Consider the following 57671-nt stretch of genomic DNA (forward strand, 5'->3'; position numbering starts at 1 on the left):
CATGCCGAGACAGTCAAAGCTCAAAAGCCAGAACACGTTTTAGATGTTTCTCACCAAAGTTTTGTCGAAGACCCGCTGGGAGAAATCGAACGCATCTATCGATTTATTGGCCAAGAACTCTCCCCCACAGCCAAGGCCGAAATGCTCCAACGCATACAAGATGACCCAGAGCGGCAGCACGGCAAACACCACTACCAACTGTCTGATTTCGGGTTAACCCAAGCAATGATAAAACAACGCTTTGGTCAATACATGATGCAATTTAAAAAATAGGGCAAAGTAATGAAGGCAGCCAACTACCCTGGCGACGGTGAACCGTTAGAAATCATCAATAAGCCAGACCCAAGCCCCAAGCCCGATGAAGTCGTCATCGAAGTACACCGCTGTGGTATTTGCGGCACCGACTTACATATGACGGAAGGCCATCATTGGCAATTCCCTGCTGGCTGCACCCCAGGGCATGAATACGCTGGTCGGGTAGTCGCTAAGGGAAGCCAAGTGCGGCACCTTTCCGAGGGCGATTTAATAACCGCACTGCCTTCAACCGGATGCGGTAACTGCGATGCCTGCGCAACCGGCAACCTGGCATTGTGCCATAACGCACCAGGATTGATGGGAGGCTTCGCACAGTACATTAGTGTTCCGGAAGCGGTCTCGACAAAGCTACCGAGTACATTGACTGCAGCCGATGGCGCACTGGTAGAGCCGTTCGCCGTTGGACTCTATGGCTTACAGCAAGCCCAGATAAAGCCTGGCGCCAAGGTCCTGGTACTCGGCGCTGGTTCCGTTGCACTTTGCGCAATATTTTGGGCTAAACAACTTGGCGCTTCTGTTGTGGCCATGTCACGCTCCAGCCGCCGTGAGGAACTAGCCTTGGCCATGGGGGCCGACGCCCTGATTAACTTTGGCGACCAACAGCAAGACCAAATTCAAAAATTACTGGGGGGCGCGCCAGATATTGTTGTTGAATGCATAGGTCGCCCTGGCTTTATTGGTCAAGGTATAGCAATGGTTAAACCTATGGGCAAGGTAGTATCCATGGGGTTTTGTACCGCTCCAGATCAATTTACACCGGCCATGGCTGGCTTTAAGGGCGTGTCGTTGTTATTTCCGGTTGGCTACACACTGGCCAACTTTCAACATTGTGTAGATGTACTCAGTGGCACTGACTTTGACCCCAAAATAATCATTACCAACACCGTTGGTTTGGAGCAACTGCCATCGATGATGGAAAAACTTAGGGGCAGTAATCAAGAAACCAAAGTGCATATTAACCCAATGGTTTAGAACACTCAGAGCGGATTATGCGCGGAGAGGTTACCCCGGAAATGTCCATACAAATTGAGGCGCCTTAACTGATGGCAACAGGGGTGATTGTCGCTATGTTTAGCAGATAAGCGTTAAACCTGCAGGCTCAGCCAGATTTTAGCACTACCTTATAAAATACCGAGTTTATCGCCCTGTTCAGCACTTTCTTAAAAGCTGTTAAATTTGTCTGAAAATAATTACCACTATTCAACACTTTTCATTTTTATGACCAAGAAATCGACGAGACAATAGCCCCACTTACCGCTAGAATTAATCCACATTGAAGCGCTAATAAAAAAGAAAACCCAGGCTTCATTTGGTTTTAGTCAAACCTATAAGCGTAACATTGCGATATTGTTTTTCTACTTATTGCCTAATAACAACAATAAGAGAAACTTACAGCCAAGTGGCATGCACATAACCCGCTAGCCCCCTTGCCGATCAGGAGTAGCAAATAATGAATTTAAAATACGAAGAAATAAAACCAAAAATTGGCGCGCGCATACTTAATACCAAAGAAGAGTTATTAAAAGGCGATCTGGCCGATGGTATCCGAGAGCTATTAGAACAACGCGGTGTCGTAGTCTTCCCCACTATAAACTTTACCGACGAAGAACAAGTAGCGTTTACCAAAACCCTAGGCAACTTTGCAGCCGAAGGCGGTAACCATGAAAGCGTCCATAAGATTAGTCTTGATACCACACAAACCGCATCAGCAGAGTATCTTAAAGGCTCAATGTTCTGGCATATCGATGGCACCATGAACGATGTGCCAATCCTAGCCTCCCTTTTAGGCGCTAAAGTGCTGTCCAAAGAAGGTGGCAACACGGAATTTTGTAACACCTATGCCGCTTACGAAGATCTAAGCGCGGATGAGAAAGCTGAATACGACCAACTAACCGTACTGCATGGCGTTTGGCCTTCGCTACTGTACTACGAGCCAGAGCCTAACGTACAAAAACTCCAAGCCATGATGGCCATTGGCGAAAACGAACTACCGCTAGTTTGGAAACACAAATCAGGCCGCAAATCCTTGGTACTAGGTTGCACCGCAGGCAGTGTTGTAGATAAAAGCCACAAAGATAGCACTGAGCTACTGGTGAAATTACGCACCTGGGCTACTCAGCCGGAATTCGTCTATTCACACAAGTGGACCATTGGTGATCTGGTAATGTGGGACAACACCGGTACTATGCACCGAGCCACTAAATACGACCCAGCCAGCGGACGCCTGCTAGTACGCACAAAACTGGAAGGCGAAGAGCCTATCCAAGCCACCGCCTAGCGAAACTCGAGAGGCCCACTATTGGGGCCTCTCTTTGCTTGCCTTACGGCTTTGGGATCACCGAGCTATCGACTTTTTTAGACCTTTCTAACGCCCCATTCTTTCAATTACCGCGTTAATAGCGTCACGATGAAGCCAGCAAAAGCTTCGATACCCTGCCGCCGCACAATATAGATTCAGCCGTATTAACCAACCTATCCTCAGCTTACGCCGTTAACGAGCCAGTAATAGTAGTGCAGAACTTTAGGGCTCGAAATTGAGCCCTAATTGGCAGTGTGAATTGAACAAATTAAATCCAACTCTCCACTTGACGCATAGTCATGCAATGCTTAAAACGAGAGCCAGGATGGGTGTTAATAGTAACTTGAGCAATACTATTATCACTGCCAATATAGCTCCGCTGAACCTCCAACGCTGCTGACGCGGTAGCAACGCCCAACTTATCAGCCAAGGTCGGCTGGAGTATTGTGGCAGAAATCTCCTGCTGAACCTCTCGTACTTTTATCCCAAACATATCCTCAATCAAAGGGAAAATAGGGCCTTCGTGGCGCTGTAGCAAACGGCCCACCGATGCGTAATCGCGGTTAACGAAATACTCTGCCAAGCAAAACGGCGTGGCTGAGTTTTCCTTCATACGATAGCCTAGAATCTCTAACCATTCGGACCCCACCTGCAATCCTGTGCGAGCATGCAGTTTATTGTTAACGGTTACCATGCGAATACTAGAGACTTCAAACTTAGTTGCGGCAGCAAACTCTAAAAGGTCATTGATTGACATAACCTGCCGCATACCCGAGCGTGAACTCTGGGGAGGAATCACCGAGGTACCGGCGCCACGCCGAGACGCCACCAACCCATCATCGCGCAAAATTCTAAGTGCTTCGCGCACGGTATAGCGACTCACTGAAAATCGTTCACAGAGAGCCTCTTCTGTGGGTAACAGTGTACCAACAGGATATACACCAGCCACAATTTCTTCTTTAAGCGTACGCGCAACCTGTACGTACAGTGGCACATTGGTTTTTTCTTTTAACACAGTAAACCTCCAGAAATCGGCAATTTGTTTAATAGTTATTATTGAGACCATGCCCATAACTCAACGACTGAGTAACGACAGTAAACCAAACAAGAAAAACCGCCTTTTTTGTCCGTACCTATTTTTATAAAACTTCAAATAAGCGGCTATTTAAAATAATATACCAACATCACAGCGCAGGCTATATGACTGGACTTTTAATTGTGAATATCACGATTATTTTAAACCCAATTAAACATTAAATTGATTTTTGGTTAATAAAATAAAGTGAAGTGATTGGCTGAATTTAAAACATCGGCCGCTTAGTAAAGCCGAGCCGGCAGAAACACATCATAATAAAATCGAGGTCTCCAATGAGTAACAACAAACCAGATGACGCTCTTTCAGAAGCCGCCATTTATTCGGTAGATGCTTATATTTCTGAAGACTACGCACGGGCTGAAAGAGACAAGCTGTGGCGTAAGGTTTGGCTCCAAGCCGGACGTGTAGAAGACCTCGAGCAGGTAGGAAGCTATATCACCTACGAAATTTTAGACGACTCAGTGCTCATCGTACGCACTGCTCCAGATACATTAAAAGCCTATCACAATGTTTGCCCTCACCGCGGCAGACGGTTAGTAGATGTACCGGAAGGAGAACGAAACGGCTCAGGTTATATGCGCAAGTTAGTGTGCGGCTATCATGGCTGGCAATTTGACCTAGACGGCAAAAATAACCACATACCGTTTCGAGAAGACTGGGGGGATTCATTAACTGAGGCATGCACCAGTTTAAAACCCGTAAATATGGATACTTGGTCCGGTTTCATATTTATAAACTTGGACCCAAATTGCCAACCTCTCAAAGACTACTTGGAACCGGCCGCAAGTATGCTCGAGCCCTTCCAGCTGCAGAACATGCGCTGCCGCTGGCGGAAATGGGGTGTATTCGACTGTAACTGGAAAGTCGCCATGCAGGCTTTTAACGAAACCTACCATGTGCAAACCACACACCCAGAATTTAATCAGTACGGTTCCTTTCGTGGCTGGGCCCGTGCTCAGGGTGAATTACACAGTAATATCGGATACGACACGCCCAAAAACATGGATGGCAACCAAGCCGCCAAACTGCGTGTCGGCGAAGCCGCCGACCCCAGAATTTCCACTGCTGAAATGCAGGTCTACACCTGGGAAAAAGCCAATACAAACACAACAGAAACCTTAGTCAACGCAGCCAAACGGCTGAAAGACGAATTACCAGAAGGCACACCGGCCACAGCAGTATTGCAACACTGGCTGAAATCAGCACGTGCAGACGATGCCGCCCGTGGTGTTCACTGGCCCGAGGTAGACCCCAAAATTGTTGGCGAAAGCGGTACGGCTTGGCAGCTGTTTCCAAACTTCCAGATCGGACACGCGGTAAACAACATGCTGACCTATCAAGCACGCCCTCACGGCTATGACCCAGATAAGTGTGTTTTCGAAGCCGCTGTTTACGAGCTTTACCCAGAAGGTGAAGAGCCAAAACCAGCCTGGAAATTCTGCCCTCCTACAGAAGAAGACTGGTGTTATGTGTTATCTCAGGACTTCGGCAATATGGCTGCAGTGCAACAAGGTATGAAATCCGCAGGATTCCATGGCCCCAAACCGAACCCCTATATGGAGCGCACCACAGCAATCATGCACAAGAACCTAGCCAAGTTTATGGGCGAAGGTGCGCCCATTAAGCTGAATGGCGATAACAAGCCAGAGTAGTCAACAACGCTACTCTTTTGCCGACTATCGAAATACTACGTTTGGTAGTCGCGCAGAAATTTGAATAAGAGAATTGGCAACACACAAATAGAATAAATTAAAACGTTGGGATGGAGACTAAAGCGTGGAGAAAACCGGGCCTTTAAAGGGCATCAGAGTAGTTGATTTAACCGCCATGGTAATGGGGCCCTACAGCACGCAAATTATGGCGGATATGGGCGCAGATGTTATCAAGATCGAGCCACCCAACGGTGACCAAACACGTTACGTCTCAACAGGCAGAGATCCGGGCTTATGTGGAGTTTTCATTAACGTTAACCGTGGTAAACGTAGCGTCGTTCTAGACCTGACCACCGAGCATGGCAAAACAGCCCTCACCGAGTTGATTAAAACCGCGGATGTCTTCATCCATTCTATGCGTGCCAAAGCCGTTGCTAAATTGGGGTTTTGTTACGACAGGGTTAAAGCCATTAAATCTGATATTGTGTATACCAATTGTTATGGCTACGGCCGCGCCGGGCCCTACGCGGACCGACCCGCCTACGACGACACAATACAAGCCGAATGCGCCTTAAATGCAGCACAATTCGAGCTCACTGGCGAGGCCAATTTCGTCGGCACCATTATGGCCGATAAAGTAGCCGGGCTGACTGTACTCTACGCCACCGTAATGGCTTTGTTCCACCGTTGCCAAACCGGCGAAGGCCAGGAGGTTGAGGTGGGCATGTTTGAAACCATGGCCGCGTTTATGTTAGCCGAACACGCCGACAAAGCGATTTTTGATCCGCCCCTTGGTGGAGCTTATTACCACCGCGCCGTGGCTAAAAACAGACGCCCTTACAAAACCAAAGACGGGCACATTGCCGCTTTGGTTTATAACGATAAACACTGGGCGCTGTTTACGCAGGCTGTTAAGCCAAACTGGGCAACCCCGGAATTAGCCAAGCTGGCTGACCGGGCTAAACGAATCAACGAAGTTTACGGTTTACTAGCAGAAACCTTCTTAGAACGCTCCACCGCCCAATGGCTCGATCTACTGACTGAACTCGGCATCCCCGCATCACCTTTGCGAAGCGCAGACGACTTATTCGAGGATGAGCACCTTAAAAGCATAGGCTTTTTCGAAAATATTGAGACACCCTCCGGTAAAATTCGATTCCCTGGAGTGCCTACAAATTTTTCTCAAACACCCGGTAAAGTACACGGCCCCGCACCGGCACTAGGCGAAAACACCGACGAAATTCTAGCTGAGCTAAACCTAAATTTTTAATACCCCTATTGACCCATGATGACGAGCGCTCGTTTCAACACTGCGAGCCAAAAGGAGCCCACTGTGGAGCACAATCTCACTCAAGACCAACGCGATATTCGAGAAGCGGTACTCAAGCACTGCTCCCAGTTTTCTGATGATTATTGGCTAGAACTGGACCGCAAAGGTGAGTTTCCATTCGAATTCCACCTTTCAATGGCCCAGGCTGGCTGGCTTGGTATTGCCATGCCTGAATCCGTTGGTGGAGCAAACCTTGGTATCACGGAAGCCGCTTTGATGATGCAGGCGGTAGCAGAATCCGGTGGCGGTATGACCGCTGCATCTAGCATCCATGGGCCTGTGTTCAGTCTTGAGCCCATCGATCACTTTGGTACCGATGAGCAAAAACAAAGAATGATTCCACCCATTCTGAGCGGCGAGCAGAAAATGTGTTTTGCGGTTACCGAGCCAAACGTCGGTTTAGACACCACCAAATTAAAGACTCGAGCGGTAGGCGAGCCGGGGGGCTATCGTGTCACCGGTGAAAAAATTTGGATAACCAATGCGCACGTCGCCGACAAAATGATGCTGTTGGCCCGCACCACGCCGCTAGAAGAATGCCGCCGTAAAACCGAAGGCTTATCGTTGTTTTTCACGGATATTGATCGCAGCAAAGTAGAACACCAAATTATTCCCAAAATGGGCCGCCATGCCGTTGGCTCAAATATGCTGTTTATCAACGATTTATGGATTCCTGAAGCAGACCGCATCGGTGCTGAAGGCGATGGTTTTAAGATCATTTTACAGGGCCTAAACCCGGAGCGAATATTACTGGGTGCAGAGGCCATTGGCCTTGGCCGTATCGCTATTAAAAAGGCCGCGCAATACGCCAAAGAACGAGTGGTATTCGACCGCCCTATTGGCATGAACCAAGGCATCCAACACCCATTGGCTAAGTGTTGGGCCCAGGTAGAAGCGGCTAACTTAATGGTTCTTCAGGCAGCTCAACTGTTCGACTCCGGCGTTGACTGCGGTGTTCAAGCCAATGCTGGCAAATACCTGGCCGCCGAAGCCGGCTTCGAAGCTTGTCACACCGCCATGTTGACCTTGGGTGGAATGGGTTATGCCCAAGAATACCACGTGGAGCGTTACCTTAGAGAAGTTCTTATCCCAAGGACAGCACCAGTTAGCCCGCATATGATTTTGAATTTCCTAGCTGAGAAAGTTTTAGATCTACCTAAATCGTATTAATTGCCGCGGGTTTCTCGGTTTTACACACCAGCGACAAGATAGGAGTAAATTGCATGACCGTAAAAAACAAAAGCTTTAGTGCTCGATCTTGGCTATTTGCGCCCGGCGACAGCGAAAAGAAAATGCAAAAAGCCACCGATGGCTCGGCCGATATTGTGATCTTTGATTTAGAAGACGCCGTTGCCGAGGAGCGCAAAACCGAAGCGCGCTCCCTGGTTGCTAGGTTTTTGGATAAACAATCAGTGGCTGCAAAAGAACGCCTGTGGGTGCGAGTAAATCCACTTGATGGCGAGCATACTCTAACAGACTTGGTAGCAGTAATGCCCAGCAACCCCGGCGGCATCATGTTGCCCAAAACCTATGACGTTAAAGACGTTGAGCTTTTAGATCACTACCTAACGGCATTAGAGGCCGCCTACGACATAGAGCAAGGCAGCACCAAAGTCATTGTGCTGGTAACAGAAACCGCCAACGGGATGTTCACCACCGGTAGCTATCGCGGCGCACCCCGTGTGGTGGCAATGACCTGGGGAGCCGAAGACTTAGCAGATGCCGTTGGCGCCAGTGTAAATACCAATAACGACGGTAGCTATGGGTTTACTTACGAGCTCGCCAGAAGCCTTTGTTTACTCGGCGCTAGTGCTGCGGACGTGGCGCCAATAGAAACCATACAAGGTGATTTTAGGGATCTAGACAAACTTCGCCTGCGAGCCGAAAAGGTTCGGCGCGATGGCTACCGAGGCATGCTGGCCATCCATCCGGCCCAGGTTGAAGTGATCAACGCCGCATTTACGCCCACCGCCGAAGAATTGGCCGAGGCTCAGGAGATCGTGGACCTATTTGCCGCTAACCCTGGTGCAGGAACCATTGGCTTTAAAGGCGCAATGGTTGATCGCCCACACCTAGCCCGCGCCCAGGCACTACTAGCCCTGGCTGAAAAATTATGATCAATCTATTCAACGTAAGTCAGCTGGATTTAAGCGCTTATCTAAAACCCGGCGATAGCATCATCATGGGCCAAGCCTGCGGTGAACCTACTACGTTAGTCCAAGCGCTGATCGAACAAGGCTCAAACATTGGCGATCTCAAAGCGTTTATCGCAACAAGTTTTTCGGGTTTATTTCAACCACACAGCGCCGACAGTTTTAGACTAACCAGTATGGGGGCCATAGGCGCTTTACGTAGTATGACCAAAGCCAACCTGATGGACGTGATTCCCATACACGTCAGCCAGGTTGCTCCGGCCATCCAGAATAACTTACTGCCTTGTGACGTGGCTTTTGTTCAAGTTAGCCGGCCCAACGCCGACGGCCAATTCAGTTGTGGCCTAATCAGCGATTATGTAAAAGCAGCGGTAACAAAGGCGCGAGTCGTCATCGCCGAAATTAATCACAATGTACCCTTTACCGTTGGCGAAGCGCTTACCGCTGACGACATCGACATTGGCGTAGAAACCGAGCAAAATCCGGTAACCGTAGCAGCAGCCAAAATAACCGAACTAGACCAAGCCATAGCCAAAAATTGCGCGGCCTACATCACCGACGGTTGTGTGATACAAACCGGCGTTGGCGCCGTCCCCGATGCCATTCTACGCTTGCTGGGAGACCGTAAAGATCTTGGCGTACATTCAGGCATGCTGGGAGATGGTTTGGTCGAGCTAATCGAGCAAGGTGTTATCACCAATGCGCGCAAGAAAATAGACCCAGGCGTTACCATTAATGGCGCGCTTATTGGTAGCCAAAAGCTCTATGATTTCGCCAATGAGAACACGTCGGTGAGAATGTGTGCTACGGATTACACGCACAACGCTGCTGTTTTAGACCAACTGGATCAACTGGTAACGCTAAATTCGGCGCTGGAGGTGGACCTTACTGGGCAAGTAAACGCCGAACAAAGCGGCTCCGCCTATCTAGGTGGCACCGGAGGCCAGGTGGATTTTGTAAGGGCTGGCGCTCGTTCGCGCGGAGGCTGTTCCATTATTGCCTTACCTTCTACAGCTAAACGCGGCGAACTGAGCCGTATTTGTCTCGCTCTAAGCGGCCCGGTTACCAGTGCTCGCACGGAAGTGGATATTATCGTTACCGAATACGGCGCCGCAGAATTAAAAGGCCAAAGCCTGGCTGAACGCGCCAAACGCCTGGTTGCCATCGCTCACCCGGACTTTCAAGAGCAGCTCAGTAAAGAAGCTCACGCCATAGCGAAACGTGGCTTCTAAAAAACAGTTGCATGCAAAGGCTCACGCTTTTACCAATCTATAGACCAAGGAAAACGCCGTGTCAGAGGCAGTAAAATACCAACGCCATAACAGTGGCATTGCCATTATCACCATCGACCGACCGGAAACACGCAATTGCTTAAGCCAAGAAGTACGCGACGGGTTAAGACAGGCATGGCAGCAATTCGAAAATGACGACGAAGTGCGAGTTGGTATTTTAACCGGCAGTGGCAGCAAAGCATTTTGTGCCGGCGGCGACCTTAAAGCCATGGTTGACTCCGGCATGAAGGTGCCGCCCCGTGATTTCTTTCCTTTGCCCTACGACACCATAGAACTGACCAAGCCCACTATTGCCGCGGTCAATGGCGTTGCGTTTGCCGGCGGATGGATGATTGCGCAAGCCTGTGATCTTTGCGTCGCAAGTAACACCGCAAAATTTGCCGTAACCGAGGTTAAGGTGGGCCGCAGCTCGCCTTGGGCATCGCCGTTAATTCATATGATTCCACAACGAATCATGATGGAAATTTTGTTAACGGGTAAGCCCATCACCGCCGCTAGAGCTTACGAAATAGGTTTAGTTAATCGACTATGTGAACCGGAAGATTTACTGGATACAGCGATTGCCCTTGCCGAGGAAATACTGGAAGGCGCACCGCTTTCAGTAGCAGCGGCGAGAGAAACCGTTATGCTTGCCACAGAAATGGGGCGTTCGGCTGCATTGCAGGCAGCCAGGCATGCCTCAGTAGAATGTTACAATAGCGAAGATGCACAAGAAGGACCCCGGGCGTTTTCTGAAAAGCGCAAACCGCAGTGGCAAGGCAAGTAAAACGAAAACTTTTTCTACAGTTGGCACGTTAAAGCTGCTATCTTAATTGTCTGGACTGGTGGCGCCAAAAAGATAGTGAATTAAAACAACAAATGCCCCAATATCGTTTAAAAATAGGCAAAAAAAACCAAACAATCAATTAACTTTTGTTGAACAGATGGGGTGGCTATGAGCGAGTCAGTAACGTTAACAATCGACGGGCATATAGCCACATTAACCTTTGCCAACCCGCCTCTAAATTTTGCCACTATCCGCCTCGTTAAATTGATAGCGGATAACCTCGAGGAAATCGACAACAATAGCCACATCAGAGTGGTGGTATTAAAGTCTGCCGGCGACATTTTCTGCGCCGGCGCTGATTTACAATCTGAAAATGGCTTTGGCGCCAAGGGCGACGACCCTTTACGTGAGCTATACGACCAAGCCCTTCGTATTTACGCGGCTAAAAAACCCATCATCGCCCAGGTACGAGGCGCCGCCATCGGCGCAGGGCTTGGGCTTGCGCTCACCGCAGATTTTAGAATAGCCACGCCCAAAGCCAGATTCTCTGCGAATTTCGCAAAACTGGGGTTTCATCCCGGATTTGGCTTGACCTACACCGTACCGAAGCTTGTTGGTGAGCAACGGGCGGCAGAAATGTTTCTCACCGCAGAGCGTTACAAGCCGGATTTATTACAACAATGGGGAATGGTCAATCGTGTAACCTCAGAAGATTCAATCGAGGACGAAACAGACGCTTTCGCCCAGAAAATTGCTAGCAACGCCCCGCTATCACTACTCTCCACGCGAGAAACACTGCGTATGGGAATGCTAGAACACGTTACGCAGGCTATTGTTCGAGAACACTCGGTTCAAATCGAATTATTTAAAACTAAAGATTTTGCCGAGGGCGTCCAGTCTGTAAATGAGCGCAGGCCAGGATCCTTTACCGGACAGTAACATCTACCAATAACTACAAATAATAAAACCAATGGCCGGAGTCGTATATGAGTGCCAAAAATAACAAGCACGATAAAACCACGCAAACAAGCGAAACCAGTAAAATTCCTATCGTACAGCCCGAGAACTGGCAAGGCGAGGCTCTAGAGGGGCTCAACGCATTTCCCAAAGCGACCAACTTTGTGCTCACTCAACACCGCAGCGGTAGCGGTGATAATCGCGGTTTAAATTTACTTGGGGCATTAGCGCACTACCCTACTTTTGCCAAAGCCTTTTTAACGTTTAATAATCATGTCGCATCGAACGAGTCGCTATCTGTAAAAGAACGCGAATTGATTATTCTACGCACCGCATGGTTGAGAAAAAGTGAGTACGAATACGTACAGCACGTCGTGCTTGCCCAGAGAGTTGGCATTGGTCCCACTGAATTTAACGCCATTCAGGGCGGCGACTACCGAGCAGCGTTTGACGATAAAGAGTCCTTACTACTTACCGCGGTAGACGAAATGGTGGCTGAAACACGAATATCAAGAGCCACTTACCAAAAATTAGCCGAGCACTATTCAGTACACCAGATCATGGACATCGTTGGCTGCTACGCCTGCTACGAGACCATAGCGGTGTTGTGCAATAGCTTCGACATCCCCATAGACCCTGGAGTCGAGGGTTTAGACCAAGAAACCCTAGCTCGTCTACATGGATCGTAATCAGCTTTGCCAAAAGGCAGGCAGCAATAATGTACCACAGTAATAATTCGTAATAGGAACACAGACATGCTCGCACCGCAAAGTGCCATTGAAGAGTGGAAAAGTTATTGGTTTTTACCCATTGCAGGCGCACTGGGATACGCCACTTCAGTGATATTTGTATATGCACTCGGCCCCTTTATTGAGCCCATTGAGCAAGAATTTGGCTGGAGCCGTCAGCAGATATCCTTTGGCATAACCATAGCATCCTTTACCAATGCGCTTCTGTGCGTGCCGATTGGTATGCTGGTGGATAAGATAGGCCCGCGTAAGGTGGGCCTGGCCGGTATACTGTTTATGGGGGCGGCTTTCGCTTTACTGGGCACCGCAACCGGATCCTGGTCCAATTGGGTAATGCTTTGGTTTGTTGTAGCCTTCGCTGTACTTTGGATACAGGCCACGGTTTGGACCTCAGCGGTAACCAGCCGGTTTCACCATTCGCGCGGTTTCGCCTTGGCGATCACCCTGTCAGGTGCATCGCTCTCCGCCACTATATTTCCGTTAATAGCAACTTGGATTATCACCCATTACGACTGGCGCACCGGTTTTATGGCCATGGGTATTGGCTGGGCGGCCATAGTCTTCCCCTGCCTATTTTTCTTTTTCCGCTCCGCCAAGGATAAGCCCAAAGGCAATACTCAAACTGACGCCGTAAACCCAGCCAGTTTAACCGGGCTAAGCATCAAAGAAGGCCTTAGGTCTGGTGCGCTCTATAAACTGTTATTAGCGGGAGGTTTTTTTGCTTTCACCGCCATTGGCATCATCGTGCATTATGTGCCTATTTTAACGTCCTATGGCACCCCCCGCGTAGAGGCAGCAGGCATTGCCTCTCTAATTGGCATATTCTCGATTATCGGCCGTTTAGGAACCGGATTTCTTTTGGATAGATTCCCAGGCTTTATTGTTGGCGGCTGCGCATTTTTAATCCCAATTGCTGCCTGTGCACTAATGTTGATCGATGGCAGCAATACGCTCTACCAGATGCTGGCCGCCGCGATTTTCGGTCTGACTCTGGGCTCTGAGGTCGATGTTATTGCCTACTTAGCGGCCAAATACTTTGGCCTAAGAAATTTCGGCGCGCTCTACGGTGCGTTAGTTGGCGCACTAACCATGGGCACCGCCTTTGGACCTCTTGCGGCAGGCGCTGTATTTGATAATTACGGCAGTTACGAAGTGTTCTTGATGTTAACAGCAGTGTTAATGGGCATTAGTGCCGTGGCGCTGTTCACTCTGGGAACAACACCCTCCGCCGAAGAACACGCACAACAAAAAACGATTGCTACTTCAGAGAGAGGGGTTGCTGGTGAAAGCATCTAATGACTGCCGCGTATCTTTTGGCCATTGCGCCACACACCCAGAGTGGACACTGCATAGACTCACACCGGCTAGCCGCCTGTACGGCGCAAACGGATTGCGTACAGGGCCTGACGGTTTAATTTACATTGCCCAGGTACCTGGCAGCCAAATCAGCACCTTAGATATAGCCACCGGTGTGGTGGGTGTTGCTAGCCCTATGGGTGGGGACATTGTTGCGCCGGATGATATTGCCTTTGACAGCCAGGGTAATCTCTATGCAACCGAAATTACCGAAGGCCGCGTCAGCGTTATCGATACCCTAGGCAAAACCCGAGTGCTCATGGGAAATATGCCCTGCGCCAACCCAATTACTATTCACCAAGATCGAATACTCACCGGCGAATGCCGACCGGATGGCCGCCTTTTGGAATTAGACAAAAATGGAGGCGAGCCCAGAACCCTGCTAGAGAATGTTCCCATGCCCAATGCCATGGAAGTAGGGCCAGACGGAAAGTTGTATTTCCCGGTTATGGCTACCAATGAAATTTGGCGTATCGATCTGGACGGTGGGGAACCGGAAATCGTCGCAAAAGGCTTGGGCGTACCCGACTCTGTTAAATTCGACAAAGACGGCTTTATCGTATCCACACAAGTAGCCAGCGGCCAAGTACTGCGCATTGACCCCGCCACAGGTGAACAGACCCTGCTGGCTCAACTGAGCCCTGGCCTGGATAATTGTACCTTTGTGGGAGACCGCTTATTTGTTTCAAACATTAATGGCTCTATCCACGAAATCGCCAACGGTGCGGCCACCCCCGTTATTGATAGCGGTCTGCAATGGCCTTTGGGCTTGGCAGTGGCGACAGACGATACTCTGTTTGTTGCCGACGGAGGATTTACCTACACCTTAGAACAAGGCCAAACCATGTCTTTAGCGGGCATGCTGTTCAGCCCTGGATTCCCGGGGTACACCAGAGGCGTATGTGCTGCGCAAGAGGGCCATTGGATTGTCACCACATCCAACGGCGAAGTTAGCAACTATTGCCCGGTTAAGGACACTCACGAAATTATTGCCAGAGGCTACGACCGGTTAATGGACATTGCCCGCTTATCCTCCGGTGCGATAGTGACGTGTGAATATCAAAGCGGCCGCCTGTTGTTACTGGACAACAACCAAGAGCAGGTATTATCCAGTGATTTACACCATCCTATGGGCATTACCACCGATGAGCAGGATACCATTTACGTGACTGAGTCGGCTTCCGGTAAAATTTTGGCTTACTCCGGAGGGCGTCACCACACGGTAGTTGATGGGCTGACATGTCCTGAGGGTATCGATTATTACAATGGTAGGTTGTACATCGCCGATACCGGTGACAAATCGGTAAAAGTTTTCGATTTAAACTCAAGGCAGTTGGCTACAATCGCTGAGAATTTACCCATTGGAGCGCCGCCCGGCATAACACCTAAACCATTGAAAGCAGTTGGCGTTTTAGCTGGCCCCATGATTCCTTTCTGCGGCTTGTGCGTAAACACAAAAGGCGATGTTATTTTGGCCGGTGATGCCGAGGGCAGTGTGTTAAAACTGTCCCCCACCCGTGAATAAGTAAAGCGCTTCACAAAGCATTGCCCATTAATAGTCATTTGCCATTAATAGTCATTTGCCATTCAGCTATCGATTTAACACAAGGATGTGAAAAGCGACAAATTGGCAACACAAAAATGACCTATTCGTGACCCCGTCTTAATTTAGTAAAAACCTGATTCACAAACGCTTGATACGCACATTTCACAATTGGATGTAACCGAAAAGGTGCATATCATCCAAATTTTGGAAATGTGCCAAGTTAATTATCAGGCCTTTTAAACAACTATCAACGTGCTGTTCATAGATGCTAATTCAACAACTTTTTTATCCGTACAAACAGTCATAACTGCAGTCTTTACACCATGATATTCGAGGATAAATGACGAATGATTTTTAAATACTTGTACGTACATTAGAGGCCGTTTCATTGCTCCAATTTATTATCGGCGCTATTATTTAAGCTATCGTAATGAGTCGATTATGGCATTTTTTGTCCACGGCCATCGACTGAGCATCACACTAATAACAACTGCAACCGAAGCAGGTAGCATCAACAAAGGACGATCCACAATGGCGGTAAAAGTCTACGAGCGTATTCTTGAATTATTTGAAGCTGAAGGCGTTAACACAGTTTTTGGCATTCCTGATCCCAATTTCGTGCATTTATTCGTTGCGGCTGAGAAACGCGGCTGGAATGTGGTAACACCACACCACGAACTCTCCGCAGGCATGATGGCAGAAGCCTACGCGCGAATGAACGGTACACCGGCATTATGTATATGCACCCTAGGTCCAGGTATTGCTCTGTCCGCCGGTTCAATGATGAATGCTCTGGTAGAGAATTCACCTGTCATTTACCTTGGTGGCCAACGTGCACGTATTACAGAACAACGCGTACGCCGAGGTCGAATTCAGTTTGTTCAGCAAGAAGCGTTGTTCGAAAACTCCGTTAAATGGAGTGCGAGTATTGAGTACGCCGACCAAACAGACGAAATTATCCGCCACGCTTTGCGTGTGAGCCAATCCGGCACCCCGGGGCCTGTTTATATTGAGTATCCATCCCACGTTATCCAAGAAGAATTAGACGTGCCACCAGCGCTTCCACCCTCGCAATACCGATTGGTAGAGCCTGGTGCTGATGGCGATATGGTGATTAAGGCTGCAGAACTGATTAAAGGTGCGCAATGCCCGGTATTGCTAGTCGGCCATGCCGTACAATGCACTCGCGCGGGTGCAAAGGTAAAAGAGCTGGCAGAGCTTATGGGCTGCCCTGTGTTGCAAACCTCTGGCGGCACGGCCTTTATCGAAGGTATCGAAGATAGAACCTTCCCTTACTTATTTGCCGAAGTGGCAGATGAGATTGTAGCCAAATCCGACGTGGTTGTAGCAATAGGCACAGAGATCGGCGAGCCAGTACATTACGGCCGTGGTTATCTTTGGGCCGAGGGCAATACCGATCGCAAGTGGATCAACATCGAGCTAGACGCCGAGGCGATCGGTCAAAATCGCCCTATTGATGTACCACTGGTGGGCGACCTACGTACCGTAGTGCCGCAATTGTCTGCCGCATTGAAGGATTCGCCTCGGCAAAACCACCCTGACCTTGCACGCTGGATTGAAGAAGACCGAGTACGTTTAGAAGACCTCACCAAGCAGGACTTTTCCACCGACAGCGGCCGCGTTCATACCGGGCAATGGGTGATCGAATCTACAAAAGCCATGCCCGAAGACGCCATCCATGTGCGCGACGGCGGTTGTACTGTGATATTCACTTGGACTTACTTACAGAGCAAACCGCGAGACGTAATCTGGAATCAAAACTTTGGTTGTCTCGGTACTGGTTTGCCATACGCTGTGGGTGCATCAGTGGCCGATGGCGGTAAACGCCCTGTGCTATTTACCACCAGTGACTCTGCGTTTTTATATCACATTGGTGAACTGGAAGTCGTTCAACGCCTAAACCTACCTATGGTTATCGTTGTTGGAGTAGATAACGCTTGGGGCCTAGAGGTAGGCGTTTATAAGCGTACCTTTGGCCACGAAAAAACCACCGAGCCAGGCGTACACTGGAGTAAAAACGTTCGCTTCGACGAAATTGCTAAAGGCTTAGGCTGCGAAGGTGTTTACGTTGAAAAAGGTGAAGATATTAGCGCCGCCGTTACTGCAGCCTTTGAGAGCGGTAAACCGACGGTAATTCACGTACCGATCGACCCAGTGATCAACCACGGCGGCAACCAAAACCTAGATACGCCCAATTACGATCGCTTCCGCACCTGGTATGCGGAAGGACAACAGTAGTCAGTAAAGAGCGTTATGTGTGTTTTACAGGGCCCTTATTAGGGCCCTTTCTTATCGTCTGAGATTTTTAATAAAGACAAGGTCAGCCACCGATTGGGCGCCTGCGCTATATAGCTTAATAATTTTCTGATTAAAATAGCAATTTAAATTACCAATAAAATGGCCAACCAGATAATCGCCAAAACAAGAAAAGCGAGGGTTCTGATTACCATTTTAACTTCAAACAAGTCACTCATTAAAAAACCCCTGGTACTTAAGTAACAGGGGTTTGGGTACTAGGGGTTTGGTATGACTGCGGGTTAGGTCTTACCCAGCATCCGGGTCGTAACCCAAAATACCTTTTATTTCTAGATACTCGTGGAATCCGAACTCGCCCCACTCTCTACCATTACCGCTTTTTTTGTATCCACCAAATGGGCAATTAAAATCAAAACCATCATTGATGGACACCCATCCGGATCGAATTCTACGAGCCACCGCGCGACAGGCTTCAAGATCACTACCGGCTACATTACCGGCCAGGCCAAACTCTGAATCGTTGGCAATCTCAATGGCGTGGTCGATATCGTCGTAGCCAATAATAACTTGCACTGGGCCAAAGATTTCTTCCTGTGCTATCACCATATCATTGGTAACGTTACCAAACACAGTGGGTTTTACGAAAAAGCCTTTTTCTAAGCCATCTGGACGGCCAGTACCACCAATGACCAGTGTGGCTCCTTCATCAATACCCTTTTGAATGTAACCCTGAATGCTATTGAATTGAGAGCCAGATACCACTGGCCCCATGGCAACATCGCCCGTTGGGTCACCCACCGTGGTTTGGCTAGCAGCCTCTTTGGCAATAGCCATGGCTTCTTCCATACGGGCTTTGGGCACCAGCATACGCGAAGTGGCACTGCAGGTTTGGCCGGAGTTCATCATCATGCCGCCGATACCCTTGGCTACCGCTTCCGGAAGGTTATCGTCATCTAAAATAATGTTAGCGCTTTTGCCACCGAGCTCTTGGCATACTCGCTTTACGGTGGGTGCCGCATTGATGGCAACCTGCACGCCCGCTGATTCAGAGCCGGTGATGGACACCATATCCACTTCTGGGTGAGAAGATATAGCAGCTCCGATCACCGAGCCCTTGCCTTGCACCATATTAAATACACCGGCAGGCACACCGGCAGCATCGAAAATCTCGGTTAAAATTTGCGCCGAGAAGTGGGCTTCTTGGGAGGGCTTTAACACTACCGTACAACCGGCGGCTAAGGCGGGGAAAACCTTAACGGTAATTTGGTTCACCGGCCAGTTCCACGGTGTAATCATGCCGCACACACCAATGGGTTCTTTTACCACCATGGTGCCACCACGCTGTTGCTCAAACTCAAATGTCTTCAGGTTTTCTATAGCTGTCGCTAAATGCCCGGCGCCGAGACCGATATGGAAACCACCCGCTAATGCAGCAGGGGCACCCATCTCTTCTGTGATTGCCTCGCCCAACTCAGTAGAACGCTTTTCCATCTCCTGCTGAATTCGCTCCAGCACTTGAATGCGCTCTTCTCGGGTTGTGGCTGACCAACTCGGAAAGGCTTTACGAGCAGCCATAACCGCTTTATCAACGTCGGCCGCGCTACCCAATGCGATGGTCCCAGAGGCTTCTTCAGTGGCAGGATTCACCGTGGTGACAGTGTTCATTTCAATAGGATCAACCCATTGGCCATCGATATAAAACTTTAAATATTCTCGCATGATGTCTTATCCTTATTGTTAATACCAAGAAGCGCTCTATTTTACCGAGCCCTAACACGCTAAATTGTGTCAGTAAAGCGGCTTAAAATCAGGTTTGATTCCAGACAAATCTGCTATTTCTGCCCAAGATTTAATAAGCGTCTTCGGCATCCGCGCCATAGCCAGCTTTAAAGTCGGTGTACCAAGATTTAAACTCTTCATAATTGGGCGCGTCCATGGCATTGGCATAAGCATCTACCGGAACCTGTATTACCGTAGGCTTACCACTAGCGATCGCTCGCTCAACAGCAGGCGCTATATCTTTTTCATCTTCTATAAATTCCCCGTGTGCACCAAAGCCTTCGGCAATTTTGTCAAAGCGCACCCAATTTCCCCAATGGGCTTCAGTCTCCGGAGACTCCGGGCCAACCTGTTTCTTCCAGCAACCGACCTCTAGCCCCCAGGCGTAATCACAAGCTACTATGGTAACTATAGGAAGTTTTTTGCGAACTGCGGTTTCCAGTTCTTGAATGGAAAACAAGAAAGAGGAATCCCCGGTAACGAAAACCACAGGCCTCTTCCCCTCAGTCGCAATCGCTGCGCCTATAGCGTAGGGCAAACCCGTTCCTAAATGTCCAGTGTTTTGATTCCAGACTAAATCCTCTGGTTTATATTGCGAATAGGTCCAACCAAAAATGGTTGTGGATCCACCGTCGGCGGCGTAAATAGCATTACTAGGAATGGATTTGGTCGCTTCAACAATTAACCTCGCTGGGTGCACCGGTATAGAACCGCTGGGCACCTCGGCCAATAATTTTTCTTTCCATTGCGATTGCTCAATCTGCCATTGTTTAAATTCGGCACTGGCCTCGCGCTTAAACCCATCCAATGCACGTAATAACTGCGGGATAATGTCTCGCATATCGCCTACTAAGGGAGCATCGATTGGTCGGTTAACACCGATGGCTTGTGCATCTCGCTCTATATAAATCCACTTGCGTTGCGCATCACCAGCTTCCCAATGTCGCCCTATGCCCATGTGCACTGGCTCACCAAGCTCTGTGCCGATTGCAATGCACAAATCACTGTTACTTGCCGCGGCACGGCCCGCTGGCGAAAACCCATAGGCAAAAGTTCGGTGCTCATGGCCTTTAATTGTCATAGCACAACCGGAGGTCTGTAGAATTGGGCAATCTAATTGGCTAGCAAGCTCGCCCACCGCTTGATGCGAGCGGGAGGTAAACATGCCCTGCCCAACCAACAGCACCGGATTTTTCGCTTGCTTTATCAATTGCACCGCTTTTTCAATCATGGTGCCACTGGCCGCCTGCTCAACCATGCGGTATTTCTCTGGCGCCATCAGCGACGGCCAGTTGTAGGTTTCGTGAATAACACTTAGCGGCAATTCAATATAAGCTGGCCCCGGCTTACCGGTAGCCACCTGACGTATGGCCTCACGAACAATTTCATCCACCTGATCAGGCTCTTCAACAATGGCTGCGTATTTTACCAATGGGCGAAAATGCTCTAACTGATCCATATACTGAATGCGACCTACGCGGGCACGCTGTTTGGCAGTACGAGACCTGTTGCCACCAAAGAATATGGTTGGCGAACATTCTTTTTTTGCCACAATCATTGCTGTGGCTAAATTGGAAATACCCGGCCCTTGGGTGCCAAAGCACACTCCAGGTTTACCGGTCATGCGAGCTACGGCGTCCGCCATAAAGCCACCGTTTTGCTCGTGATGAGGTGCCACTACCTGCCAGCCACGTTTCTCAGCAACCATGGCCATGTGAATGAAACCAGGATCTGGAATGCCAAACAGTGTGTTGATACCTTCGGCTTCCAATAGATGAATGATTCTTTCATGAACAGGTACTGACATGGGATTGATTCCTCACTGTGTTGCCAACCAGTGGCAAAGTTAGCGGTGGTACTGACTCAACAGGCTTATAGCTCACTAAGGCAGAGGGCTAACATCAAGATATTGAATTTGTTATTAAGTTGTACGTATGGATTTATGGTAATGTAGCTCAACAGTGTTGTCTACTTAAGAAGCAATAATCCGCACAAAAAGTATCGGCGAAATGTTAGCCTAACCTCGGTTAGAGGCACTGCTCGACTTAGAACAATGGATAAGAATACCGGGCAACATTTCTGAAGAAAAATTACCCTGTATTGGCAAAATGGGATGGGACGTTGCTGTAAACGCCGTATTTTTTGGGCGTTTGAGGTCTTACAGCATGTAACGGCCACCGTTTACGCTTAGCGTAACGCCGGTAACATAACCGGATGCCTCGGCCGCCAAGAATGCTACAGCATTGGCAATGTCTTCTGGCTGACCAACACGCTTCACAGGTATGGTTGCGTTAACGTAACCTTGGATGCCGCCCTCTAAGCGTTCTTCAACCGACTGAAGCCCGGCTGTGTACACCGTGCTCGGTGGTACATTATTAACGGTGATACCAACTGCTGCGAATTCTCTGGCCAGCGCCTTGGTGTAGGCAATAACAGCGCCTTTGGTGGCGGCATAATGCACCATTCGAGGCGCTCCGGTTTGAGCGCTAGACGAAGAAATATTGACCACCCTTCCCCACTGCGCATCCACCATGTCTTGAATTACAGCTTGTGTGCAAAGAAAGGTACCTTTGGCATTGATGTCGAAAACCTTGTCCCATTCTTCTTCCGAGATTTTGACAAAGTCTTGTTCGGGGGACACCCCGGCGTTATTCACCAAAATACCCACGGGCCCGAGTTGTTGGCGAGTCTTTTCTGCGGCCTCGGCGATTTGTTGTTTGTTAGCGACATCCACTTTGCAAACGATCACCCTACGGCCAGCTTCTTCAATGGCCGCTACGGTTTCGCTAACGTTATCGACATTCCAATCCCAGATGGCGACATCTGCGCCGTCTTTAGCCAGAGCAATACTGATAGCAGCACCGATACCAGCTCCACCACCGGTTACCACGGCTACGCGATTATTTATTCTATTCATATGCACACCTTTAGAAGACAGTGAGATAGACACAGAACTGGGCAAGGCTACACCTCTAAAGGAACAAAAAATAAATATCCTTTATTAGCTATGAGCATAGATTTGCAGGACTGTGTTATCTCTAAGTAACAATGAAGGCACAACCACTATCGACCATTTTAAATTACCACTGCAATAATTTGAGTTATTAGGAGCGAGACGACGAGAGTGATATACCAAAGATTTTATTTGCATATGCATATTTAAAAATACATATACAATCCATTGTACTCAGAAAGGCGTGAACTTCAATAATTTAATATTTGGCCAATAGTGCGAAGAATATTTTTTTTGTAACGGTCTACATTAACCTCAACCCGGCTATTGGGCCCGGCGATGCCTACCGCCAACATGTGTGCATTTAGCAACAATGGCGCCGCAATTCCGGCAATGTCGTCTGAGCTATCGCCGTAGGTTATGGATACTCCGGCGTACTTTTCTTGATCCAGTTGCTCTTTAAGCTGTTTCTTCCGGGTAATGGTTTGCTCCGTAAATCGAGTGAGTTTAATTTCTGACAGCAATTTAGATTGCTCACTCTCAGGAACATTGGCCAACAAGGCTCGGCCTAAAGCACTTGCGTGAAGTGGTTTTACATCGCCAGAATTTGCTGTGTAACGAATGGAATGAGTGCCCTCGAAAACCTCAGAGTAAACCGCCTGCAGACCTTGAATACGGCCAACAAATACTGTTTCTCCGGTTTCGTCTCGCAATTTCTTTAGGCAAAACTGAACACGCTCTTTTATAGGGTTGAACAAATTAATTTGATCTACCATCTCGGACAAACGCCGCGATGGGTAATAGCTCTTACCGCCGTCTATCAAGGTGATATAGCCAAGCCCTGCCAGGGTGTGAATCAATTCGTAACAACTGCTCTTGGGCGCTTGCATATAATGCGCTAGTTCGCCCAACGTGAGCGGCCGTTGGTGCTCCGCGAATACTTGAAACAAACTCATGGTACGGATAGCAGATTTTACCTGCTTAACGGATTTGGTGTTATTCATACATCAGACCTAAAGAACAACTACTTACTTTAGTTTTTAATTAGTAAAAGAAAATAGCCAAGCCAAAGACTCATGCCATAAAAAAACGCAACCAGCTCATTCGCAAACGCGAATGAGCTAAAGTAGCATAAATTAAGAAGGATTAAATGTATTTTAAAAGACAAACTATAGAAATTAGGACAAAATCAATTAATTGAAACGCATCCATGAAGCAATATTAATAATCGATCTTTTTGGGTGCTCCGACTCCCATGTACCGACCTAAGTGCCGATGAAAATTGGTTATTTTCTGCTCTTGGTGTGGGTTTGGTAATGTGCCCCTAAAGCCACGAGACTTCATGCCTTTTTGTACCCATTCCATGTTGTCGAAATCCTGTGCTAACACCATGCCCCATTTTTCCGCGTTAGGCTCCGCGTATACCCACTCAGTCTTGGGTTCTTCTCCCTCAGGAAAACGCTCTAGTGCGTAGGACTCGAAAATACATTTGTTCGGGTCGTCACCGTATGGGCGAACCCGATAACACAGAGCAAAAGTTACACCTTGCAGTATGGTTTGATTGGGGAAAAGGCTCCAGGCTAGCCCAGCTTCAGATTGCTGCTCTGGCGTAATTTCCGGCCACTCTACGCCGCGCGCCGCGTCGTCAGCTTTGGCGGACTTCATCCAATGGGCCATCACGTCTTGTACCGGTGTCCCCTCCGGCAGCTCATCTTTTAAACGCTTGGCCGCGTTTACTAAAGTTTCGGTAGAGGCCGCGTAGTTTACGGTTTCATAATTCTCTCTGGCCAATTCATAGGTCGAGATTCTGGGGTCACCCAAACCAGCGCGCGTTACCGACGTGCTTTGCTTGGTTTTTTGCGACTTATCCCGTTCGTCAAAACCACTCACACCATGCAATCCGTAAGGCTTGCTGTAAGCGTAAAACTGGCCGTATTTCAACAATTGAGAATGTGTACCGGAAACATGATAAGGCTCCATAAAGGCTTCTATGGCTGTTTTCCAGTTACAGGGGTAAATCGCCCACTGACGCCATTTGTAACGCATTTTTTCAAATTGAAATGGGCTAAGGATGCGATCCACTTCACCCAGAAAATCCAGCAAAGGTTCGCAATCAGGATCCATGTTGATGTATATCCAACCACCCCATGTATCAACTTTCACTTCGGATAAACAAATGCGTTTTTTATCTTCTAACGCGCCCTTCCAATCTTGCTTATCTAGAATGTAGGTATTTTGCCCATCCAGATCAAAAGTCCAGCCGTGAAAACCACAGACAAAATTCTTTTTACGGCCAGTAACGCTGTTAACGTCGTCTGGCGTATTCACTAACTGCCTACCACGGTGAGGGCAAACGTTGTGATAGGCTTTTAGCTCTTGCTCACCGGTGCGTATTACGATGATAGAATCATCTGCCACGTTGTAGGTTAAAAAGCTCCCAACTTCCGTAATATCCTCTAGCCGACCCGCCATTTGCCACACTTTAGGCCAGAGCAAATCTTTTTCTTTTTCCGCGTATTCTCGTGAAACAAAGGCATCCACCGGATAGGTTAACGGCTCGCCGAGATCTTCATCGGTAAGCTCAACCACGTTTTCTAGCAGTGACTTATTACCGTTATCTACGCCCATGGGCTTCTCCTCTGCTTTTATCTATCCGGTTTTTGCACGTTTTTATTATTAAAGCGTCAATCGTCTTGTTTTTTTAGTATCAAGCCTTCCAACTCGCCTTTTTGGCACCACTCCTGGGTTAGCGTCTCAAATGCATTCCAACCCAAACCGTAGGTTTCTCCCAAAAAATTGCGATACACCTCGTTTCCCTGTTCGTCTTTAACTTTTTGCCCTTCATTGTTGTAGTAGCCAGGAGGGCAAAGATCTACAAAAGCGGATACATCAACGTTGGTATCTCGCATATGCTGGACCCAATCGGCTTGGGCTTTCTCACTTGGCTCCACCGAAGCATAACCGTTAGCCAGTGTCTGTTTAATGATTTCGCTGGCCAAGTAGCCCTGATAGCCGTACTGATGGGTGGTAGACGCATTAACACCGCCCTGATAGTAGCCAAGGAAAAACATATTGGGGAATTTGATGGTCGACAAACCGTGCAGGGTTTTGTATCCGTACTGCCAGTGCTTGTAAATAGATACACCCTCTCTTCCTTCGAAGGTTTCAATGCCCCAACGACGGTCTAAATCACTAGTCACTTCGAAACCGCTAGCGAATATCATACAATCAATAGGGTATTCCTGGTCGTTGGCAATAAAACCGTTTTCCGTTAATGCCTGCACGCCCTTGGTCTCAGAAACATCGATTAACTCTACATTGTCTCGGTTGAAGGTATCGTAGAAATCATCGTTTGATAGCGGCCGTTTGCACAGGAAGCGGTACCATACCTTTAGCGCTTCCGCAGTCTTCTCGTCTTTTACCAAACTGTCTACTCTGCGACGCATGCGCTCCATAACGCGATAGTCCATGACTTCCCTGCGAGCAAAATAGTCTTCTATGCTAATGGATTCTTCAATACCCTCGGCCCGTAATTCAGCGGCCATATTGCGGCTAATTTCGGTCCAGAAGTCTTGTACCAGGTCATCCTCACCCGGTGCCAAACGTCCATCCATTGCAGCCCTGTGAAAATTATCGATACGTTCTTGTTGCCAACCGGGCTGTAAGGACTCTACCCACTTTGGATCTGTGGGTAGGTTATAACGCTGATCCACAACCGATGGGGTGCGTTGGATTACATAGACTTTCTTGGCGTACTTTCCTAGGTACGGAACGGCTTGGATGGCCGTGGCACCTGTACCAACAATGGCGACGGTTTTATCTTTTAATTTATGTAGCTCTGGGTTCCTATACTCGCCCCCGGTGTAATCATAGTCCCATCGCGAGGTATGAAACATCTTACCTTTGAAGTCGTGTATACCCGGTAGATTGGGAAACTTAGGAATATTCAACAAACCGTTGGCCATTATAACAAACCGTGCACGGATTGAATCACCGCGGTTGGTTTGGACATGCCAACGCTTGCTGGGCTCATTCCACTGCAGGCTAGTTACCACAGTGTGGAATAGAGCCTTGTCGCCAAGCTGAAATTTTTGCTCTATTTGCTTTAAATAATCGTAGATTTCATAGCCATCTGCATACTTCTTAGACGGCATAAATCCTGTTTCTTCCAGCAGTGGCAAATAACAATAGGCGTCGTTATCGCACTGGATTCCTGGGTAACGGTTCCAATACCAAACCCCGCCCCAATCGCCGGCGTGGTCTATATTTCGGTAGTCCGTGATGCCTGCTTTTTTCAGATGATATGCCGCTAGAATTCCGGACCACCCGGCACCGAGGATAGCGACTTCTAGATCTTCGTCGATCTTTGCGCGCTCTTGTACAGGTGTATGGGGATCATCCAGGTATTCTTCATTGAATTCCTGTTTCGCTCCAGCGTATTGCTTAGCGCCCTCTGGCCGTATCCTGCGGTTCTTTTCGGCGCGGTATTTTTCTTGAAGCGCGGGGATATCGATTTCGCTTGCAGCCGGTACGTCTGTGGCTTTAATGGTCATTAGCTACCTCTGTTTGCAGCGTATTCTTATTGTTAGACAAAATATGGATTTGATCTTATTGTAAATCAACACTGTTGTCTACTTGACAGCGAGTCTGCGGTATTTGCTCACAACTCAATTTGATTTAGCTCAGCAACCCCCACCAGAACCGTACAAAAAGACTAATTTTGTTGGCTATTTTTGGCGCTGCTCGGGCTTTAATTTAGTTAACGTCGGCTCATCCCAATTCGGCAAGGTCGGGAACTCGTCATAAACCGGTGACGGCACTAGTTCATCGGAAAAATCAATAGGGCCGCGATAATGCAATGCAAAATGGCGCCACCGAAATAGCCATTGGTCACCGATTTTTTCGAATCTATCATGGTACACACCGATGGCCATGGAAGAGCTGCCGTCCGGCATTTTTGTCAATTCGGTACATTGGGATCGTGCAATGGCTTTATTGCTATCGATTTTTAACAAAGGTTTGCCGGTGATCATCTGTACCTTTTGCGTATACCCCAGTAACTTAGCAAAGGTAGTAGCAATTTCCGACTGCCCCTTAATATGCATCGCACCTAACTTCCATTCACCATCTTCTGTAAACAAAGCTGCGTAGGCTTTGCCATCCTTTCGAAAAGCCGCGTCTTCAAAGCGCGCGTAGAGTTGGCGAATGTGAAAGTCTGCCTCGATTTCAGCTTGCATAACGGTTGCACCTTATTATTTTATTTGGATGTTTGCTGTGCGGGCTACATTACCCCAGTACACTCCATACACCTTTTGCTTCAGCAACCGCTTTATCGGCTGCCATAAGAACGCCTCGCATGAACACCAGGGATTTTCCTTGCTTTAGTAGCTGGGCTTCCAAAGTAATAAACTGCCCCGGCCTAACAGCGGATAAGAAGTGGGTATCCAACTGTATGGTGGTGCAAGGTTTTCTTTCCGCAGCTTGCCAAACCTTTAGCGACAGTGCATGGTCTAGAAATGTCATAAGAACACCACCATGGATAAAACCCTGGGCGTTAGCGTGGGTATCATCAACGAGTAAGCCGTATCGATACTGGCCATCAACCTTTTGCGTCCACAAGGCGTTGATCGACGCCGGTATACCAGGCATTTCTTTGCGCTGCCAATTAGCTAACAAGTCATCCATGCTAGGCGCTCTGGGCCTCTAGGCGTTCGGCCGCTAGTTTTTTCAATTCGCTGGACTTAACTTTAGCGCTGCCTGTGGTTTCCAGCTCTTCCTCAGCAAAAAAGAGCACTTTGCGTGGCACTTTAAAACTGGCTAGGGTTTGCTTGGCGAATGCTTTAACATCTGCCTCGGTTACGGTGGCACCATCTGCTACCACGATGCAGGCAACCACCAGCTCACCCAGCAAATCATCTGCGATGCCGACAGTCTTAGTAATTTTTACTCCAGGGCATTGGGCTATAACAGCATCGATCTCCACAGGAGATACATTGGCACCTCCGGTTTTGATGATGTCATTCAAACGCCCCTCCCATATCAACCGGCCCTCTTCGTCAAAATAGCCGCCGTCGCCCGTACGCAAGTAACCCTCATCGTCCAAGCTTTCTTCCAACGGTATTCCTATGTAACCCATCATAAGAGTCGGGCCTTTAACCGCAATCTCCCCTCGCTCACCAAGAGCAACAGTTTCTCCGGTGAGCGGGTCGACTATACGTATGGTATTACCCGCTAGAGGAATACCATGGCTACCAGCTCGAACTTCGTCTGCGGTGCCAGAAGGAAACGCCGACACTAAAGTGAATGTTTCGGTATTGCCGTAGGCGCTGGTGGCATCACTCCATGTACTGTTGATGGTGGGATGTTGCGCCACCGGTGAATGGGTATCGATAAATTTGAGGCTACTTAAATCTACGTCTAACCAATTTTTGGCGTCCACGAGCTGGGCCCATTGGTGTGGCCAAGCAAATATATAGCCCACCTTTTCTTTTTCCATTAAATCCAGTGCTTCTTCTGGCTGGAAGGTCCGTTGCAGCACCATGCAACCACCGGAAGAAAAAGTGCCGCCAATACCAAAGGTGAAATTGCCGGACCAAAAAAAGCCATTGGCAGACCAACAGCGAGTACCTTCGTCTAACTGCAACCAATGTGCACAGCGCCACAGCTGCAAGCACACGCCCCGATGGGCACTTAAAATACCCTTCGGCTTACCGGTGGAGCCTGAGCTAAAGAAAAGAAAACCTGGGTCGGATGGCTCAACCAAGGCAGCTGTTGCTGAGACAAATTCCTCGCTAATAGACCTTCCTTTATCTAACCAAGCATTCCAGCTTTCAATTGCTCCGTGATTAGTGTCAGCAAGGGATACCACCGATCTCAAATAGGGATAATCAACACTTTGAATAGTACCAGGGGCGCCACTGGCGATCTCGGGCACAAGCTCAGCCACCATTTGCGAGAAATTCTTCTTTAGTACATTGGGCTCAAGCAACAGTACAGAGCAGCAGCTATTTTTTAACAGTGTTTCCAGTTCTGCTGATGTGGAAAAAGTGCTCATAGTAGTAGCAATGCCACCGGCCAGAGACGTGCCAAAGGTAGCGGATAAAAACTCCAGACGGTTGGTCATTAGTATGCCAACACGAGTACCTTTACCTACCCCACTTGCCAATAGCGCTTTTGCCACCGCAACCGATTTATCCCACATTTGTCGATAAGTCCAACGCTCTACGCCGTCTTCGGAGTGGAACACGGCGGCTTCGTTGTTAGCGTATTTATCAACTAGATCTTTAAGATAGCCGCCTAAAGTGAGAGAGCCTACACCAGCTTCCTGGTCTAACGGCTCACCTTTAACAATAGATTTTCCGGGTTGTATTGTGACATTGAAAGTCATCTGTTTTGCTCCAAACTCAAACGATCATTTCTTAGATTCTTGGGTTGCCATGGTGAAACAATATTTCAAATGGTCAATATGTCCGGCTGGCAAAACTGGGAATACTTTAGAGTGTGTTTCGTCCCGAATCCCGTGAATATTCTCTGCGATAGATTCAATAGACCAATCCGGCTGATAGATACCAACGGTCTCCGCAGCATAGGCTCGTGCCACACGGCCGGCCATAGAAATGTACATCTCACCAGAGACGCTACACTGCTCGTGAGCAAGATAGCCCACCGTGGGGGCTACCATATCGGGCTCCATCGGCGGATACTGGCTGGTGTCTAAGCCGTCGGCCATACGAGTGACTGCGCCAGGCAAAATAATGTTGGACTTAATATTGTGTTCCGCACCTTCCAATGCGGCAACATTGCTAAGCCCTATTAAACCGGCTTTAGCAACACTGTAATTAACTACGCCGGCGTTGCCATAAAGGCCATTAATTGACCCTGTTAAAATGATGCGGCCGTAATTAGCGTTGCGCATTCTCTCGAAGGCAGGCCGCACAACATTAAAACCGCCGCGCAGGTGAACATCCAATACAGATTCAAAATCGGCGTAACTCAGTTCGTGCAGGCCGCCACGCTTTACGATACCAGCATTGTGAATCAAGATATCAATGGCGCCAAAATTGTCGACAGCACAATTGATGATGCCTTTACCACCTTCTTCAGTGGCCACAGAATCCGTGTTAGCTATGGCATGTCCGCCCAGGGCTACGATTTCATCCACCACCTGCTGGGCCGGGCCTGCATCAATACCGTCGCCCGCCATACTCACACCAGGGTCGTTTACCACAACTTTGGCACCACGAGCAGCTAATAACAGCGCATAAGCCCTGCCCAGGCCTCGACCTGCGCCGGTAATCACCGCTACTCGGTTATTAAATGTTAATTCGGGCATGGAACTCCCCTGTTATCGTTATTGTGGTTAATTGTGCAAACTAATACACTGTTTTATTAAGCTTTAATTGGTTTATTTCTTGTTCGCTTTTATTCAGAACAGTCTGCAAAATAAAATCGGTGTGCTCTCCCAAAGTGGCCGGCGCACTGGGTGTTGGTTGTGTGGACTCTGGGAATTTTATCGGTCTGTTGATAATCGGGATATCTCCCAATGTTTTGTGGTTTACCTGAACCACCATGTCGCGTTGCTGAATTTGCGGCTGTTGCAAAGCCTCTTGCACGCCAAGTATCGGTGCATGAGGTACTTCTAATTCGGTAAACAATTCAATCAGATAACTTACGGTATGCTGCTCAGTAAAGCGAGTTACAATTTCATTGACGACTGTACGTTGTTCTCGTCTTTTCTCTAGCGAGTTGTATCGCTCATCGCACTCAAGTTCTGGTCGCCCTATGGCCTGGCACACGCGGCCCCAAAAACTGTTGGTTAAACAGGCAATAATAATTGAGCCATCCTGTGCTGCAAACACACCGTAGGGCACTAAATTGGGATGTTGCGAGCCCTGTCGCTGAGGATCTTCGCCGGTAAAAAAAGCTAACTGAGCTAGATAGCCAAGCATCCCTACCATACCGTCTAATAAGCTCACGTCGATGAGGCGACCAACACCCGTAACGCTACGTTCGTACAAGGCAGACAAGATACCGATCGGACCATTAATGCCCCCCACCAAATCGCCCAGGGGAATACCCAATTTTGTAGGTAATCCATCGGGCTCGCCGTTCACACTTAGCGCGCCGGAAAGGGCCTGCAGAACAATATCGAAGGAAGGTCGATCTTTCAGTGGCCCGGACAGACCGAAACCAGAAATTGCGCAGTAGATTAAGCCAGGGTTTAACGGCTTCAACGTCTGATAACCAAGTCCCAAGCGCTCCATTACGCCAGGGCGATAGTTTTCGATCAGAATATCACTTTTTACAACGAGCTCTTTTACTAAAGCCACGCCTTCAGGGCTTTTTAAATCGATAACGATGCTTTTTTTGCCGCGATTAACACTTAAGTAATAATGACTCTCGTTATTTTTAAATGGTGGGAAAGTCCGCGTTTCGTCACCTGTACCGGGTGGCTCGATCTTGATAACATCTGCCCCCATGTCGGCCAACGCCAACGACGCGGACGGCCCTGCTAGCACGCGGGTAAAATCCAAAACGGTAATACCCAGCAAAGGACCTTTCCAGTTCTTTTCGCCTGGTTGTGACATGTTATTACCCCAATACTGCTGCGGATTAGACTTATAGATTACTCAAAAGACAAAGTGATAAGAGACTGCTCGCACAAGTAACCCTATTGATAATGCCATATTCGGCGTTGATTTTCTGTCTGGACGTTGAAGTTAGTATGGACGACAATTATGAAATTGAGCCATCAAAGATAGATCCGGCCTTATTGTTTTACGACCGTTAAGGTCACCACCAAACAATCCAACACTGTCATTATTTTTGTTAAATAAAAAACAAAAAGCTCGCTGATTTATCAAGAAATCAGCGAGCTTAGATTAACAAACAGCAAGATTCTGTTCGACCAAAGCCATCTGTTAATCCAGTGGATTACCCCTTGGAAGGCAGTTCCACAATGGAATAACCTTGAGCAGAAAGCTCGTCACGGTGGGTCTTGGCAACTTGTTTGATTTCGACCAAGTGCTTGCCGTCTTCAACCCATTTACGCGTAACTTCACCTTCAATAAAGATAACGTCACCATCTGGGTTATGGCGACGAATCTCACACTTACTTTTTCTCAAGAAGCCATCGTCCCCCATCCAGTTGGTAGCGTGGTGGGTCAACCATGAACAACGCTCCGGACCGTAATCGTAAGCACCGGGTGCACCAACCTCTAACGCAAAATCCTCATCCCAGTGAACACGCTCTGGGCAATCTGGCACATTGAAACGGTTTTTAATACCGGTTCCTGGGTGCTTTTGTTGCATTTCATAAGCCAGTTTGTTGGCTCGAATATACAAACCACCCCAGCCCTGGGCATAACATATAAAGCCAGTTACGGTCATCGGGCCTTTCATCATTTTTTGCAGCGGTTGCCCCTCTTCTACGTCTTCCCAGTAGCGAGGGGTAGCACCACGAATTTCCTCTTGGTCGTAGAGCTTAGACCACTCGGCTAGCTGCTCATCAGTAAACGGCTCTACCTTGCCACGCACTTCAGTGTACTTTGTCCCACGCTCGCGAGCTTCGTCGCGGTCGGTACGGAACACCCAGCTATCGGCATCGGCAACCAAATCACCTTCTTGGTTGTAAAAATCCACGTGATAAATCTGCTGAAAGGCACGACCGGCAAAACGAGTCTGATGCTCAACAAGATCTTTTAAGTAGGCTACCGTTTTGATGGTATCGTTGCGTTTAACTGGCTTGTGCCAATTCCAATCGGCGCCGGCCCACATAGCGTGCACACCAGACAAACCACCGCAATAACCAGAGATTATTCGGCTGGTTGTAAACATGAAACTTGGTAGGGCAATGATGTCGTCATATTTGGTGTTTTTGGCGTATTCTGGGTCACACCAAAGTGGGTTGTTATCACCGATACCGTGAGCATAATGACGAATAGCGTCACGGGTGGCTTCATAATTCCAAGGCTCAACGGTTTTTTCTATTTTTACACCAATGCGCTTGCGTAGATCGGCCAAGCCTTCTTCGGTAATTTTGGGGAATTTTTTCTCTGACATATCGTGTTACTCTCCTATTAAAATTATTGATATCCCACGCCATTTAGGCATTGGCTTTAGCTGCCTCACGATCTCGCAATACTTTACGATGCACCTTACCGGCAGGCGTTTTCGGCAGCTCCTCAACAAACTCTACAACACGAGGAAACTCATGCTGAGCCAAGCGTTGACGGGTAAAGGTTTGTAGTTCTGTGATGAATTCTTCGCTTGCCGCGCGATCGGATACCACATAGGCTTTGGCAACTTGGCCGCGGGTGTCATCAGGCACTCCAATAACCGCCACTTCTTGAATATCATCGTGTTTGAGCATGGTGGCTTCCATCTCTACGGCACTCATTGTCCAACCGGCCGAAATAATGACATCGTCGGCACGACCACAGTGATAGAGATAGCCCTCGTCATCGACCTTGGCTAAATCTTTAGTGCTTTCCCAGTGATCGCGTTTCCACAACATCAATTCACCGACTTCATTAGCGGCCGTTTGGCTGCCGTCGGCTCGATGAACCTCCAATTTTAGGCCGGGTATAGGTTTACCCAAAGAACCAGGCTTAACTTGGTAGTCTTCTGCTCCGGGGAAATTAACCAAGACAACACCAATTTCTGTAGTGCCGTACATACTGCAGGCCGGCACTTTAAATGTGCTATCAATAAATTCTAACGTTGCCGGGTCGCAGGGTTCGCCGGTGAACGACAATTTTTTTAGATAGAAATCAAACTGATTTGCAGCTTCAGAATTTTTCATCATGCGGTAGTGAGTTGCCGCCGCAGACATATTAGAAATTTTATAATCCTGCAGAGCTTTCATTAAACGCACAGCGTCAAATTTACCCGCGAAAGTTCCGGTGGTAACGCCCAATGCCAGCGGCGCTAGCGTGCCATGCCACAAACCGTGACCCCAGGCGGGAGAAGACGGGCAAAAATATTCGTCTCCCGGACGGATACCAGTGCCGTACAGTGCTGCAAACATCAATGTCACTAACGCTTTGTGCGTGTGTTTTACCGCTGCGGGTAACTCTCGGGTTGTACCAGAGGTATATTGAAATACAGCCAGATCATTGGCGCGGGTTTTCGTCCCAAAAGTGGTTGGATACTTGCTAATTTCACTCAGCAAATCATCGTTCGCCACCACCACATTTAAACCGTCAACTTGATGGGCTATTTCGCGTTTTTCTTCGTTGGTAACAAGCAAGCTGGGCTTACAGTCGTCGACCCGTAGACGAAGCCCATCCAAACCGAACAAGGTAAACAGAGGCACGCTAATAGCACCTGACAAGATGGCACCGAACAGCGTGGTGTAAAACGCGAGCGAAGGCTCCAACATAAAGGCAATACGATCGCCGGGCTTAATTCCCTTCTCTAGCAACCAATGGGCAAACTGAGCAGATCGCTGAGCAATTTCATCAAAGCTGAGTATTTCATCCTCGCCCTTAGCGTGGGCAATCCTGACTGCTGTTTTGCCCGATCCATCCGCATACCGAGTTATGCACTCATGGGCAATGTTGAGTTCTTCCCTGTCGCCATCAAATAGCTCCCAAAGCGCGGTGGAATTCGCGTGGACTTGGGCGTCCGCAAAAGAGGTGTAATCCGTTAGTTTGGTCATTGCTACTGTCGCCTTGATCTTGCAGAGATAGTCATCACTGCCTTTTTCGATATGGTCGAACAATGCCACAGCACTGTTGAATTGTAAATATAGAATTATATTTTATATCTTGAATCGACAGCAGATTCTGTTAATCTAGAAGGGCGTGCTACAAGCTTGGCAGCGTTATTAATTAGCCAAATATTTCGATAAGAGACAACCCCATGCAAGGCGACAAGAAAAGCAACTCACCGGACAGTAAACTGGCCAAAGCGGTGAAAGAAAGTAAAGCACCGGCGATTTCTCGTGCTGCGGCTATATTGAGATTGCTGGGTAAAAGCGACGCCCCCCTACCATTGCAAAGTATTGCGCGCACCTTGGACTTGGTCCCCAGTACATGTTTGTACGTTTTACGAGCCTTGGTTGCAGAGGAACTGGTGGCGTTTGACGCCGATACCAAACGCTATTCACTGGAGGCCGGTGTGCTATCCTTGGCGCGTAATTGGCTGCGTCGAGATCAATTTAACGACGTAGCTCAGCCTATTTTAGATCGCTTAAGCAGAACCTACGACGTAACTACCTTGGGTGTGAATATGTTGGGGCTGGATCATATGATTGTGGTCGCAGCTGCGCAGTCGAATAACAATTTCCACCTGAGCGCGCAAATAGGCAGTCGATTTCCCGCTTTAATCAGCGCCACCGGCCGTTGCATTGCTGCCTTCGGTGAATACAGCCTAGACGATTTACAGCAGCGTTTTGAAACCCTGCGGTGGGACGAGCCACCCACCTTTGAGCAGTGGCTAGAGCAAGTTGAACAAGCCAAAGTTAACGGCTATGCCATAGATGAAGGCAACTATATCAGCGGCGTGACGGTACTTTCCGCACCAGTATGGAAAACACCAACAAAACTGAGCCACGCCCTAGTCGCCGTTGGCTTGAGCAGTGCGATTCGCCGAACTGACGTAGAAGAATTGAAAAAGGCACTGGTAAGTAGCGCTAAAGCTCTGACCAATCAATTGTGTGGCAAGGAATAGCGCTTCAGATAGCTGTCTTCAAGTTGGTTTCTTCACGTAGATTTATTTGTTAATTGCTCTTAAAACAAAGCCGCAGCAACTTTTGGTTGCAGCGGCTTTGTTTTTGATTAGTAAAAGAACCTAACTTAGGGCACAGGCCACCTTACTAGCTGGTATTCGACCTAGTTCTTGGCTAATAAATTTGGATGCCAGTAGAAGCTTATCCATATCAACACCGGTTTCTATACCTAAACCATTGAGCATATAAAGCACATCTTCTGTAGCTACATTGCCAGAAGCACCCTTAGCGTAGGGACAACCTCCCAGCCCTGCTACCGAGCTGTCTACGATACTCACACCACATTCCAGTGCCGCGTAGATATTGGCCAATGCCTGGCCATAGGTATCATGAAAGTGCGCCGCCAGGGCCGACACCGGCACCACCTCTTTGACGGCCTCAATCATGGCTTGTATCTTTCTGGGCGTGCCAACGCCCACGGTATCTCCCAATGAAATTTCATAGCAACCGATGTCCCACAGAGTTTTCGCCAGAGCCTTTACGGTAGCTGGTGAGATATCGCCCTGGTAGGGGCACCCAACCGCAGTGGATAGGTAGGTACGCACTTTGATACCGTGTTTTTTGGCCAACTCTACCACTGGCAGAAAGCGTTCAATGCTTTCCGCCACGGAACAGTTGATATTTTTCTGTGTGAATTTTTCAGAGGCTGCGCTAAACACTGCAATCTCATCTACACCCGCCTCGATGGCGGCCTCTAAGCCCTTAATATTGGGCACTAAGGCTGAATAGGTAACGCCTGGTGAGCGCTTAATGCCGGCCAGGACTTCCGGAGAAGTCGCCATTTGCGGAACCCATTTGGGCGAAACAAAACTAGCCGCCTCGATGGCAGTTAGGCCCGCATCGGCCAATAACTCAACCATGTGAATCTTAGCCTGGGCCGAAACCGCCTCTGACTCATTTTGCAGCCCATCCCGTGGGCCTACTTCGACGATTTTTACCGACTTTGGAAGAATCATTATTACGAGACCTTAAACTATAATACCAAGAGAACAGAGTTTATTTGCAACGGGTGCACTAGTGAAGTTTGAGCCGTTATCCTTGACTATGGAGCACAACCGCTGGTAAAAAATATCAGTCTTCCCTCATCTGAAAAGCCAATAGCTCCGCACCACCTTCAACCAACTCACCTGGGGTAAAATAAAATGATTCTACGGTACCGTCATAGGGCGCTTTAATGGTGTGTTCCATTTTCATTGCCTCCATCACCATTAACGGCGTACCCTTAGCAACCTGCGCACCCTGCTCTACCAACAAGGTTACAACGGTGCCGTTCATAGGCGCTACTAACCCACCTGCTGCGGTCAAATCTTCCTCGGCTCCGGTTTCCGGTTGTACCAATGCGAAAGACACCATGCCGCTATCCGTATACAGCGCAAACTCGCCACCTAAATTGGCTACGCTGTAATTTGAGCGATGACCATCAATAGTTACGACTATACTTTGGCCATGTAATTGGCCCATAACACTGTACACTTGGTCGGCAAGAGTAAACGACCAGCCAGCACCGGTTGCTTGTACGCTTACTGTTGTAATATCTTCACCGAGCGCGATGTCGTAGGTAAAGTGATGGGTTTCATTCATGCGCCAAGCACTGTTTTCTGCCCATGGCGAATAAGGGTCGCTTGCTTGGAGCCTATCTTTTTTATTACTTAATGCTAGGTGCAAATACAAAGCCGCTTTAACACATACCAGCGCGCCTTCCTCTGCACTAGGGGCAAATATCAATTCACGATGCTTTTCAATAAAACCCGTGTCTAAATCAGCTTGCTTGAACGGCTCCGTACTAATCAGATTATTTAAAAAAGCAACGTTGGTCGTCATACCGCCAATTCGATAGTCACCGAGCGCTTGTTGTAACCGCTGCAGCGCCCGCTCGCGATCTTCGTCCCACACAATCAACTTAGCGATCATAGGGTCGTAGTAGACACTCACATCATCCCCTTCCAAAACACCAGTATCTACGCGTACGTATTTGGATTCCGAGGGAGGCTGTAAAAACGATAAATTGCCGGTTACGGGGAGAAAATCGTTAGCTGGATCTTCCGCGTAGATTCGCGCCTCAAAGGCGTGACCATTTATTACAACGTCTGATTGGGATAACGGTAATGGCTGGCCCGCGGCAACCAGTAATTGCCATTGCACCAGATCTTGCCCGGTAATCATTTCGGTTACTGGGTGCTCTACTTGTAGCCGCGTATTCATTTCCATAAAGTAAAATGAATCGTCTACATCGAGTAGAAACTCTACTGTGCCTGCACCAACGTAATCGATGGCTTCTGCAGCTTGTATCGCCGCTTGGCCCATTTTATCGCGCAGCTCTGGCGTCATGCCTGGGGCGGGCGCTTCTTCGATGACTTTTTGATGTCGTCGCTGTACCGAGCAATCCCGTTCAGCCAGATACACTGCGTTACCTAAGCTGTCGCAAAACACTTGGATTTCAACATGGCGCGGGCGTGTAAGATATTTTTCTACCAACATCCGGTCGTCGCCGAAACTATTCGTAGCCTCGCGCTTCGCAGCTGCCAACGCTTCGTCAAACTCATCCGCTGACCAAACCTGCCGCATGCCTTTACCACCTCCGCCTGCGGTGGCTTTTAGGAGTACCGGATAACCCATGTCATCGGCGCTAGCCTTGAGAATACTCGGGCTTTGATCTTCGCCGTGATAACCTGGCACCAAGGGTACTTCTGCCGCCTCCATAATTCGCTTGGCGGCTGATTTTGATCCCATGGCTTCAATAGCACCGGTTGGCGGGCCGATAAAAACCAAATTATTGTCAGCGCAAGCTCGGCAGAAATCGGCATTTTCGCTGAGAAAACCGTAGCCTGGGTGAATCGCCTGCGAGCCTGTTTTCAACGCCGCTGCAATAATTTTATCGCCCAAAAGGTAGGATTCTTTGGAGGGCGCTGCTCCGATGTGTATCGCTTCATCGGCCATGGTAACGTGCAACGCATTGACATCTGCATCGGAATAAACGGCCACGGTGGCAATACCCATTTGACGAGCGGTTTTAATCACTCGGCAGGCGATTTCCCCACGGTTGGCAATGAGAATTTTGTCAAACATACTTTAACTCCTGGTACCCGAAAGCCAACTGGGTGAACGCTTTTCTAAAAAGGCAGCTAAGCCCTCCTGCCCTTCTGGTGACACTCGAATACTGGCTATTCGCTCGCTGGTATCGTCGATTAACGGTTGATCGATCACTTTATTTTCTACGTCTAAAATCAGCTTTTTGGCAGCTTGCACTGCCGCTGGGCTGTTAGCCATGATGGCTTGTGCGATTTGATCGATTGTGGCATCTAACTGTGAGGCGTCGACTACGTCTGACACCAAGCCTAGCCTGTGGGCGGTTTCTGCACTAAATCGTTCGGCGGTTACAAAATAGCGCTTTGCCGCGCGGGCCCCTATAGCACCAATAACGTAGGGGCTTATGGTGGCCGGGATTAATCCGATTTTTACTTCACTTAAACAAAAACTGGCCTTTTCTGTAGCCACCGCGACGTCGCAACAACTGACCAAGCCCACGGCACCACCGAATGCCGCGCCCTGCACTCGTGCAATGGTGGGGATTGGCAGTTCGTATAAGGTTTTTAGCATACCAGCCAAGGCACTGGCGTCGGTTAGGTTTTGCTGATAGCTGTAGCCCGCCATGCGTTGCATCCAGCTGAGATCAGCACCGGCTGAGAAACTCTTGCCCTCGGCGGCCAACACCAACACCTTCGCCCCAGGGAGTTCGCCGGCTTGCTCGAAGGCTCGGGTAAGATCGGCAATGATGGCGTCGTCGAAGGCATTATGCACCGCTGGCCGATTGAGCGTTACGGTAAAAATACCCGCCGGATTCAAATGGGTTGTAATCGCAGCGGGTTGGTTATTATCTGTTGTCATTGTGTTATCCAAAGTCACTGTAAAAACGCCGTGGTGAATCGACTAATTACATTCTGAACACGCCGAATCGGGTATCTTCGATGGGTTTATTGAGTGCAGCCGACAGCGCTAATGCCAGTGTTTTACGCGTATCCGCCGGGTCTATGACGCCGTCGTCCCACAGCCTTGCAGAGGCGTAGTACGGGTGGCCATTTTTATCGTAATTTTCAACAATGGGCTTTTTAAATTCCGCCTCTGCCTCTTGGCTCCAGGACTCGCCTTTTTTCTCTAACTGATCGCGACGCAGTTGCGCCATGACGCCGGCCGCTTGCTCGCCACCCATCACAGAGATGCGAGCATTAGGCCACATAAATAAAAACCTAGGATCATAAGCACGGCCGCACATACCATAGTTGCCCGCGCCAAAAGAGCCACCAATAAGCACCGTTAATTTAGGTACTTGGGCACAGGCCACGGCGGTAACCATTTTGGCACCGTGCTTGGCAATCCCGCCGGATTCATACTGCTTACCAACCATAAACCCAGTGATATTTTGCAAGAATATCAGTGGTATTTTTCGTTGTGCACAGAGCTCAACGAAGTGCGCGCCTTTTTGTGCCGACTCACCGAATAAAATGCCGTTGTTGGCAACAATACCTACTGGATAACCGTAGATACGTGCAAAGCCAGTAATCAACGTTGTACCGTACAACGCCTTAAACTCGTCGAAATCTGACCCATCAACGATGCGAGCGATAACTTCTCGTACATCGTAGGGCTGTTTGGTGTCTTTGGGGATTACGCCGTAGATTTCCTCCGCTGGGTATTGCGGTTCTACCGGTGGTTTAATGTCTAAACTCTGGGGCTTTACTCGATTCAGCCGAGCTACACTTTGGCGCACAAGCTGCAATGCATGGTGATCATTGCGTGCGTAATGGTCGGAAACCCCAGAAGTACGGCAGTGCACGTCGGCGCCGCCCAGTTCCTCTGCGCTAACAACCTCTCCGGTAGCGGCCTTTACTAAGGGCGGGCCGGCTAAGAAAATAGTGCCCTGCTCTTTTACGATAACCGATTCGTCGGCCATGGCTGGCACGTAGGCGCCACCGGCAGTACAAGAGCCCATGACACAGGCTATTTGCGGAATATTCTTGGCCGACATATTGGCCTGATTAAAAAATATTCGGCCAAAGTGTTCGCGGTCGGGGAAAACTTCGTCCTGCCTCGGTAAATTAGCACCACCAGAATCCACCAAATAAATGCACGGTAAGTGATTTTCCTCAGCGATGGTTTGCGCACGAATGTGCTTTTTTACCGTAAGTGGGTAGTAGGATCCGCCTTTTACTGTGGCATCGTTGGCAACGATCATGCACTCCTGGCCTTCCACCCTACCGATACCGCAAACAATACCGGCAGCAGCAACATCTTCTCCGTAAACATCCAAGGCGGCCAATTGTGATAACTCTAAAAATGGTGAGCCAGGATCCAGTAAGGCGTTTATGCGATCTCTTACCAATAATTTACCGCGCGCTACATGACGCTCTTGGTAGGCTTTGCCGCCGCCCAATTTAATGGTGTCTAACTTATCGCGCAGGTCGTTAACCTGCGTACGCATGTGCTCGCTATTCGCTTGGAATTCTTCGGAACGGGGATTTAACTTAGATTTAAGAGTAGCCATAGCAAACCTGATCTGAGTTTGGTTGTGTCGTTATTGTTGGGTAGCCCGGTTGTGATTCCGGATGCTCTCTATACTTGCTTTTGCTGATTGAATTTTCCGGTCATTGCCTCTAAGCATTTTTCTTCTGCGTCGCGCAGATCCAACATCATGATTTCGATATCGTGCAGCTGTTGGGTGAGTTGTTGACGCTTTTCTCGTACTTTTGCTAGCAGTGTTTGCAACTGATCCAAGTTGTCTTTGTCGGGATCGTACATCTCAATAATCGACCGGCTTTCATCCAGGGTAAAACCCAACCGCTTACCTCGTAAAATCAACTTCAATTTTGTGCGATCGGCGGCGCCGTAGAGACGCGTTTGCCCCTCTCGACGCGGATTCAATAAACCCTTTTCTTCATAGAAACGGATGCTGCGCGTGGTGATGTCGAATTCATTAGCGAGATCTGAAATAGTAAATGTCGACGGCATAGCAAGGGCCCGGAATAGAAAGACTCGATAGTAAATTCCGTTTACGTTAACGTCAACCTATATTTGACATGAATTTTATATTCTACATATTGAATAATAAGATACCTGAGTATCAGAGCGCTTGAATATCAGGGGGCTGATTAGCCGAGCGCTCTTTAAGACAATCGAAGTTGTGAAGAGAGCGTACAACGCCGCCAAGCAAAGGCCTTGTCTGGCAGCGAAAGCAATGGCGCTACACGACGTCTGGTAGCTGATGAATCAATTTGTCTAGGGTAATGGGATACTGCCGAACACGCACCCCTGTGGCGTTATATACTGCATTAGCAATGGCTGCTCCGACGCCACAAATGCCAAGCTCACCTACCCCTTTGGCCTTCACTGGCGATGACTTGGGATCCTCGTCCTCGAGGAAAATAACCTGCTGCTGAGGTATGTCCGCGTGGACGGGTACTTCGTAGCCGGCTAAATCGTGGTTTACAAAAAAGCCGACCTTTTCATCTACCACCAAATCTTCCATTAAGGCTGCTCCGGCACCCATGGTCATGGCACCGATCATTTGGTTTCTGGCCGAGGTTGGATTTAGGATTCGACCAGCCTCAGCTACGGCGAGCATGCGCCGTAGGCGCACTTCACCGGTGACGACGTGCACACCGACCTCAATGAAGTGTGAGCCAAAACTCGATACCTGAAACTGCTTTTGTAAATCGCCAAACTCCACCGTATCTTCGGCGGTTAACTCACCATGCTCTTTGGCGATATCCCGCAACGGATAGGAATTGCTTGCATCGCTGATGCTGGCATCTACAAAATCTGCGGTTTTTGGGTCCAACCCTGCCACCTCGGCAATTTTTTCTCGCAGCTTCAAACATGCGGCGTAGACCCCGGAGGTACTGCTCGCAGCACCCCACTGCCCGCCCGAACCTGCACTGACCGGAGAGTCGGAATCCCCTAACCGAACGGTGACTTGAGACAGGGGCACCCCAAGCATTTCGGCTGCTGTTTGGCCGATGATGGTGTAGCTGCCGGTGCCAATGTCGGTCATGTCGGTTTCTACGATAACCGCCCCACCCCGCGTGAGCTTCACCCGTGCTGCGGAATTTTGTACCGGTGCGTTGCGAAATGCAGCTGCCACACCCATACCGATTAACCAGTCCCCTTCCCGGGTTTCGCCCGGCGTTTTGGGACGATCTCGCCAACCAAATTCCCGAGCCCCTCGCTGCAAGCACTCTTTTAAGCGTCGCTGGGAAAAAGGTTTATCCGGATTTTCACCAACCACTTGGGTATCGTTGAGAATGCGAAAATCGATTGGGTCCATGCCCAGCGTTTCCGCCATCTCATCCATTGCCACCTCCAGCACCATGGACCCAGGGGCTTCACCCGGCGCACGCATGGCATTGGCCTCAGCCAAATTCAAATTCGCTATGCGGGCTTCCGTCATGCGATTTGCGCCGGCATACAGCATACGCGTTGGTCTTACGCCCGCCTCAGACTTCTTAGCGTTGATGTCTCCGGACCAGTTTTCGTGGCCGATGGCTGTGATCTTACCGGCTTTGTCGGTACCGATGCGCACTCGCTGAATAGTGGCAGCGCGATGGGGCATATTGTTGAACATAAAGGGCCGCGTCATGGTGACTTTCACTGGGCGCTTAGTGGCCCTGGCAGCCAGAGCGGCAAACATTGCGTCGGCGCGTACAAACAATTTGCCACCAAAACCGCCACCAATAAACGGGGAGTTAACGCGAATATTTTCAATAGGCATGTTTAAAGTAGTTGCGATATCTTTCAACGCCCAATTGATCATTTGGTGGGAAGTATAAATGGTGAGTTTGTTATCTTCCCAAATTGCCACCGAGGCCGGCGGCTCCATCATGGCGTGGGCATGGCCTGAGGTGCCGTAGGTCTGGTCCAGAGTTACGTCGGCATTGCTAAAAGCACCGTCAAAGTCACCCACCGACGTGTACGCCGGCCCACCAGTAATTCGCTCCGGCCTAACACTGCTGTCAATATTTTTGACCAAGCTGTATTGACCGTGGCTGCGCTTGTATTTCACATGAATGAGGTTAGCCGCCGAGCGGGCTTGCTCAAAGGTTTCTGCAACAACCAACGCCATAGCCTGATGGTAATGCTCGATGTTTGGCCCGGCCAACAAGTGCGCGTTATTTCTGCCGGCCTTACCAAGGCTGCCAATGGTTTTGTAAGTAAGAATATTTAACACACCCGGGGCCCGTTGGGCTTTGCTGATGTCTATGTTTTCAATAGTGCCCTTGGCAATGGCTGAGCCTACAATGTAACCATAAGCAACATTCTTTAAACCTTTATCTTGCTCATAGGCGTAGGTAGCGGTGCCGGTGACCTTGAGCGGCCCTTCTATTCTTGGCGTGGGTTGGCTGACGACTTTTTCGTTGTCGATGGGGTTAGTTTCTGCGGGTTTGTCGAATTTCATGCTTTAGCCTCCTCAGCCTGGGCCAATATTGCGGCCACGGTTCGCTCCACCAATGTCACCTTAAATTTATTGTGCTCAGTGGTACTGGCGGTTTTTAACAGCGCATCGGTAAATGCTTTACTGCCTTTAAGCAGTTCTTTTTCGGCGGTTTTATCACGCCACGGTTTGTGCGCCAGGCCGCCGAATGCAAACTGAGCAGTACCAGATTTAGGAATGATCGCGGCCACGGAAACCAGTGCAAACGCATAGGAGGCCCGGTCTCTAATTTTTTGATAAACGTGTACGCCATCGATTGGTGGCGGCAAAGCCACGGCGGTTATCATCTCTCCAGCTTTTAAGGTATTTTCAATATGCGGAGTATCACCTGGCAAAGTATGGAAATTCTCCATAGCAATCATCCGAGTATCGCCATTGGCTGCCTTCACCTCCACCTGCGCATCAAGCACACGCATAGCCACGGCCATGTCACTGGGGTGAGTTGCAATACACCGGTCGCTGGTGCCCAAAATTGCGTGGTTGCGATTAAACCCTTCCAAGGCCGAACAACCACTGCCGGGAACACGCTTGTTACACGCTTGGTTGGTATCATAGAAGTAGGGGCAGCGAGTGCGCTGCAATAGATTGCCACCGGTGGTGGCTTTGTTGCGTAATTGACCAGAAGCTCCTGCCAGCAACGCTCTACTTAACACCTGATAGTGTTGGCGAATGGTTTTGTTAGCGGCAAGGTCTGTGTTGCTCACCAAAGCGCCGATACGCAGACCACCGGCTGACGTGGTGGTAATTTCATCGAGATCCGTGTCTGCGATATCCACCAAATGCATTGGTGTTTCAATCTCGAGTTTCATTAGATCCAACAGATTGGTACCGCCAGCGATAAACTTAACATTGCTTTTAGCACCGGCTATGGCCAGCGCATCTTTGACTGAACTGGCTCTATGATAGTTGAAAGGTCTCATGCGTTACCCTCCCCCACTTCCTGTATGGCATCAACGATATTAGGGTAGGCAGCACAACGGCATATATTGCCACTCATTCGCTCTCTGATTTCTTCACGCGAAAGTGCTATATCTGCGGTGAGATCGCCAGTGACGTGGCTCGGAATGCCTTTCTCAATTTCATCAATAACCGCCACCGCAGAACAAATCTGGCCCGGAGTACAGTAACCACATTGAAAACCATCGTGCTTAACAAAGGCTTCCTGCATAGGATGCAGGTTATCCGGCTGACCAAGGCCTTCAATAGTTTGGATGTCGTCCCCCTGGTGCATAACGGCAAGCGACAAGCAGGAGTTGATCCTTACACCGTTTACCAGCACAGTACAGGCGCCGCACTGGCCGTGATCACAACCTTTTTTCGTACCCTTGAGATCCGCGTGCTCCCGCAACATGTCCAGCAGAGTTGTACGCGTATCCAGTTTTAGACGCTTCTTATCGCCGTTTACGGTGAGCTTTACGACCTGTTCGGTGGGCTTGGAGTCTGTCTCAGAGGGCTCGGCAAAACCCGTCACAGGGATGGCGGTTGTTACCACGCCAGTTGTACTCAGTTTTAACAAACCACGGCGTGAGATTGGCAAATTATCTTTGGCCATAAAAATTATCCGGTTTATTTCGTTTAATGTTGTATAACAACGTCGCACTAGCTCAGGCATGGACTAGCACATCAGTTACGCTTTAATCAGCATATCCTATCTGTGGTTACAGAAAGAGCTGCAAAGTCCGCACAGTCCCATGAATTAAACTAATGAAACTCAGGGCCAAGCTACTACACACCTCAAAACAGGACGCAAGCCAACAAGAAATAAGACACTCAAATTCAATGCCAACACATTATTATAGACGGACATCTTTTATAGAAAGGCTTAAAGAAAGGCTCGGCAACGCTAGCCGAGCCTTGTAATGGATAAATTATTTGTAAGGATTACAAAGTAATGAATACTTTATTATTATGAAAAAACGGTAATTAAAATTATTTATGCAACCATTTAATAAATAGCGTTGAAAATTGATCAAAACTGGAAATTAACTCTTACACCCAGTTCCTGAGGCCGTGCATAAGCAGCTGTAAAACCAAGCCCACTGGGAAAGCCATGCGCTATGTATTCTTCATTAGTAAGATTGCGACCATAAAGCGAAAAGTCCAACCCAGCTTCAATTAAACTGAAGCCAATTTTAGCATTGACGGTGTAGAAACTCGGTTGTTCAATCACATGGTAAATGTCGTGGTATACCTTAGAGGAATAGCTCACGTTTACATCGGCGTTGAGTTGACCGCGGGGTAACTGCCGCTCGTAACCAAACCCGACATTGGCTGTCAACTTAGGCGCTTTAACCAAGCGATAGCCAGTTGCATCAAATTCAACCTGCTCGTACCTTGTCCCTATAAGGTTTGTGGAGTATGCCGCGGCATCCGGAAAATCCTTGTACTCAGCAATAGGTAGCCAAGTAAGCGCGCTGCGGAACGTCCAGTGCTCGTTTAGCTGAACCCGTGTGTCTGCGTCGATGCCAATAATGTCAACCGGCCCAGTGTTTTGCACAAACACCGTTTCTCCAGTAAAGCCCTGCTCTTGTTTGTTTTTATAATCGTAGTAAAACGCTGATACATTGAACACAGCAGAAGGCGCAGCATACTTGTAGCCAATTTCTAATGCGGAATTTTCCTCCGGATCGATCTTTTCCAATTCACCAGCAATAGCTCCGGGATTATCAACACCACTCAAGCCGCTCTTCTCCCCCTCGGAGTAGGTAATATAGCCATTGCTATTGTCCCCAAAGTAGCGCTGTAAGGTAAGGCGCGGTATAAAACTGGTAAAAGTTTCCTCTACAGCGATGTTGGTTGGGTAGGTAATCTTGTCTTTATGCGGCTCGTGAGTATACCGAGCGCCAACAATAACCAGGTAATCATCCGCTGGTTGATACTGCATCTCACCATAGAGCGCAACAGACTCAATATTAAACTCCACAGATTTAGCCGGTACACCGCCGGGCACAACGGTTTCTTGCACGGCGGCGTCAGTGGTTGAATCTTGTTGGTAGTAAAACAAGCCCGCCGTGTAGGAGAATGAGCCGAAAGATTCGGAGGTGAAATTAAATTCTTGCGAGAATGCCTCATTTGTCGCTAAATAGTAGTAATCAATGCAAACGAAGCTGGCAGCACAGGTCAATGCCTGGGAATGGGTAAAGGTTGTGGTGTTGAACACTTCCGTTTCGTGGTAAGCAGTGATCGCGCTTAACGCCCCTACCCCTTGCAACTCAACGTTAAATTTGAGGCTTACACTATCTGTCTCTACCAATGCAGCGTTGTAGTTTACACCGTTGCCGTAGTCGTAGCCGGTATGAAAGGGATCACTAGGAATAATCGAATCATCGTATAATGCCGCCACCGTCAGGCCCTTATAAGGTGTCGCCGATTGCAAGCCTTCATCGTTGTGCTTCAAATGGAACGCACTCAGTAGTGCGCTAAAGTCCTTATTCGGCTGCCATAGCAGCTTTGCTCGCAGATTTAAACGTGCAATAGCACCGTAATCATCACCGGTGGTTTGGTCAGTCATAAAGCCGTCGGTTTTATCGTGGCTGGCAGACACACTGGCCGCCACGGTATCGCCTAGGGGTAAGGATATAACCCCATTGAAGACATGGCGCGGAGCGGCCTGGCTGTTATCCGCTCCGGTATAGAAGCCCGCCTCAACCGTCGCCTTGCCGGAAACCTGTTGCAGCTCGGGATCCTGGGTGAATATCCGAATTGCACCGCCCACCGAATTGCGACCAAACAACGTACCTTGCGGCCCTTTGAGCACTTCCACTCGTTCAACGTCGGGCAAATTCGCCCCCAACAGGTTTCCTTGGCTGTAATACACGTCGTCTATGTACAGTGCGTTGGGGTTTTCACTACCATTAGTGCTAACGCCGGTGGACAAGCCTCGTATGGCAGGCTGGGTTAAATTACCAACACCACCGAAGGTCAATCCTGACACCACCGCAGTTAGATCAAAAATATTAGTAACACCAGCGTTCTCTAGCTGGCTTTGCGATACGGCAGTTAACGTTAAAGGCACGTCTAAGAGGTTTTGTGTTTTACGCTGAGCAGTAACAACAACTTCCTCTAACGTGTTACTAGGCTCAGCAATCGCCACAACGGGAATGCTAAGAAAGGCCGCAAAAACCGGTAAGATCCTTTGTAGTTTCGGAAGGTGAGCAATGCGAAAGGCGCGCTGAAGATTCGAAGATGAATAACCTTGATATCTTAAATTTTGTGGTAAAACAATGGCGTGATGCATAAACTTTTCCTTTATTATTTTAATGTGAAAAATCTAACAAACGTGTTTTTAACCGAGCGTATTGATATTTAATTTCTAATTTTACTTTACCTCTGCTTTAACTTTATCTTTGATCGCAACGCATCTAATTTATATTCAACGAATCTATCCGAGCGAATTTAAATCTATCTGGCACTTAATCGGGCAACAAGGTGGTGACGATAGACCGGGCCAGCCTTTGCTAGATATAGCACAGGCTGGCTTGATGTTTTTAATTGTTGGCTTTGGCAGCCATTTCAAAGCTATAGCGTATGTGATCTACATGACCGCTGGGCACAACGGGTAGCACCAAGGCTTGATTGGTATCGCGGATATGCGCCATCTTCTGGCCCACCTCGTCCACACTCCAATGGGGCTGGTAAACGCCCTGTGTTTCGCTGATGAAGGCCTTTGCCACGCGGCCAGCAATGGACACGAGCATTTCACCGTTGATGTCGCACTGCTCGTGGCACAGCCACCCCACAACTGGTGCTACTAAATCAGGCTCCATAGGAGGATAGGCGGAGATATCAATACCCTCTGCCATACGAGTTACGGCACCGGGCACGATGACATTGCATTTAACCCCTTCGCTCTCGCCTTCTAACGCCGCAACATTACACAGCCCAATCATGCCTGATTTGGAGACCGCATAATTCGCCACATTTTGGTTGCCGTACAGGCCGCCGATGGAAGACGTTAGCACGATACGGCCATAACTTTGTTCACACATAGCCGGAAATGCAGCCCGCAATACATGGAAAGCCCCACGCAAATGAACATCGAGAACGGATTCAAAGTCCTCGTAGGACATCTCTTTTAGCGACGCCGGCCTTACGTTCCCAGCGTTATGCACCAGAATATCGATACGACCGTAGGCATCCAAAGCCGATTGAATGATTGCTTTTCCACCCTCGGGTGTGGCCACGGAATCTGTATTAGCGATAGCCTCGTCATTTTGACTGCGTATTTCATCAACCACACTTTGCGCGGGGCCAATGTCGTTGCCACTGCCGTTAAGGCTACCGCCAATATCATTAACCACTACTTTTGCGCCAAGCTTACTTAGCAGCAGAGCATAGGCTCGCCCTAAACCTCGACCAGCGCCGGTAATAACCGCGACACGATTATCAAATCTTAATTGAGACATAAAAATTCCTGCATAGACTACTTAAACGCTGGCATCACCTTTTCGGCAAAGGTTTGAGCGTATTTTTTAAATGTTTTTGTGGGGATGCCCGGTGGCAACATCATAATAAAATGCTCCACCGGCGTTCGAGTTAGCATATTTTGAAAATATTCAATAGCTTGGGTTGGGGTTTTTATCTGCAAAACACCACTGGCGATAAACTCATCCAAGCTCTGGGCTTTTAACAATTTGGTGTTATCAACGCCGGATGCCTTATCCTCATTTAACCATTCACCGTAGCAGTTGTTTACGTAATGATAGTAAGGCGCCAACTCTTCCATGGCCTCATCGGGATTGTCAGCCACTACAAAAAATAGCCCTTGAATACGAATGCGCGCCTGGCTGGAATCCTTACCATATTTCGCCAACTTATTTAGGTAATTCTCGCACACGTCTTCATTGCCGAAATACCCATCGCCAAACTTTGCAACGCGCTCCAACGCCTTATCTGCGAAACCACCTAGGTACAGAGGAATATGGTGTTCGGGCAACGGGCTTAGAGAAGCGTTTTGTATAGAAAAGAAGTCGCCATCCACGGACACCACTTCACCAAGCCACAACTGGGTAACAACGTTTAGAAACTCATCAAAACGTTTGCCTCGACGAGAGAACTCAGCACTGAGCGCTTCGGCCTCCCGACGACGATAGCCAATAGCCAGACCTATTTCTAAGCGGCCGCCAGATAGGTTTTGAACCACAGCACAATCTTCTGCAAATCGCACCGGATGGTACAAAGGCCCTAAGCCGACGCCCGTGCCAATTTTTAACTTTTTTGTGCGCGCAGCAACGGAACCTAAAATAGTGAGTGGCGATGGCATATAGCCATCATCGGCACAATGATGCTCTGGCACCCAGGCACCGTAAAAACCCACCTGTTCAGTCCACTCAATAAAATCCAAGACATCGTGATAGACATCTGTGTAGCTGCGTTGCCAGGGTTTGGGGTTTCTAAAATCGTAGAGATAGCCGAAGCTTAGTTTATTACCCATGGTAGTTTTTTATTATTTGCTATAGATTGATTATTCTGGCTAGTTGCGCGAGCAGCGCTTAAGCCAGAATTTATTAGAACCAAAATGCTAAAGATGGCTACTATTGCTCGCTCTGCACCCACTCACTGTTCAATGCCTCGGGCGATAGGTATTTAGTATTAGTCCAACCGCCATCGACAACAATGGTTTGGCCATTGATATAGCCTGCTCCGGGCGAGCACAAAAAGGCAATGGTAGCCGCGACCTCTTCTGGCTTACCAAGCCTTGGAAAAGGGTTGGTCTCATAATTCATTCGCCGAAATGCTTTGTCTTCCAAACGATGTTTGATCATATCCGTCATGGTGACACCGGGCGCAACGCAATTCGATCTGATACCACGGTCACCGTATTCACAAGCCATATGCATAGTCAGTGACGTTAAGCCGCCCTTGGCAGCTGAATAAGCGCCACCGCGTCGGCCACCAATAACAGCGAAAGTCGAGGTCACATTGACAATACCAGCGCCGTCTTTCATATGAACAATGACATCTCGCGCCAAACGAAAAGGCGCTTTGAGCATCACATCCAAGAATTGATCTAGGGTTTCGTCATCGGTTTCGTGCAATGGTTTAGGGCTGCCCAAGCCCGCGTTATTAATCAGGAAATCAATTTGCCCGAATGAGTCCAAGGTAAACTGTACAATGGCCTGCGGCGCTTTCGAATCAGTAATATCTACCGCCAGGGTTTTAACGCGCTGTTCATCGCCTAGCTCGGATTTTAAGTCATCTAATTTTTTTTGATCACGTCCAACACCAACAATGGCCATACCCATTTTATACAGCTCTTTCGCCGTAGCCAGACCGATACCACTGCCCGCGCCAGTAATAATTGCAACCTGCATGTTTATCTCCGTTATTTATAGCCGCTTTTCATAGGGCTAATTTTTATGATCTATAGCAAAACACTTTACCGCGACACCCAAACTAAGTGAAGTAAATGCCGCTACAATTGACCGGACTTCAACATATAAAAAGATGAAAGCATTCACTCGACACGCGCTTAATAAACACTATTTAAATTGTTGTTTAACAAAGTGGGGCGAGTGTTGCTATGGCCTATCGCCGCTGTTATCTTGCATTAAAGACAATAATTTCGACCTCTCAAAGGTTCCGATTACCAAGTCCCCAACAGAAAGGCGCTTTCTGTTAAACAGTTTTTACAAGGACATTTTCCATGCCGAAAGGTGTCAGTACTAATTCAGATAACCCAGTTGCAACCACCACGCAGAACACCACCTATAGAAAAACAATTCATGGATGGTCTATTCGCTGGGATGATGCGCTAGCCAAGAACGCCTACGAGAATGGCTATTGGTCCCAAAACACCTTGGCAACAGCCTTGCAAACGGATGCTGAAAATAATCCTAATCGGGAAATTATTATAGAAGGCAACATTCGACTAACCGCACGTAGCCTTCACGAAGAATCCGAGCAGCTGGCAAAGGTTTTAGCAAACCGCTTTGCACCAGGCAGTGTGATTTCGTTTATGCTGCCAAACTGGCACGAAACAGCCATTATCTATTTGGCTGCTACCTACGCAGGCCTTGTTGCCCACCCTATTTTACCCTCCCTGCGCGAGCACGATTTGCTATTTATGCTGAGTGATGTGAACAGTAAAATGCTGTTTATCCCGCAGCAATTTCGTAATCATCAGTGCGCAGATATGCTGGAGCGCGTAGTTGAGAAAATGGAAAACCCGCCGGAGGTGATTGTTGTACGGGGCGATCGCAGCCAACACCTAGCCTATGAGACCTTGTTAGACCAGCCGGCAGCCGAAGATCTGGCGGCGGTGGATGCTGAATCTGTGCGCATGGTGATGTATACCTCTGGTACTACTGGCCGGCCAAAAGGCGTACTACACACCCACAACTCAATCAATGCGCTTATAAAACAATTAGGTGATCATTGGTTGGTTGAGCCTGGCGATAAATTTTTAGTCGCCTCCCCCATTTCCCACATCGGCGGTTCCATCTATGCCTTTGAGATTCCAATTTTACTAGGCGCTAGTGCCGTGCTTATGGAGAGTTGGCAATCGGATGAGGCGGTAGAATTACTGCTGCAAGAAGGCTGCACGCATTTTGCCGGCGCCACTCCGTTTTTAACGCAGACTTTGCAATCTGCCAAAAAAGTTAAAAGCCATTTACCTGATTTAAAAGTGTTTATTTGCGGCGGCGCATCAGTGCCCCCGAGTTTAATTTATGAGGCCAGCGACTACTTTGCCAAGGCTGCCGTTACCCGCGCCTACGGCTCCACGGAAGTGCCGGTTATGAGCGTTGGAGTGTTGGATACCAACGATGTAAAACACGCCGCAGAAACCGACGGCAAGCCAGGCTTGGCGGATATCATTTTAGCCAGGCCCGATGGCGAAGCTTCAGAGACAGGCGAAGTCATTGCCAAAGGCCCGCAAATGCTGGCCGGCTTTTTACATACCGAGGACGAAGCCAATGCATTTACGACGAACGGATACTACAAAACCGGGGATTTGGCGTGCTGGCAAGATGATTCTTTTTTGGTAATTAACGGCAGGCTAAAGGACATTATTATCCGCAACGGCGAGAACATCGCACCTAAAGAAATTGAGGATTTATTAGTTGATTTGCCCCAGATTAAAGAAGTTGCCATAGTCGGCCTACCCGACCCAAAAACTGGGGAAAGAGCCTGTGCGGTTATTGTGGCAGCACAGGGACAAGAGCCGGACATCAACACCCTAGTTGAACATTTGGCTCAGTTAGGGGTGGCGAAATTTAAGTATCCGGAGCGCGTTGAGCTTTGGTCGGCACTGCCAAAAAACGACGCTGGCAAAGTGTTAAAACACAAAATAAAGGAAATTATAGAGCAAGCAGATAAAGAAGCTAGCTAATAAGGCCAAGCACTGCGTAGCACGTCACCGCGTTGCGCTACATCGGCTATAGCACCAAGCTAGATCGCCAAGGTTGACGGCAAATACCTTTGGATGGGTAAGCCTTGGCGTCTCAGCGCTTCTATTAATGATTGCTTGTCATCATCATTTAGAAACGACCCCAGCTGAACGCGGTTTGCGTGGTCGAATAGGTGAATATCACCACCCTGAGCTCCTGCGTTCTGAGCCACCGAAAACTGTGCCCGTGAGCGTAACAGTTGCACGCTTCGCTGTTGCCGTAATGCTATATTACGCACACAAATCGAGGCTAGCTGCAGCGTAACGGTTTGAGTTTTTTGGTTGGCACGGTAAACACGACGTAACACAGTGAATAGTAACGCGATTTCAAGGCCTGCAAACGGTACCACAGGCCACACACCCATAATCAACCAGCCTACCGCAACAGTTACAGACACAAAGGCTAGGAAAGCGCCGCACATAATATTTTGCAATAAACCGGCAGACCGGTTAGGCACCAGTGTTATGATGAACGCGTTTTTTTGTTCAAGCAAAACCACCATGGCGCGGCGCCTCTGATACATTGGAATGACCAGAGTATAGGCTAAAGCCAAAACCTTTGTACAACCAGCTCCAAGCCGATTACGTCATCACGTTAGTTTGGTAGCTCACCGAACATTTTTACAATGCTGGAAAAGTCTTTTCGGCCGTTGCTAGCGTCTGCCTGCCTGAATACTGAGTAGAGGTTACGTGCCGCCGCACCGAGAGGGATAGATGCCGCTGAGGACTTGGCCGCGTCCATGGCTAAGTTAAGATCTTTAAGCATCAGGTCGACGAAAAAACCGCCTTCGTAGTCCCTCGATGCCGGTACACCCTCTGCCACCCCTGGGTATGGGTTGTATTTTTCCAATGACCAGTTAGCGCCAGAGCTTTTCAGCATAATATCCGACAGAACGGTAGGGTCGAGGCCGTGCTTAACCCCCATTTGAATGGCTTCGCTGGTACCAATCATATGAATCGCCAGCAGCATATTATTGCAAATTTTAGCTACGGCTCCGGCACCTATGTCTCCGGCGTGGAAGATATTATTACCCATCACCGAGAGCACCTCCTTGGCCCGCTCAACATGCTGGCTGTCACCGCCGCACATAAAGGCTAAACTCCCCGCTGCTGCTGCCGCCGTGCCGCCGGAAACCGGAGCATCAATAAATGCGATGCCCTTTGCACTGGCTACCTTGCCAATGGCTCGAGAGGACTCGGCTGCTACCGTGGAGCAATCGATAAATAAAGTACTGTCCTTCGCCAAGCCCAACAGCCCAGGTTGCTGGCTGTCGCCGCTGCCTAGCATGGTGGATTCGACGATCTGCCCGTTGGGTAGCATAGTAATAACAAAATCGGCACCCTCAACTGCGGCGGCCGCTGTGGTGAACGTTTTACACCCGGCGGATTGGGCTTGCTCCAGGGCGTGCTCAGACAGGTCAAAAGCCTGTACGACAAACCCGGCCTTGGCTAGGTTTGCAGCCATGGGGCCACCCATGTTACCGAGACCTACGAAAGCGACGATTTGATTATTCATTATTAGTGCCTTTTTATGAAGGGTTATTGGGTTTAAGAAGGTTTGTTTGGGCTTTAAAACCTACAACCGCATTTGGGTCGTTACACGGCGCAGAATTGAAAAGTGCTTTATTGCCGCGTAAAAACCATAAACCGTAAGCACTGGCTAAGTGGCGCACGCAGCACCACGCTCTAACCGCCCCACCCTGGCGTCTTACCCCATAGGGTATTTGCCTATAGGCCCGCTAACGGATGCTCACCTGCCCATGGCGCATCAAAATGAGCCAAAATAAATTCATCGGATACCTCATCCAATGTGGCTGGGCTAAACTGAGGGTTTTTGTCTTTATCGATTAATAACGCGCGCACTCCTTCGGCAAAATTGTCGTATTTCAAACAGTTACACGACAAAATTAATTCCATCTGAAAAACTTCTTTCAGCGACATATGCAAACTGGCTTGCAGTTGTGCGAAAACCAATTTTACTGTGGTTGGGCAACCAGCTTTTAGGGTAGCTGCGGCTTTGCTAAGCCATTCGACCTCACCGGCGTAACTGACAATATTTTCTACAATTTGCTCTTGGGTCGCCGCTGCAAAAAATGCTTGTATGAGATCGAAATTTACACGTACTTGAGACTGCGGTTTTTCCGTGGCATCCGTTTGTAACGCCAACAAGACTTCGGTGACGACTTGGTGGTGATCGTATTCCCAACTTGACTTGGCCAATCGCGCCAGCACCGAGCTCCATTGCGCATGGTTCAAATAGTAATCGGCCAAACCCACAAACAAGGTGTCTGCTGCGTTGATAGAGGCGCCGGTCAGAGCTAAAAATAAACCCACGTCACCCGGCATTTTGTTTAAAAACCAAGAGCCACCCACATCCGGGTACAAACCAATGGTTACTTCTGGCATAGCCAAGCGGGTTTTTTCGGTAACCACACGATGGCTAGCACCGGACAGCAGACCAAGCCCACCACCCATTACGATGCCATGGCCCCAACACACGATGGGTTTGGGATAGACATGAATAAGATAATCGAGCTGATATTCCAGAGTGAAGAATTCTTGCCCGCGGCTGTCGTTGTTCACTGCTGAATTGTGCAATTGCACTACGTCGCCGCCGGCGCAAAAGCCTTTATCACCGCTGCCGCGCAACAGCACACACACCACCGAGTCATCGGCCTGCCAGGCTTGCAACTGCTGAAACAGCGCCTGCGCCATGTCGTAGTTTAACGAATTCAACGCTTTGGGAGCGTTTAGCTCGGCAATGCCTATTTTGTTTCCGTTGCTGGTGGCCTGGTAAGAAAACAGCACCGGTGCGTTTTGATCACTCATAACATACCTATTAAATTAGTGAATACCGTGGCCGAGTGTCGCACGTAAACTGGTGTTATTGAATCTCTTGGGTGGCGTTATCCTGCAATAAACGCCGGCCTGTGATCACTCGCATAACCTCGTTGGTACCTTCCAAGATTTGATGAACACGCACATCACGCAAATAACGTTCAATGGGGTATTCGCGCAAATAGCCGTAGCCGCCGTGCATTTGCAAGCATTGGTTACAGATGTCGAAGCCGGCGTCAGTGGCAAAGCGTTTGGCCATGGCGCAGTACACGGTTTTTTCTGCGTGGTTGGTGTCAATGGCCTCGGCCGCCATACGCACCATCTGCCGCGCGGCAACTAATTCCGTCACCATGTCGGCCAAGCGAAATTGCAGCGCTTGGTTTTCGGCAATAGCTTTGCCAAATTGCTGCCTGGTGCGAATATATTCCTGGGTGATATCCAGGCACGCCTGGGCTGCACCAAGCGAGCAAGCCGCAATATTAATTCGCCCACCATCGATGCCCTTCATGGCGATTTTAAAGCCCTCGCCCTCTTCGCCCAGTAGACACTCCTCTGGGATTTCTACGTTATCGAAGCTGATGGCGCGTGTGGGCTGGCTGTTCCAACCCAGTTTGGTTTCATTTTTGCCATACTCAATACCCGGCAGATTGGCCGGTATAGCAAATGCTGAGATACCCTTTGCGCCGGAATCGGACGCTCCGGTCCTGAGCA

The 57671-nt window shown here is 48.8% G+C and carries 46 protein-coding genes (2 of these 46 cut by a window edge); 16 read left to right on the top strand and 30 right to left on the bottom strand.

The window, feature by feature from the left end; genetic code table 11:
• The 3 genes from ACGHM3_RS13550 to ACGHM3_RS13560 form a co-directional block, all read left to right on the top strand.
• A protein-coding gene (locus ACGHM3_RS13550) for a sulfotransferase (protein WP_345415568.1) crosses the window boundary here: on the top strand, nt 1–273 show its end. It extends 909 nt beyond the left edge of the window; only the last 273 of its 1182 coding nucleotides appear in the window; its start codon lies beyond the left edge, outside the window; it ends in the stop codon at nt 271–273.
• 9 nt (nt 274–282) lie between these two features.
• The gene (locus tag ACGHM3_RS13555; protein WP_345415565.1) at nt 283–1287 is read left to right on the top strand and encodes an alcohol dehydrogenase catalytic domain-containing protein; all 1005 of its coding nucleotides are present in this window, start codon (nt 283–285) and stop codon (nt 1285–1287) included.
• Nucleotides 1288–1765: 478 nt separating this feature from the next.
• Nucleotides 1766–2593 (top strand): TauD/TfdA family dioxygenase, encoded by an 828-nt coding sequence (locus tag ACGHM3_RS13560; RefSeq protein ID WP_345415562.1) that lies wholly within the window; start codon nt 1766–1768, stop codon nt 2591–2593.
• Between the two features lie 289 nt (nt 2594–2882).
• On the opposite strand, the gene ACGHM3_RS13565 is transcribed toward ACGHM3_RS13560, so the two are convergent.
• The gene (locus tag ACGHM3_RS13565) at nt 2883–3629 is read right to left on the bottom strand and encodes a GntR family transcriptional regulator (protein WP_345415559.1); all 747 of its coding nucleotides are present in this window, start codon (nt 3627–3629) and stop codon (nt 2883–2885) included.
• A gap of 353 nt (nt 3630–3982) precedes the next feature.
• Between ACGHM3_RS13565 and ACGHM3_RS13570 the strand changes: the two genes are divergently transcribed.
• The 11 genes from ACGHM3_RS13570 (at nt 3983) to ACGHM3_RS13620 (ending at nt 17770) form a co-directional block, all read left to right on the top strand.
• Entirely contained in the window at nt 3983–5362 is a 1380-nt protein-coding gene (locus ACGHM3_RS13570) for an aromatic ring-hydroxylating dioxygenase subunit alpha (protein WP_345415554.1), read from the top strand.
• 124 nt (nt 5363–5486) lie between these two features.
• A complete protein-coding gene (locus ACGHM3_RS13575; protein WP_345415551.1) occupies nt 5487–6632 on the top strand; it encodes a CoA transferase in 1146 nt (381 codons plus the stop codon).
• Nucleotides 6633–6695: 63 nt separating this feature from the next.
• On the top strand, nt 6696–7862 hold the full coding sequence (locus ACGHM3_RS13580; RefSeq protein WP_345415549.1) for an acyl-CoA dehydrogenase family protein: 1167 nt from the start codon (nt 6696–6698) through the stop codon (nt 7860–7862).
• A 53-nt stretch (nt 7863–7915) separates the two neighbouring features.
• Nucleotides 7916–8809, top strand: coding sequence for a CoA ester lyase (locus ACGHM3_RS13585; protein WP_345415546.1), 894 nt, complete (start codon nt 7916–7918; stop codon nt 8807–8809).
• The gene (locus ACGHM3_RS13590; protein ID WP_345415543.1) at nt 8806–10077 is read left to right on the top strand and encodes an acetyl-CoA hydrolase/transferase C-terminal domain-containing protein; all 1272 of its coding nucleotides are present in this window, start codon (nt 8806–8808) and stop codon (nt 10075–10077) included. Before ACGHM3_RS13585 ends, ACGHM3_RS13590 begins: the two co-directional genes overlap by 4 nt.
• Nucleotides 10078–10135: 58 nt before the next feature.
• On the top strand, nt 10136–10903 hold the full coding sequence (locus tag ACGHM3_RS13595) for an enoyl-CoA hydratase-related protein (RefSeq protein ID WP_345415540.1): 768 nt from the start codon (nt 10136–10138) through the stop codon (nt 10901–10903).
• 168 nt (nt 10904–11071) lie between these two features.
• A complete protein-coding gene (locus tag ACGHM3_RS13600; RefSeq protein WP_345415537.1) occupies nt 11072–11842 on the top strand; it encodes an enoyl-CoA hydratase-related protein in 771 nt (256 codons plus the stop codon).
• Between the two features lie 47 nt (nt 11843–11889).
• Nucleotides 11890–12549 (top strand): carboxymuconolactone decarboxylase family protein, encoded by a 660-nt coding sequence (locus ACGHM3_RS13605; RefSeq protein ID WP_345415534.1) that lies wholly within the window; start codon nt 11890–11892, stop codon nt 12547–12549.
• A gap of 66 nt (nt 12550–12615) precedes the next feature.
• Complete coding sequence (locus ACGHM3_RS13610) at nt 12616–13905, top strand: MFS transporter (protein ID WP_345415531.1); 1290 nt, start codon at nt 12616–12618, stop codon at nt 13903–13905.
• On the top strand, nt 13892–15490 hold the full coding sequence (locus ACGHM3_RS13615) for an SMP-30/gluconolactonase/LRE family protein (protein ID WP_345415528.1): 1599 nt from the start codon (nt 13892–13894) through the stop codon (nt 15488–15490). The genes ACGHM3_RS13610 and ACGHM3_RS13615 overlap by 14 nt, the downstream gene beginning before the upstream one ends.
• 462 nt (nt 15491–15952) lie before the next feature.
• Nucleotides 15953–17770: a thiamine pyrophosphate-binding protein gene (locus tag ACGHM3_RS13620; protein ID WP_345415525.1), complete on the top strand. Its 1818-nt coding sequence runs from the start codon at nt 15953–15955 to the stop codon at nt 17768–17770.
• Nucleotides 17771–18076: 306 nt separating this feature from the next.
• Here the strand turns inward: ACGHM3_RS13620 and ACGHM3_RS13625 are convergent, their stop codons facing one another.
• From ACGHM3_RS13625 to ACGHM3_RS13685, 13 genes are all read right to left on the bottom strand, one after another.
• Nucleotides 18077–19507, bottom strand: a complete 1431-nt coding sequence (locus tag ACGHM3_RS13625; protein WP_345415522.1) for an aldehyde dehydrogenase family protein — start codon at nt 19505–19507, stop codon at nt 18077–18079.
• A 130-nt stretch (nt 19508–19637) separates the two neighbouring features.
• Nucleotides 19638–21374: a thiamine pyrophosphate-binding protein gene (locus tag ACGHM3_RS13630; protein ID WP_345415519.1), complete on the bottom strand. Its 1737-nt coding sequence runs from the start codon at nt 21372–21374 to the stop codon at nt 19638–19640.
• Between the two features lie 351 nt (nt 21375–21725).
• Nucleotides 21726–22484, bottom strand: a complete 759-nt coding sequence (locus tag ACGHM3_RS13635; protein ID WP_345415516.1) for a glucose 1-dehydrogenase — start codon at nt 22482–22484, stop codon at nt 21726–21728.
• A gap of 287 nt (nt 22485–22771) precedes the next feature.
• Complete coding sequence (locus ACGHM3_RS13640; protein WP_345415513.1) at nt 22772–23524, bottom strand: IclR family transcriptional regulator; 753 nt, start codon at nt 23522–23524, stop codon at nt 22772–22774.
• 217 nt (nt 23525–23741) lie between these two features.
• The gene (locus ACGHM3_RS13645) at nt 23742–25148 is read right to left on the bottom strand and encodes an aromatic ring-hydroxylating dioxygenase subunit alpha (RefSeq protein ID WP_345415510.1); all 1407 of its coding nucleotides are present in this window, start codon (nt 25146–25148) and stop codon (nt 23742–23744) included.
• 56 nt (nt 25149–25204) lie between these two features.
• Nucleotides 25205–27073, bottom strand: a complete 1869-nt coding sequence (locus tag ACGHM3_RS13650) for an NAD(P)/FAD-dependent oxidoreductase (RefSeq protein WP_345415507.1) — start codon at nt 27071–27073, stop codon at nt 25205–25207.
• Between the two features lie 174 nt (nt 27074–27247).
• The gene (locus tag ACGHM3_RS13655) at nt 27248–27757 is read right to left on the bottom strand and encodes a nuclear transport factor 2 family protein (protein WP_345415504.1); all 510 of its coding nucleotides are present in this window, start codon (nt 27755–27757) and stop codon (nt 27248–27250) included.
• A gap of 49 nt (nt 27758–27806) precedes the next feature.
• On the bottom strand, nt 27807–28205 hold the full coding sequence (locus ACGHM3_RS13660) for a PaaI family thioesterase (protein WP_345415501.1): 399 nt from the start codon (nt 28203–28205) through the stop codon (nt 27807–27809).
• A gap of 1 nt (nt 28206) precedes the next feature.
• Entirely contained in the window at nt 28207–29907 is a 1701-nt protein-coding gene (locus tag ACGHM3_RS13665; RefSeq protein WP_345415498.1) for a class I adenylate-forming enzyme family protein, read from the bottom strand.
• A gap of 24 nt (nt 29908–29931) precedes the next feature.
• The gene (locus ACGHM3_RS13670) at nt 29932–30852 is read right to left on the bottom strand and encodes an SDR family NAD(P)-dependent oxidoreductase (RefSeq protein WP_345415494.1); all 921 of its coding nucleotides are present in this window, start codon (nt 30850–30852) and stop codon (nt 29932–29934) included.
• Between the two features lie 40 nt (nt 30853–30892).
• Nucleotides 30893–32107 carry a CoA transferase gene (locus ACGHM3_RS13675; RefSeq protein ID WP_345415491.1) on the bottom strand — a complete coding sequence of 405 codons (1215 nt, stop codon included), beginning with the start codon at nt 32105–32107 and terminating at the stop codon, nt 30893–30895.
• 346 nt (nt 32108–32453) lie between these two features.
• Complete coding sequence (locus ACGHM3_RS13680) at nt 32454–33581, bottom strand: MaoC family dehydratase N-terminal domain-containing protein (RefSeq protein WP_345415488.1); 1128 nt, start codon at nt 33579–33581, stop codon at nt 32454–32456.
• A 43-nt stretch (nt 33582–33624) separates the two neighbouring features.
• Nucleotides 33625–35181 carry an AMP-binding protein gene (locus ACGHM3_RS13685; protein ID WP_345415485.1) on the bottom strand — a complete coding sequence of 519 codons (1557 nt, stop codon included), beginning with the start codon at nt 35179–35181 and terminating at the stop codon, nt 33625–33627.
• A gap of 203 nt (nt 35182–35384) precedes the next feature.
• Here ACGHM3_RS13685 and ACGHM3_RS13690 point away from each other — a divergent pair, with 203 nt between their 5' ends.
• A complete protein-coding gene (locus ACGHM3_RS13690) occupies nt 35385–36194 on the top strand; it encodes an IclR family transcriptional regulator (protein WP_345415482.1) in 810 nt (269 codons plus the stop codon).
• Nucleotides 36195–36314: 120 nt separating this feature from the next.
• Here ACGHM3_RS13690 and ACGHM3_RS13695 read toward each other — a convergent pair whose 3' ends face one another.
• From ACGHM3_RS13695 to ACGHM3_RS13750, 12 genes are all read right to left on the bottom strand, one after another.
• A complete protein-coding gene (locus ACGHM3_RS13695; protein WP_345415478.1) occupies nt 36315–37208 on the bottom strand; it encodes a hydroxymethylglutaryl-CoA lyase in 894 nt (297 codons plus the stop codon).
• A 115-nt stretch (nt 37209–37323) separates the two neighbouring features.
• Nucleotides 37324–39318 (bottom strand): acetyl/propionyl/methylcrotonyl-CoA carboxylase subunit alpha, encoded by a 1995-nt coding sequence (locus ACGHM3_RS13700; protein ID WP_345415475.1) that lies wholly within the window; start codon nt 39316–39318, stop codon nt 37324–37326.
• 3 nt (nt 39319–39321) lie between these two features.
• Entirely contained in the window at nt 39322–40137 is an 816-nt protein-coding gene (locus tag ACGHM3_RS13705) for an enoyl-CoA hydratase/isomerase family protein (RefSeq protein ID WP_345415472.1), read from the bottom strand.
• 46 nt (nt 40138–40183) lie between these two features.
• Nucleotides 40184–41791, bottom strand: a complete 1608-nt coding sequence (locus tag ACGHM3_RS13710) for a carboxyl transferase domain-containing protein (RefSeq protein ID WP_345415469.1) — start codon at nt 41789–41791, stop codon at nt 40184–40186.
• Between the two features lie 68 nt (nt 41792–41859).
• A complete protein-coding gene (locus ACGHM3_RS13715; RefSeq protein ID WP_345415466.1) occupies nt 41860–42255 on the bottom strand; it encodes a MerR family DNA-binding transcriptional regulator in 396 nt (131 codons plus the stop codon).
• Nucleotides 42256–42487: 232 nt separating this feature from the next.
• Complete coding sequence (gene paoC / locus ACGHM3_RS13720) at nt 42488–44698, bottom strand: aldehyde oxidoreductase molybdenum-binding subunit PaoC (protein WP_345415463.1); 2211 nt, start codon at nt 44696–44698, stop codon at nt 42488–42490.
• On the bottom strand, nt 44695–45654 hold the full coding sequence (locus ACGHM3_RS13725; RefSeq protein WP_345415460.1) for a xanthine dehydrogenase family protein subunit M: 960 nt from the start codon (nt 45652–45654) through the stop codon (nt 44695–44697). Before ACGHM3_RS13725 ends, paoC begins: the two co-directional genes overlap by 4 nt.
• Nucleotides 45651–46286, bottom strand: a complete 636-nt coding sequence (gene paoA, locus ACGHM3_RS13730; RefSeq protein WP_345415457.1) for an aldehyde dehydrogenase iron-sulfur subunit PaoA — start codon at nt 46284–46286, stop codon at nt 45651–45653. The genes ACGHM3_RS13725 and paoA overlap by 4 nt, the downstream gene beginning before the upstream one ends.
• 417 nt (nt 46287–46703) lie before the next feature.
• Nucleotides 46704–48827, bottom strand: coding sequence for a TonB-dependent receptor domain-containing protein (locus ACGHM3_RS13735; protein ID WP_345415453.1), 2124 nt, complete (start codon nt 48825–48827; stop codon nt 46704–46706).
• Between the two features lie 394 nt (nt 48828–49221).
• A complete protein-coding gene (locus ACGHM3_RS13740; protein ID WP_345415450.1) occupies nt 49222–50139 on the bottom strand; it encodes an SDR family NAD(P)-dependent oxidoreductase in 918 nt (305 codons plus the stop codon).
• 17 nt (nt 50140–50156) lie between these two features.
• Nucleotides 50157–51167, bottom strand: a complete 1011-nt coding sequence (locus tag ACGHM3_RS13745; RefSeq protein WP_345415447.1) for an LLM class flavin-dependent oxidoreductase — start codon at nt 51165–51167, stop codon at nt 50157–50159.
• A gap of 100 nt (nt 51168–51267) precedes the next feature.
• Nucleotides 51268–52047: an SDR family oxidoreductase gene (locus tag ACGHM3_RS13750; protein ID WP_345415444.1), complete on the bottom strand. Its 780-nt coding sequence runs from the start codon at nt 52045–52047 to the stop codon at nt 51268–51270.
• A gap of 332 nt (nt 52048–52379) precedes the next feature.
• Here ACGHM3_RS13750 and ACGHM3_RS13755 point away from each other — a divergent pair, with 332 nt between their 5' ends.
• Nucleotides 52380–54065, top strand: coding sequence for an AMP-binding protein (locus ACGHM3_RS13755; protein WP_345415441.1), 1686 nt, complete (start codon nt 52380–52382; stop codon nt 54063–54065).
• 59 nt (nt 54066–54124) lie between these two features.
• Here ACGHM3_RS13755 and ACGHM3_RS13760 read toward each other — a convergent pair whose 3' ends face one another.
• From ACGHM3_RS13760 to ACGHM3_RS13775, 4 genes are all read right to left on the bottom strand, one after another.
• Nucleotides 54125–54625, bottom strand: coding sequence for a DUF2244 domain-containing protein (locus ACGHM3_RS13760; RefSeq protein ID WP_345415438.1), 501 nt, complete (start codon nt 54623–54625; stop codon nt 54125–54127).
• Nucleotides 54626–54717: 92 nt separating this feature from the next.
• A complete protein-coding gene (mmsB, locus tag ACGHM3_RS13765) occupies nt 54718–55638 on the bottom strand; it encodes a 3-hydroxyisobutyrate dehydrogenase (RefSeq protein WP_345415430.1) in 921 nt (306 codons plus the stop codon).
• 212 nt (nt 55639–55850) lie between these two features.
• Nucleotides 55851–56951: an enoyl-CoA hydratase/isomerase family protein gene (locus ACGHM3_RS13770; protein WP_345415428.1), complete on the bottom strand. Its 1101-nt coding sequence runs from the start codon at nt 56949–56951 to the stop codon at nt 55851–55853.
• 55 nt (nt 56952–57006) lie between these two features.
• A protein-coding gene (locus ACGHM3_RS13775; RefSeq protein WP_345415426.1) for an acyl-CoA dehydrogenase family protein crosses the window boundary here: on the bottom strand, nt 57007–57671 show its 3' portion. Its footprint extends 502 nt past the window's final position; only the last 665 of its 1167 coding nucleotides appear in the window; its start codon lies beyond the right edge, outside the window; it ends in the stop codon at nt 57007–57009.

The sequence above is a fragment of the Halioxenophilus aromaticivorans genome (genome assembly GCF_042850945.1).
Lineage (GTDB): Bacteria > Pseudomonadota > Gammaproteobacteria > Pseudomonadales > Cellvibrionaceae > Halioxenophilus > Halioxenophilus aromaticivorans.

What these genes read in the sequence shown, in the direction of transcription:
- ACGHM3_RS13555 (WP_345415565.1), top strand. Translation starts at nt 283, where the DNA reads ATGAAGGCAGCCAACTACCCTGGCGACGGTGAACCGTTAGAAATCATC.
- ACGHM3_RS13560 (WP_345415562.1), top strand. Translation starts at nt 1,766, where the DNA reads ATGAATTTAAAATACGAAGAAATAAAACCAAAAATTGGCGCGCGCATA.
- ACGHM3_RS13570 (WP_345415554.1), top strand. Translation starts at nt 3,983, where the DNA reads ATGAGTAACAACAAACCAGATGACGCTCTTTCAGAAGCCGCCATTTAT.
- ACGHM3_RS13585 (WP_345415546.1), top strand. Translation starts at nt 7,916, where the DNA reads ATGACCGTAAAAAACAAAAGCTTTAGTGCTCGATCTTGGCTATTTGCG.
- ACGHM3_RS13590 (WP_345415543.1), top strand. Translation starts at nt 8,806, where the DNA reads ATGATCAATCTATTCAACGTAAGTCAGCTGGATTTAAGCGCTTATCTA.
- ACGHM3_RS13600 (WP_345415537.1), top strand. Translation starts at nt 11,072, where the DNA reads ATGAGCGAGTCAGTAACGTTAACAATCGACGGGCATATAGCCACATTA.
- ACGHM3_RS13605 (WP_345415534.1), top strand. Translation starts at nt 11,890, where the DNA reads ATGAGTGCCAAAAATAACAAGCACGATAAAACCACGCAAACAAGCGAA.
- ACGHM3_RS13610 (WP_345415531.1), top strand. Translation starts at nt 12,616, where the DNA reads ATGCTCGCACCGCAAAGTGCCATTGAAGAGTGGAAAAGTTATTGGTTT.
- ACGHM3_RS13620 (WP_345415525.1), top strand. Translation starts at nt 15,953, where the DNA reads ATGGCATTTTTTGTCCACGGCCATCGACTGAGCATCACACTAATAACA.
- ACGHM3_RS13625 (WP_345415522.1), bottom strand. Translation starts at nt 19,507, where the DNA reads ATGCGAGAATATTTAAAGTTTTATATCGATGGCCAATGGGTTGATCCT.
- ACGHM3_RS13630 (WP_345415519.1), bottom strand. Translation starts at nt 21,374, where the DNA reads ATGTCAGTACCTGTTCATGAAAGAATCATTCATCTATTGGAAGCCGAA.
- ACGHM3_RS13635 (WP_345415516.1), bottom strand. Translation starts at nt 22,484, where the DNA reads ATGAATAGAATAAATAATCGCGTAGCCGTGGTAACCGGTGGTGGAGCT.
- ACGHM3_RS13640 (WP_345415513.1), bottom strand. Translation starts at nt 23,524, where the DNA reads ATGAATAACACCAAATCCGTTAAGCAGGTAAAATCTGCTATCCGTACC.
- ACGHM3_RS13645 (WP_345415510.1), bottom strand. Translation starts at nt 25,148, where the DNA reads ATGGGCGTAGATAACGGTAATAAGTCACTGCTAGAAAACGTGGTTGAG.
- ACGHM3_RS13650 (WP_345415507.1), bottom strand. Translation starts at nt 27,073, where the DNA reads ATGACCATTAAAGCCACAGACGTACCGGCTGCAAGCGAAATCGATATC.
- ACGHM3_RS13655 (WP_345415504.1), bottom strand. Translation starts at nt 27,757, where the DNA reads ATGCAAGCTGAAATCGAGGCAGACTTTCACATTCGCCAACTCTACGCG.
- ACGHM3_RS13660 (WP_345415501.1), bottom strand. Translation starts at nt 28,205, where the DNA reads ATGGATGACTTGTTAGCTAATTGGCAGCGCAAAGAAATGCCTGGTATA.
- ACGHM3_RS13665 (WP_345415498.1), bottom strand. Translation starts at nt 29,907, where the DNA reads ATGACTTTCAATGTCACAATACAACCCGGAAAATCTATTGTTAAAGGT.
- ACGHM3_RS13670 (WP_345415494.1), bottom strand. Translation starts at nt 30,852, where the DNA reads ATGCCCGAATTAACATTTAATAACCGAGTAGCGGTGATTACCGGCGCA.
- ACGHM3_RS13675 (WP_345415491.1), bottom strand. Translation starts at nt 32,107, where the DNA reads ATGTCACAACCAGGCGAAAAGAACTGGAAAGGTCCTTTGCTGGGTATT.
- ACGHM3_RS13680 (WP_345415488.1), bottom strand. Translation starts at nt 33,581, where the DNA reads ATGTCAGAGAAAAAATTCCCCAAAATTACCGAAGAAGGCTTGGCCGAT.
- ACGHM3_RS13685 (WP_345415485.1), bottom strand. Translation starts at nt 35,181, where the DNA reads ATGACCAAACTAACGGATTACACCTCTTTTGCGGACGCCCAAGTCCAC.
- ACGHM3_RS13690 (WP_345415482.1), top strand. Translation starts at nt 35,385, where the DNA reads ATGCAAGGCGACAAGAAAAGCAACTCACCGGACAGTAAACTGGCCAAA.
- ACGHM3_RS13695 (WP_345415478.1), bottom strand. Translation starts at nt 37,208, where the DNA reads ATGATTCTTCCAAAGTCGGTAAAAATCGTCGAAGTAGGCCCACGGGAT.
- ACGHM3_RS13700 (WP_345415475.1), bottom strand. Translation starts at nt 39,318, where the DNA reads ATGTTTGACAAAATTCTCATTGCCAACCGTGGGGAAATCGCCTGCCGA.
- ACGHM3_RS13705 (WP_345415472.1), bottom strand. Translation starts at nt 40,137, where the DNA reads ATGACAACAGATAATAACCAACCCGCTGCGATTACAACCCATTTGAAT.
- ACGHM3_RS13710 (WP_345415469.1), bottom strand. Translation starts at nt 41,791, where the DNA reads ATGGCTACTCTTAAATCTAAGTTAAATCCCCGTTCCGAAGAATTCCAA.
- ACGHM3_RS13715 (WP_345415466.1), bottom strand. Translation starts at nt 42,255, where the DNA reads ATGCCGTCGACATTTACTATTTCAGATCTCGCTAATGAATTCGACATC.
- paoC (WP_345415463.1), bottom strand. Translation starts at nt 44,698, where the DNA reads ATGAAATTCGACAAACCCGCAGAAACTAACCCCATCGACAACGAAAAA.
- ACGHM3_RS13725 (WP_345415460.1), bottom strand. Translation starts at nt 45,654, where the DNA reads ATGAGACCTTTCAACTATCATAGAGCCAGTTCAGTCAAAGATGCGCTG.
- paoA (WP_345415457.1), bottom strand. Translation starts at nt 46,286, where the DNA reads ATGGCCAAAGATAATTTGCCAATCTCACGCCGTGGTTTGTTAAAACTG.
- ACGHM3_RS13740 (WP_345415450.1), bottom strand. Translation starts at nt 50,139, where the DNA reads ATGTCTCAATTAAGATTTGATAATCGTGTCGCGGTTATTACCGGCGCT.
- ACGHM3_RS13745 (WP_345415447.1), bottom strand. Translation starts at nt 51,167, where the DNA reads ATGGGTAATAAACTAAGCTTCGGCTATCTCTACGATTTTAGAAACCCC.
- ACGHM3_RS13750 (WP_345415444.1), bottom strand. Translation starts at nt 52,047, where the DNA reads ATGCAGGTTGCAATTATTACTGGCGCGGGCAGTGGTATCGGTCTGGCT.
- ACGHM3_RS13755 (WP_345415441.1), top strand. Translation starts at nt 52,380, where the DNA reads ATGCCGAAAGGTGTCAGTACTAATTCAGATAACCCAGTTGCAACCACC.
- ACGHM3_RS13760 (WP_345415438.1), bottom strand. Translation starts at nt 54,625, where the DNA reads ATGGTGGTTTTGCTTGAACAAAAAAACGCGTTCATCATAACACTGGTG.
- mmsB (WP_345415430.1), bottom strand. Translation starts at nt 55,638, where the DNA reads ATGAATAATCAAATCGTCGCTTTCGTAGGTCTCGGTAACATGGGTGGC.
- ACGHM3_RS13770 (WP_345415428.1), bottom strand. Translation starts at nt 56,951, where the DNA reads ATGAGTGATCAAAACGCACCGGTGCTGTTTTCTTACCAGGCCACCAGC.